This window comes from Micromonospora sonneratiae (genome assembly GCF_042679305.1).
In the GTDB taxonomy this organism is placed as follows: domain Bacteria; phylum Actinomycetota; class Actinomycetes; order Mycobacteriales; family Micromonosporaceae; genus Micromonospora_H; species Micromonospora_H sonneratiae.
On record NZ_JBHTMP010000049.1, the window covers coordinates 1 to 48,351 of the forward strand.

Annotated in this window: 47 protein-coding genes and 3 pseudogenes; 13 read left to right on the forward strand and 37 right to left on the reverse strand. The window is 69.8% G+C overall.

Features of this window, described 5'->3' with window-relative positions:
* Nucleotides 1-495, reverse strand: a 495-nt coding sequence (locus ACFQ4H_RS25585; RefSeq protein ID WP_459077351.1) for a response regulator, incomplete at its 3' end; no start/stop codon positions are given.
* A 315-nt stretch (nucleotides 496-810) separates the two neighbouring features.
* On the opposite strand from ACFQ4H_RS25585, the gene ACFQ4H_RS25590 reads away from it, so the two are divergent.
* On the forward strand, nucleotides 811-1,194 hold the full coding sequence (locus ACFQ4H_RS25590) for a WhiB family transcriptional regulator (RefSeq protein ID WP_377575153.1): 384 nt from the start codon (nucleotides 811-813) through the stop codon (nucleotides 1,192-1,194).
* A gap of 214 nt (nucleotides 1,195-1,408) precedes the next feature.
* Here ACFQ4H_RS25590 and groL read toward each other — a convergent pair whose 3' ends face one another.
* Together groL and groES are read right to left on the reverse strand one after the other, a co-directional pair.
* The gene (gene groL / locus ACFQ4H_RS25595) at nucleotides 1,409-3,061 is read right to left on the reverse strand and encodes a chaperonin GroEL (RefSeq protein ID WP_377575156.1); all 1,653 of its coding nucleotides are present in this window, start codon (nucleotides 3,059-3,061) and stop codon (nucleotides 1,409-1,411) included.
* Nucleotides 3,062-3,205: 144 nt separating this feature from the next.
* Nucleotides 3,206-3,520: a co-chaperone GroES gene (gene groES, locus ACFQ4H_RS25600; RefSeq protein WP_377575158.1), complete on the reverse strand. Its 315-nt coding sequence runs from the start codon at nucleotides 3,518-3,520 to the stop codon at nucleotides 3,206-3,208.
* A 344-nt stretch (nucleotides 3,521-3,864) separates the two neighbouring features.
* Between groES and ACFQ4H_RS25605 the strand changes: the two genes are divergently transcribed.
* Together ACFQ4H_RS25605 and ybaK are read left to right on the forward strand one after the other, a co-directional pair.
* Nucleotides 3,865-5,097, forward strand: a complete 1,233-nt coding sequence (locus tag ACFQ4H_RS25605) for a THUMP-like domain-containing protein (protein WP_377575160.1) — start codon at nucleotides 3,865-3,867, stop codon at nucleotides 5,095-5,097.
* 9 nt (nucleotides 5,098-5,106) lie between these two features.
* Nucleotides 5,107-5,586 carry a Cys-tRNA(Pro) deacylase gene (ybaK, locus tag ACFQ4H_RS25610; protein ID WP_377575162.1) on the forward strand — a complete coding sequence of 160 codons (480 nt, stop codon included), beginning with the start codon at nucleotides 5,107-5,109 and terminating at the stop codon, nucleotides 5,584-5,586.
* Nucleotides 5,587-5,694: 108 nt separating this feature from the next.
* Here ybaK and ACFQ4H_RS25615 read toward each other — a convergent pair whose 3' ends face one another.
* Nucleotides 5,695-6,675: an asparaginase gene (locus tag ACFQ4H_RS25615; RefSeq protein WP_377575165.1), complete on the reverse strand. Its 981-nt coding sequence runs from the start codon at nucleotides 6,673-6,675 to the stop codon at nucleotides 5,695-5,697.
* Nucleotides 6,672-7,544, reverse strand: a complete 873-nt coding sequence (locus ACFQ4H_RS25620) for a Clp protease N-terminal domain-containing protein (RefSeq protein ID WP_377575168.1) — start codon at nucleotides 7,542-7,544, stop codon at nucleotides 6,672-6,674. Before ACFQ4H_RS25620 ends, ACFQ4H_RS25615 begins: the two co-directional genes overlap by 4 nt.
* Nucleotides 7,545-7,833: 289 nt before the next feature.
* Here ACFQ4H_RS25620 and ACFQ4H_RS25625 point away from each other — a divergent pair, with 289 nt between their 5' ends.
* The 5 genes from ACFQ4H_RS25625 to ACFQ4H_RS25645 all read left to right on the forward strand — a co-directional run bounded on the left by ACFQ4H_RS25625 (nucleotide 7,834) and on the right by ACFQ4H_RS25645 (nucleotide 12,744).
* Nucleotides 7,834-8,922 carry a sugar ABC transporter substrate-binding protein gene (locus ACFQ4H_RS25625; RefSeq protein ID WP_377575171.1) on the forward strand — a complete coding sequence of 363 codons (1,089 nt, stop codon included), beginning with the start codon at nucleotides 7,834-7,836 and terminating at the stop codon, nucleotides 8,920-8,922.
* A 114-nt stretch (nucleotides 8,923-9,036) separates the two neighbouring features.
* Nucleotides 9,037-9,822: an ATP-binding cassette domain-containing protein gene (locus tag ACFQ4H_RS25630; protein ID WP_377575174.1), complete on the forward strand. Its 786-nt coding sequence runs from the start codon at nucleotides 9,037-9,039 to the stop codon at nucleotides 9,820-9,822.
* Nucleotides 9,819-11,075, forward strand: a complete 1,257-nt coding sequence (locus ACFQ4H_RS25635) for a sugar ABC transporter permease (protein ID WP_377575175.1) — start codon at nucleotides 9,819-9,821, stop codon at nucleotides 11,073-11,075. Before ACFQ4H_RS25630 ends, ACFQ4H_RS25635 begins: the two co-directional genes overlap by 4 nt.
* Before the next feature lie 111 nt (nucleotides 11,076-11,186).
* Complete coding sequence (locus tag ACFQ4H_RS25640) at nucleotides 11,187-12,392, forward strand: ROK family transcriptional regulator (RefSeq protein ID WP_377575178.1); 1,206 nt, start codon at nucleotides 11,187-11,189, stop codon at nucleotides 12,390-12,392.
* A gap of 40 nt (nucleotides 12,393-12,432) precedes the next feature.
* Nucleotides 12,433-12,744 (forward strand): DUF1707 SHOCT-like domain-containing protein, encoded by a 312-nt coding sequence (locus ACFQ4H_RS25645; RefSeq protein ID WP_377575181.1) that lies wholly within the window; start codon nucleotides 12,433-12,435, stop codon nucleotides 12,742-12,744.
* Nucleotides 12,745-12,792: 48 nt separating this feature from the next.
* Here ACFQ4H_RS25645 and ACFQ4H_RS25650 read toward each other — a convergent pair.
* From ACFQ4H_RS25650 to ACFQ4H_RS25675, 6 genes and pseudogenes are all read right to left on the reverse strand, one after another.
* A pseudogene (locus ACFQ4H_RS25650) lies at nucleotides 12,793-14,247 on the reverse strand (MFS transporter); the annotation flags it as partial.
* A 4-nt stretch (nucleotides 14,248-14,251) separates the two neighbouring features.
* The gene (locus tag ACFQ4H_RS25655) at nucleotides 14,252-14,824 is read right to left on the reverse strand and encodes a helix-turn-helix domain-containing protein (protein ID WP_377575184.1); all 573 of its coding nucleotides are present in this window, start codon (nucleotides 14,822-14,824) and stop codon (nucleotides 14,252-14,254) included.
* Nucleotides 14,825-14,924: 100 nt separating this feature from the next.
* Nucleotides 14,925-15,878, reverse strand: a complete 954-nt coding sequence (locus tag ACFQ4H_RS25660; RefSeq protein ID WP_377575187.1) for an endonuclease domain-containing protein — start codon at nucleotides 15,876-15,878, stop codon at nucleotides 14,925-14,927.
* A gap of 71 nt (nucleotides 15,879-15,949) precedes the next feature.
* Nucleotides 15,950-17,779: an ABC transporter ATP-binding protein gene (locus tag ACFQ4H_RS25665; protein WP_377575190.1), complete on the reverse strand. Its 1,830-nt coding sequence runs from the start codon at nucleotides 17,777-17,779 to the stop codon at nucleotides 15,950-15,952.
* Nucleotides 17,776-19,725: an ABC transporter ATP-binding protein gene (locus tag ACFQ4H_RS25670; protein WP_377575193.1), complete on the reverse strand. Its 1,950-nt coding sequence runs from the start codon at nucleotides 19,723-19,725 to the stop codon at nucleotides 17,776-17,778. The genes ACFQ4H_RS25665 and ACFQ4H_RS25670 overlap by 4 nt, the downstream gene beginning before the upstream one ends.
* A gap of 140 nt (nucleotides 19,726-19,865) precedes the next feature.
* Nucleotides 19,866-21,059: a cytochrome P450 family protein gene (locus ACFQ4H_RS25675; protein ID WP_377575195.1), complete on the reverse strand. Its 1,194-nt coding sequence runs from the start codon at nucleotides 21,057-21,059 to the stop codon at nucleotides 19,866-19,868.
* A gap of 248 nt (nucleotides 21,060-21,307) precedes the next feature.
* Between ACFQ4H_RS25675 and ACFQ4H_RS25680 the strand changes: the two are divergent.
* A pseudogene (locus ACFQ4H_RS25680) lies at nucleotides 21,308-21,387 on the forward strand (transposase); the annotation flags it as partial.
* 98 nt (nucleotides 21,388-21,485) lie between these two features.
* Here ACFQ4H_RS25680 and ACFQ4H_RS25685 read toward each other — a convergent pair.
* The 16 genes from ACFQ4H_RS25685 to ACFQ4H_RS25760 all read right to left on the reverse strand — a co-directional run bounded on the left by ACFQ4H_RS25685 (nucleotide 21,486) and on the right by ACFQ4H_RS25760 (nucleotide 36,632).
* Nucleotides 21,486-22,448, reverse strand: coding sequence for a hypothetical protein (locus ACFQ4H_RS25685; RefSeq protein WP_377575198.1), 963 nt, complete (start codon nucleotides 22,446-22,448; stop codon nucleotides 21,486-21,488).
* Between the two features lie 8 nt (nucleotides 22,449-22,456).
* Entirely contained in the window at nucleotides 22,457-22,804 is a 348-nt protein-coding gene (locus tag ACFQ4H_RS25690; protein ID WP_377575201.1) for a PadR family transcriptional regulator, read from the reverse strand.
* A gap of 354 nt (nucleotides 22,805-23,158) precedes the next feature.
* Nucleotides 23,159-23,287, reverse strand: a complete 129-nt coding sequence (locus ACFQ4H_RS25695) for a transposase (protein WP_377575203.1) — start codon at nucleotides 23,285-23,287, stop codon at nucleotides 23,159-23,161.
* A gap of 78 nt (nucleotides 23,288-23,365) precedes the next feature.
* Nucleotides 23,366-23,620 (reverse strand): hypothetical protein, encoded by a 255-nt coding sequence (locus ACFQ4H_RS25700; protein ID WP_377575206.1) that lies wholly within the window; start codon nucleotides 23,618-23,620, stop codon nucleotides 23,366-23,368.
* Nucleotides 23,621-23,631: 11 nt separating this feature from the next.
* Entirely contained in the window at nucleotides 23,632-24,678 is a 1,047-nt protein-coding gene (tsaD, locus tag ACFQ4H_RS25705; protein WP_377575209.1) for a tRNA (adenosine(37)-N6)-threonylcarbamoyltransferase complex transferase subunit TsaD, read from the reverse strand.
* The gene (gene rimI / locus ACFQ4H_RS25710) at nucleotides 24,671-25,111 is read right to left on the reverse strand and encodes a ribosomal protein S18-alanine N-acetyltransferase (protein WP_377575211.1); all 441 of its coding nucleotides are present in this window, start codon (nucleotides 25,109-25,111) and stop codon (nucleotides 24,671-24,673) included. The genes tsaD and rimI overlap by 8 nt, the downstream gene beginning before the upstream one ends.
* A 55-nt stretch (nucleotides 25,112-25,166) precedes the next feature.
* Nucleotides 25,167-25,844, reverse strand: a complete 678-nt coding sequence (tsaB, locus tag ACFQ4H_RS25715) for a tRNA (adenosine(37)-N6)-threonylcarbamoyltransferase complex dimerization subunit type 1 TsaB (protein WP_377575213.1) — start codon at nucleotides 25,842-25,844, stop codon at nucleotides 25,167-25,169.
* Nucleotides 25,845-26,147: 303 nt separating this feature from the next.
* Complete coding sequence (locus ACFQ4H_RS25720) at nucleotides 26,148-26,843, reverse strand: LPXTG cell wall anchor domain-containing protein (RefSeq protein WP_377575215.1); 696 nt, start codon at nucleotides 26,841-26,843, stop codon at nucleotides 26,148-26,150.
* A gap of 170 nt (nucleotides 26,844-27,013) precedes the next feature.
* On the reverse strand, nucleotides 27,014-27,715 hold the full coding sequence (gene ung, locus ACFQ4H_RS25725; protein ID WP_377575218.1) for a uracil-DNA glycosylase: 702 nt from the start codon (nucleotides 27,713-27,715) through the stop codon (nucleotides 27,014-27,016).
* A gap of 151 nt (nucleotides 27,716-27,866) precedes the next feature.
* Nucleotides 27,867-28,349, reverse strand: coding sequence for a tRNA (adenosine(37)-N6)-threonylcarbamoyltransferase complex ATPase subunit type 1 TsaE (gene tsaE / locus ACFQ4H_RS25730; RefSeq protein ID WP_377575221.1), 483 nt, complete (start codon nucleotides 28,347-28,349; stop codon nucleotides 27,867-27,869).
* Entirely contained in the window at nucleotides 28,346-29,446 is a 1,101-nt protein-coding gene (locus ACFQ4H_RS25735; protein ID WP_377575224.1) for an alpha/beta fold hydrolase, read from the reverse strand. The genes tsaE and ACFQ4H_RS25735 overlap by 4 nt, the downstream gene beginning before the upstream one ends.
* Nucleotides 29,443-30,561 (reverse strand): alanine racemase, encoded by a 1,119-nt coding sequence (gene alr / locus ACFQ4H_RS25740; protein WP_377575226.1) that lies wholly within the window; start codon nucleotides 30,559-30,561, stop codon nucleotides 29,443-29,445. Before alr ends, ACFQ4H_RS25735 begins: the two co-directional genes overlap by 4 nt.
* Nucleotides 30,562-30,589: 28 nt before the next feature.
* Nucleotides 30,590-32,053, reverse strand: a complete 1,464-nt coding sequence (locus tag ACFQ4H_RS25745; protein WP_377575228.1) for an NAD(P)H-hydrate dehydratase — start codon at nucleotides 32,051-32,053, stop codon at nucleotides 30,590-30,592.
* 101 nt (nucleotides 32,054-32,154) lie between these two features.
* On the reverse strand, nucleotides 32,155-32,523 hold the full coding sequence (locus ACFQ4H_RS25750; RefSeq protein ID WP_377575231.1) for a holo-ACP synthase: 369 nt from the start codon (nucleotides 32,521-32,523) through the stop codon (nucleotides 32,155-32,157).
* A gap of 103 nt (nucleotides 32,524-32,626) precedes the next feature.
* On the reverse strand, nucleotides 32,627-34,543 hold the full coding sequence (glmS, locus tag ACFQ4H_RS25755; RefSeq protein WP_377575234.1) for a glutamine--fructose-6-phosphate transaminase (isomerizing): 1,917 nt from the start codon (nucleotides 34,541-34,543) through the stop codon (nucleotides 32,627-32,629).
* Nucleotides 34,544-34,733: 190 nt separating this feature from the next.
* Nucleotides 34,734-36,632: a hypothetical protein gene (locus ACFQ4H_RS25760; RefSeq protein WP_377575237.1), complete on the reverse strand. Its 1,899-nt coding sequence runs from the start codon at nucleotides 36,630-36,632 to the stop codon at nucleotides 34,734-34,736.
* A gap of 180 nt (nucleotides 36,633-36,812) precedes the next feature.
* Between ACFQ4H_RS25760 and ACFQ4H_RS25765 the strand changes: the two genes are divergently transcribed.
* Nucleotides 36,813-38,009 carry a pyridoxal phosphate-dependent aminotransferase gene (locus ACFQ4H_RS25765; protein WP_377575240.1) on the forward strand — a complete coding sequence of 399 codons (1,197 nt, stop codon included), beginning with the start codon at nucleotides 36,813-36,815 and terminating at the stop codon, nucleotides 38,007-38,009.
* Between the two features lie 112 nt (nucleotides 38,010-38,121).
* The gene (locus ACFQ4H_RS25770; RefSeq protein WP_377575242.1) at nucleotides 38,122-39,165 is read left to right on the forward strand and encodes a prenyltransferase; all 1,044 of its coding nucleotides are present in this window, start codon (nucleotides 38,122-38,124) and stop codon (nucleotides 39,163-39,165) included.
* 199 nt (nucleotides 39,166-39,364) lie between these two features.
* Here the strand turns inward: ACFQ4H_RS25770 and glmM are convergent, their stop codons facing one another.
* The 6 genes from glmM to ACFQ4H_RS25800 form a co-directional block, all read right to left on the reverse strand.
* Nucleotides 39,365-40,723 (reverse strand): phosphoglucosamine mutase, encoded by a 1,359-nt coding sequence (gene glmM, locus ACFQ4H_RS25775; RefSeq protein ID WP_377575245.1) that lies wholly within the window; start codon nucleotides 40,721-40,723, stop codon nucleotides 39,365-39,367.
* 118 nt (nucleotides 40,724-40,841) lie between these two features.
* On the reverse strand, nucleotides 40,842-41,306 hold the full coding sequence (gene rpsI, locus ACFQ4H_RS25780) for a 30S ribosomal protein S9 (RefSeq protein WP_377575247.1): 465 nt from the start codon (nucleotides 41,304-41,306) through the stop codon (nucleotides 40,842-40,844).
* 20 nt (nucleotides 41,307-41,326) lie between these two features.
* A complete protein-coding gene (rplM, locus tag ACFQ4H_RS25785; protein ID WP_377575249.1) occupies nucleotides 41,327-41,770 on the reverse strand; it encodes a 50S ribosomal protein L13 in 444 nt (147 codons plus the stop codon).
* 193 nt (nucleotides 41,771-41,963) lie between these two features.
* A complete protein-coding gene (locus ACFQ4H_RS25790) occupies nucleotides 41,964-44,315 on the reverse strand; it encodes an HAD-IC family P-type ATPase (protein ID WP_377575251.1) in 2,352 nt (783 codons plus the stop codon).
* A 137-nt stretch (nucleotides 44,316-44,452) separates the two neighbouring features.
* Nucleotides 44,453-44,746, reverse strand: coding sequence for a hypothetical protein (locus ACFQ4H_RS25795; protein WP_377575254.1), 294 nt, complete (start codon nucleotides 44,744-44,746; stop codon nucleotides 44,453-44,455).
* Nucleotides 44,736-44,990 carry a DUF6364 family protein gene (locus tag ACFQ4H_RS25800; RefSeq protein ID WP_377575256.1) on the reverse strand — a complete coding sequence of 85 codons (255 nt, stop codon included), beginning with the start codon at nucleotides 44,988-44,990 and terminating at the stop codon, nucleotides 44,736-44,738. Before ACFQ4H_RS25800 ends, ACFQ4H_RS25795 begins: the two co-directional genes overlap by 11 nt.
* Before the next feature lie 170 nt (nucleotides 44,991-45,160).
* On the opposite strand from ACFQ4H_RS25800, the gene ACFQ4H_RS25805 reads away from it, so the two are divergent.
* On the forward strand, nucleotides 45,161-45,352 hold the full coding sequence (locus tag ACFQ4H_RS25805) for a hypothetical protein (protein WP_377575259.1): 192 nt from the start codon (nucleotides 45,161-45,163) through the stop codon (nucleotides 45,350-45,352).
* Nucleotides 45,342-46,433 carry a uroporphyrinogen-III synthase gene (locus tag ACFQ4H_RS25810; RefSeq protein WP_377575262.1) on the forward strand — a complete coding sequence of 364 codons (1,092 nt, stop codon included), beginning with the start codon at nucleotides 45,342-45,344 and terminating at the stop codon, nucleotides 46,431-46,433. Before ACFQ4H_RS25805 ends, ACFQ4H_RS25810 begins: the two co-directional genes overlap by 11 nt.
* 135 nt (nucleotides 46,434-46,568) lie before the next feature.
* Here the strand turns inward: ACFQ4H_RS25810 and ACFQ4H_RS25815 are convergent, their stop codons facing one another.
* The 4 genes and pseudogenes from ACFQ4H_RS25815 to ACFQ4H_RS25830 all read right to left on the reverse strand — a co-directional run.
* Nucleotides 46,569-47,192, reverse strand: coding sequence for a GTP-binding protein (locus tag ACFQ4H_RS25815; protein WP_377575265.1), 624 nt, complete (start codon nucleotides 47,190-47,192; stop codon nucleotides 46,569-46,571).
* On the reverse strand, nucleotides 47,173-47,538 hold the full coding sequence (locus ACFQ4H_RS25820; protein WP_377575268.1) for a DUF742 domain-containing protein: 366 nt from the start codon (nucleotides 47,536-47,538) through the stop codon (nucleotides 47,173-47,175). Before ACFQ4H_RS25820 ends, ACFQ4H_RS25815 begins: the two co-directional genes overlap by 20 nt.
* Before the next feature lie 63 nt (nucleotides 47,539-47,601).
* A complete protein-coding gene (locus tag ACFQ4H_RS25825; RefSeq protein ID WP_377575270.1) occupies nucleotides 47,602-48,012 on the reverse strand; it encodes a roadblock/LC7 domain-containing protein in 411 nt (136 codons plus the stop codon).
* A pseudogene (locus ACFQ4H_RS25830) lies at nucleotides 48,009-48,351 on the reverse strand (ATPase); the annotation flags it as partial. The pseudogene ACFQ4H_RS25830 and the gene ACFQ4H_RS25825, both read right to left, overlap by 4 nt.

Sequence of the window (48,351 nt, forward strand, 5' to 3'; positions counted from 1 at the left end):
CGCCGGATCGGGTCCACCGGCCTCGGTCGGCCTGGCCGGAACCACCACCTCGGGCGGCAGGGCCGGGCCACCGGCGGTGGTCGTGGGCAGCGCCGCCCCGTCACGGCCCGCCCCCCGGATGGCGCGCCCCCGGACCGAGAGCAACAGGAGCGCCTTCGCCACCACACTGACCAGGTCGTGGTCACCGCCCTGGATCAGACCACGGGCTCCTGCGGCGATCGTGGCCGACGCCATCCCCGGCTCCTCCGAGCCGAAGAGCAGGATCGCCGCGCCCGGTGCCCGAGCCAGCACCCGGCGGGTGAAGCCGACGCTGTCCGGTCTGGTCAGCGCGGTGTCGGCCAGAACCACGTCGGGCGGTCGCTCAGCCAGCCTGAGCATCACCTCGGGGTCGGACACCGCGGTACGGACGGCAGCGGCCAGCCCGAGTCGAGCTGCGGCGGAAGCGACATTCTGCGCCGCGAGCGGTGTCCGGACGCAGACGAGAACTGTACGCACGATGCTCTCCTCTCCTGCAAGGAGGAGACCACGACAAGCTTTGATCATGAAGAGTTTCCGGCCGATGAGCAGCAACATTTTCGACGTTTCAGCACGTGCGTGCAGTTTCTGCCGCCGTAAGGAAAGATGTCCCGGATCGACCCCGCCCGCTGGAAGGGTGTCGCCTCCCGGTCATGTGTGAGGCGACCGCGCAGGGGGTATCGCAGGGACAGCAGGAATTCGGTGCACATGTCCACCTGGGCCGACACCCGGCCTAGCGGTCTACCGGGTCGTGTCGTCCCTGGGACGTCGGGCCCATCATCGAGGAAGGTGATGATGTCGGACGTACGCCGGCTACCCGGACCAATCGTCGACCTGTGGGAGTGGCAGCGGCTCGGCGCGTGCCGAGGCCGGGACAGTGCCCAGTTCTTCCACCCGGACGGCGAGCGGGGTGCCTCCCGTAACCGCCGGGAAACGAACGCGAAGGCGGTCTGTGCGACCTGCCCGGTGCGGGCCGAGTGCGCCGCGCATGCGTTGGCGGTCCGCGAGCCGTACGGGGTGTGGGGCGGGTTCAGCGAGTCGGAACGGTTGCGGTTACTGGCCCTCGGCTGGGAGGACCTCGCCGACCGGCGACGGAGTCGGGTCGACATCGCCCGGCTGGAGGCCCGGCTGGGTCGACGGCACAAGGCGGCCATCCCGGCCCAGCGTTCGGTGGCGTAGACCGGCAACAGGCGGGAAACGCCCGGCGGCCGTGATCGGCAACGTTCGGTGGCGTAGACCGGCAGGCCGACGAGCGGCGAAGCCTGCCGGTGAGCAGCAAGAGACCTGCCCGTGAGCAGCGGAAGATCCGCGTGATCAGGGAACTCCGTACGCGACGCGCCAGCGACACGCGGGAGCTTCTCCCCTGATCACGCGGATCATGGGGTGCTGCGGGTCAGAAACCCGGGCCGTGCTGGTGGCTGTGGCCATGGCCGTGCGAGTGGCCGTGTCCACCCGCCGCCGCAGCGACCGGCTTCTCCGGCTTCTCCACGACCAGGGACTCCGTGGTGAGCAGCAGGCCGGCGATGGAGGCGGCGTTGGTGACCGCGTTACGGGTCACCTTGACCGGGTCGACGATGCCGGCCTTGGCCAGGTCGACGTACTGACCGGCGGCGGCGTCGAGGCCCTTGCCCCAGTCGCTGTCGGCGACCTTCTGCACGACGACGTAACCGTCGTGTCCGGCGTTCTGGGCGATCCAGCGCAGCGGCTCGACCAGCGCCTTACGGACGATCGACACACCGACCTTCTCGTCGCCGGTGAACCCGAGGTCACCGTCGAGGGCCGAGGCGATCTGCGTGAGCGCGGCACCGCCACCGGGCACCGTACCCTCCTCGACCGCGGCCTTGGTAGCGGCGATGGCGTCCTCGATGCGGTGCTTGCGCTCCTTCATCTCGACCTCGGTCGCCCCGCCGGCCTTGATGACCGCGATGCCGCCGGAGAGCTTCGCCAGCCGCTCGGCCAGCTTCTCCCGGTCCCAGTCGGAGTCCGAGGCCTCGATCTCCTTGCGGATCTGCGCGACCCGGTCGGTCACCTCGGTCTCCTGGCCACGACCGTCGACCACCGTGGTGGTGTCCTTGTCCACCACGACCCGACGGGCGCTGCCGAGCATCTCCAGGCTCACCGCGTCGAGCTTGTAGCCGAGCTCGGGCGCGATCAGCTCACCACCGGTGAGCACCGCCATGTCCTGGAGCATCGCCTTACGGCGGTCACCGAAGCCGGGAGCCTTCACCGCGCAGACCTTGATGGTCTTGCGGATCGAGTTCACCGTGAGGGTCGACAGCGCCTGGCCCTCAACGTCCTCGGCCACGATCAGCAGCGGCTTGCTGGTCTTCAGCACCTTCTCCAGCAGCGGCAGCAGCTCTTCGATCGAGGAGATCTTCTGCGTGGTGATCAGGATGTACGGCTCGTCGAGCACCGCCTCCTGCGCCTCGCTGTCGGTGACGAAGTGCGGGGAGATGAAGCCCTTGTCGAACTGCAGGCCCTCGGTGACCTCCAGCTCGGTGGCCAGGGTGGAGCCGTCCTCGACGGTGATGACCCCGTCGCGGCCGACCCGCTCCATCGCCTCGGCGATCAGGTCACCGATGGTGGCGTCCTGCGCGGAGATCGTCGCGACGTGCGCGACGGACTCCTTGCTGTCCACCTCGACGGCCCTGTCCAGCAGCGCCGCCGACACCTTCTCGGCAGCCGCGTCGATACCCCGCTTGAGGCCAGCGGGGTTGGCACCCGCCGCCACGTTGCGCAGGCCCTCCCGGACCATCGCCTGGGCCAGCACGGTCGCGGTGGTGGTCCCGTCACCGGCGACGTCGTTGGTCTTCGTCGCCACCTCCTTGACCAGCTGCGCGCCAAGGTTCTCGTACGGGTTGGTGAGCTCGATCTCCTTGGCGATGGTCACGCCATCGTTGGTGATCGTCGGCGCACCGAACTTCTTGTCCAGTACGACGTTGCGCCCGCGCGGACCGAGGGTGACCTTGACCGTGTCAGCGAGAGCATTGACACCGTGCTCGAGCAGGTGCCGGGCGTCATCCGAGAAGCTCAGGATCTTCGCCATGAATGTCCCTTCAAACTAGCGACCATTCGACTGTCTCGACGCCTCAGCCGCGGTGGCGGCAGCCGGCGGTGGACCAATGGCCGACAAAACAGTCGATGCCCCGGCCCGGCGAGCCGGTCCGGGGCATCGTCACTGATCAGTTGGTTACTTCTCGATGACCGCGAGGACGTCGCGGGCGGAGAGCACCAGGTACTCCTCGCCGGCGTACTTGACCTCGGTGCCGCCGTACTTCGAGTAGATGACCGTGTCGCCGACCTTCACGTCAACCGGGATACGGTTGCCGTTGTCGTCGATACGGCCCGGGCCGACAGCGAGGACGGTGCCCTCCTGCGGCTTCTCCTTAGCGGTGTCGGGGATCACGATGCCCGACGCCGTGGTCGTCTCAGCCTCGTTCGCCTGGACCAGGATCCGGTCCTCGAGCGGCTTGATCGCAACCTTGGTCGCGGTAGTCACGGGCATACCCTCCTGGGGTACTTGGTTTCTGTGCTGGACGGCGTGCCGACCAGCGTCATCTGCCTCATGCCACCGGGCGGGTCCGTCGTCGCGGGTGCCGGTCCGCCTGGCGTTCAGCCCCGGAACAGAGCCCGGAAGCTGGCACCCTCGGTTCGAGAGTGCTAACGGCAGGTTAGGCCTGCGGCTAGCACTCCGTCAAGGAGAGTGCCAACACGGCGGGTCGCGGAGAGTCATGGCCCGCCCGGGTCACGCCACCCGCCAGCCGGCCCAGCAGCCGTACCCGGGGTGCGTGTCGGCCGTGGTCGGAGTGCGCCGTGGGCCTCGGTCGGCCGGGCCGCCACAATCGCACGGTGGACATCGACCTGCTAGCCGCACTGCGTACCCCTGAGGGCGAGCGTGCCCTGGCCACGGCGGCCGTACTCGCCGGCGGCGACCCGCTGGTCGCCGCCGCCACGCTCCGCTCGACCGGCGTGCCTGCGGACCTGGCGGCCGGAGCGCTCACCCAGGCCGAACTGCGTCGCCGGGCGGCGGCCAAGTTCGGGCCGACGGCCGCCGCAATGTTCTTCACCCGGGCCGGGCTGGAGCAGGCCACCCGCGCCGTGGTCGCCGACCGTCGGGCGGCCCGGCTGCGGGCTGCCGGGGTGCACACCCTGGCCGATCTCGGTTGCGGCCTAGGTGCGGACGCACTCGCCGCCGCCCGCGCCGGCATCCGGGTGTACGGCGTCGAGGCCGACCCGCTCACCGCGGCGATGGCCGCCGCGAACGCCGAGGCGGCCGGCGTGGCCGACCGGTTCACCGTGGAGTGTGGCGACGCCACGGCGTTCGACGTGACACAGGTCGATGCGGTGTTCTGCGATCCGGCCCGCCGACGGGCCGGCACCGGCCGACGGATCTTCGACCCGGCGGCGTACTCGCCATCCTGGGACTTCATCACCGCACTGGTCGACCGGGTTCCCCGGACCGCGCTGAAGGTGGCGCCCGGCATCGAGCACGGCCTGATCCCGCCCGGCGCGGAGGCCGAATGGGTCAGCGTCGACGGTGACCTGGTGGAGGCGACGCTCTGGTGCGGCCCGCTGGCCGAGACGCCCCGCCGGGCCACCCTGCTGAGCGGGAAGGAAGGGCCACTCCTCATCGCTTCCGCTGGCGGAAGGGGCCCGTTCCATCAGCTCACCGGCACCGGCACCGTCGACGCACCGGTCGGTTCGGTCGGCCGCTACCTGTACGACCCGGACGCCGCGATCGTCCGGGCGCACCTGGTGGCCGAGTTCGCCGACACCGTGCACGGCGAACTCGCCGACCCGAAGATCGCCTACGTCTTCGCCGACCGGGCGGAGCCGACCCCGTACGCCCGGTGTCTGGAGATCACCGACGTGCTGCCGTTCAGCCTCAAACGGCTACGGGCGTTACTGCGCGAGCGGGCCATCGGTCGGGTGGAAATCCTGAAGCGAGGCTCGGCACTCGACCCTGAGCAGCTACGTCGCGACCTCCGGCTCTCCGGGACCGGCTCGGCCACCATCGTGCTGACCCGGCTGGCCGATGCCCCCACCGTGCTGTTGTGTCAGCCGGTACCGGAGAGCCGGTAGGGTTTGCTCGTGGCGGGTCAGGGGACGCCGGCGACGGCGCTGTTGGTGAAGCAGAAGATTGCGCACAGCACCCATCCGTACAACGTGTCTCCCGACACCCCGAACTACGGCGCCGAGGTGGCGGCGGCCCTGGGGGTGCCGCCCGGACAGGTCTTCAAGTCACTGGTGACCGAGGTGGACGGGACGCTGACCGTGGCCGTCGTACCGGTGACCGGCGAACTGGATCTCAAGGCGCTGGCCACGGCGGCGGGCGGCAAGCGGGCGACGATGGCCGATCGTACGGTCGCCGAGCGGGCCACCGGCTATGTCCGGGGCGGGATCAGTCCGCTGGGCCAGCGCAAACGGCTACCCACCGTGGTCGACTCGTCCGCCGAGAAGTTCCCGACGATCTACGTGTCCGCTGGGCGACGGGGCCTGCAACTCCAACTGGCCCCCACAGACCTGGTACGGCTGACCGGGGCGACCACGGCACCCATCGCCACCCGCTGACCGCCACACCGCCGCACCGCCGCCGGAAGGCCGGGGCGGCCCCGGGCTGTTTCCGGCGGGCGGCCGGCGGGTGCTACGTCAACGGCCTACCCGGCGAGGCGGGCGGGATCAGAGCCTGCTGAACCAGTCGCGTACGACGGTCACCCCACCGCCGCCGAGGGCGACCATCAACGCGACCCGGGCCTTGACCGGGGCGAGGCCCCGGGCCCCGATTGCCCCCATCTTGGCGGCCAGTCCCTGCCCCAACGGCAGTTCGTCCAGTGCGATCGTCCGGGTACGGGACCGGGACGCGACGACCACCGGGATGTCCCACTGGATCAGGTCCTGGATCGTCCCGAACAGCTCGACCGGCACGTTGCCGGGTCCCGTACCCTCCAACACGATGCCTCGGGCACCGGCATCCACGATGCTGGTGAGCAGCACCGGATCGATCCCGGGATAGGTCTTGACCAGGGCGACGTCGGGCTCCGGCTCGCCCTCGGGGCGGGGCGGCCGGGCCGGCGGCCCGGTCAGTAGTTCGACCTGTCCCTCGACGACGCGACCGAGCGGTGGGTACGGGGACGAGGAGAACGCCACCGGACCCGTAGCATCGATCATGGTTACCCATCGGGCCGCGTGCAGTTCGCCGTTGAGGCAGGCGACCGCACCGACCCCACGCAGAGCGGGATCGGCTGCGGCCAGGATGGCAGAGGCCAGGTTGGCGGGACCATCGGTGGCCGGGTCGTCCAGACAACGCATCGCCCCGGTAAACACGATCCCGCCACGGTCGGCTGCCGTTGCCGCCAGCAGATCGGCGAGGAACGCGCTCTCCTCCAGGGTGTCCGTGCCGTGGGTGACCACGACGCCATCGAATCCCTGCTCCAGGATGGCCGTACGCGCCCGTCGGGCCAGCGACAGCAGCGTCCCGGGGGAAATGTCCCAGCCCGGCTCCGCCAGCACGTCCTCGGCCACCACATCCACCCCGAGCAGGCCGGGGCCGAGCCGCCGGACCAGTTCGGCACCGGAGGCCACGCTCTCCTGCCCGGGACGGCGGGAGTGGGCGATGACGTCACCGGTCGCCAACAGCAGCACCCGCCTCGTGGTGGTCATCGCTCGGTGGTCGCGCCGACGAGCCCTTCGAGCCGTTCGATGCGCTCGATGAGGGGGCGCAACTCCTGCTGGACGGCTGCGGCGAGGGCCTTCATCGCCTCCGCCGAAGCCACCGGGCCACCCGGCTGGCCGGCAGCGCCCGGCTGGCCCACTGTCTGGCTGCCGGTCTGGGCGCGTAGGTGGACGTAGCCGGCCAGCGCCGCCGCCACGGCGCGGCGGGTCAACCGGGGCTCGGCGCCCCGGGCCCGCAGCACCTGGCCGGCGGTCCCGTCGGGCTCGGTGACCAGGCCGAGCAGCAGATGCTCGCAGCCGATGTAGTTGTGTCCGAGGGCAGTGGCTTCGGTGACGGTCAGCTCCAGCGCGTTGGCCGCCGACCCGCTGAACTGTTTCGCGACCTGGTTCCCGGGCGCCTGAGGTGTGACCGTCTGGGGCACGGTGGCCCGAGGCACGGCTGCCTGGTCCCCGGCCGCCTGGGGCACGGCCGCCTGCGGGGCGGTGGCCGCCAGTCGGGCGAGGTCCCGGTTGATCTGCTCGGGCTCGATCTCCAGGGCACGGAGGACCTGGAGGGCGAGGTTCCCGCCTTCGGCCACCAGCGCACCGAGTAGGTGCTCGGTGCCGACCGTTGGCGCGCCGGTGGCCCGCGCCTGATCCAGGGCCAGCCGGAGTACGGCATGGGCCCGTGCCGTGAACCGCGGCAACCGCGCGCTCAACTCCTCGATCTCCAGGTCACCGAGCGTCGTCTCCCGGATGGCGGTCACTCGCCGTACCGCCTCCTCCAACGCTCGTTGACAGATCGCCGAGACCGGCACGCCCGCTTCCCTGACCGCCTCGGCCAGTTCGTCGGGTAGGTAAACGTTGATCTTTGGCATTGTCCGCACTCCCCTCACCAGCACTTCCACAATGTACCCCCACGCTAACCCCAATGGGGTTAGTTCAACAAGGGTCAGATGGATGCCATGCGCGTTGCGGAATTGTTATCGCTGGCAACAAAGTCGGGGACGTGGATGTCTTGCGCCACCTCCCGAGTGCCCAATACGTTGCCGGACACAACAAAAGACCGGTCTCAATCAGTCCGCTGCCGACGGCTCCGGATCCCCGGCAGGCGCACCACCTCCCCGTCCGAGACCCGCACTTTTCATCCCGAAAGGACCCATGCACATGCGCAGAGGGCTCCTCACCATCACCGCCGTTGGCCTGCTGGCCACCGGCGGCCTCGCCGCCTGCGGCGAGGACTCCGGCGCAGGCGGCAGCGAAAGAACTCCCAAAATCGGGGTAATCCTGCCGGACAGTGCCTCCTCGGCCCGCTGGGAAACCGCAGACCGCAAGTACCTCGAATCGGCGTTCATAGCAGCCGGCGTCCAGTACGACATCCAGAACGCCCAGGGCGACAAAGCCCAGTTCCAGACCATCGCCGACCAGATGATGGCCAACGGGGTAACGATCCTGATGATCGTCAACCTGGACTCCGGCACCGGCAAGGCCGTACTCGACAAGGCAAAGTCCCAGGGCGTCGCCACCATCGACTACGACCGGCTCACGCTCGGCGGGTCGGCCGAGTACTACGTCAGCTTCGACAACGTCGCGGTCGGCAAACTACAGGGCGAAGGCCTGGTCAAGTGCCTGGCCGACAAGGGCGTCAAGAACCCGGTCGTGGCAGAACTGAACGGTTCGTCGACCGACAACAATGCCACCCTGTTCAAGGAGGGCTACGACTCGATCCTCAACCCGAAGTACGAAGCCAAGGAGTTCGTCAAGGGACCGGACCAGTCCGTACCCGAGTGGGACAACACCCAGGCCGGCACGATCTTCGAGCAGATGCTGACCCAGGAGCGCGGGAAGATCGACGGGGTACTCGCCGCCAACGACGGCATGGGCAACGCGGTCATCTCGGTGCTGAAGAAGAACAAGCTCAACGGCAAGGTACCGGTGACCGGCCAGGACGCCGACGTGCAGGGGCTCCAGAACATCCTCGCCGGTGACCAGTGCATGACCGTCTACAAGGCGATCAAGCAGGAGGCCGACGCCGCCGCCGACCTGGCCGTCGGGCTGGCCAAGGGAGAGAAGCGGGAGACCGGCCAGACGGTCAAGGACCCGGAGGGCCATCGTGACGTCCCCGCCGTACTACTCACCCCCAAGGCTATCTACCTGGAGAACGTCAAGGACGTTGTCACCGACGGCTTCGTCACCAGGGCCGATCTGTGCGCTGGCGAGTTCGCGGCGCTCTGCGCCAAAGCCGGCGTGAACTGAGCCGGGCCGCCACCCACGCCCTCGACGGTAGGAAGGGCCCCTGCCCACGCAGGAAACGAGGCAGGGGCCCTTCCTGAGCAGCCAGCGGCGCAACCCGCACCAAAGGAGACCCCCGTGTCCGCGACCCCCCTGTTGGAACTACGCGGGATCGACAAGAGATTCGGTCCCGTACAGGTCCTGCGCAACGTCGCCCTCTCCGTCCATCCGGGCGAGGTGACCGCGCTCGTCGGCGACAACGGCGCCGGCAAGTCCACCCTCGTGAAGTGCATCAGCGGCATCTACCCCACCGACGGTGGTGAGTTCTGGTTCGAGGGCCGGTCGGTCAGCGTCAACAGTCCACGCGACGCCTCGGCGCTGGGCATCGAGGTCGTCTACCAGGATCTCGCGCTCTGCGACAACCTGGACATCGTCCAGAACATGTTCCTCGGCCGGGAGAAGCGCAGCGGCCTGGTACTCGACGAGGCGGCCATGGAGCAACTGGCTGCCGAGACCCTCGCCGGTCTCTCGGTACGCACGGTGAAGTCCCTCCGGCAACACGTCTCCAGCCTCTCCGGCGGGCAGCGGCAGACGGTCGCCATCGCCAAGGCGGTGCTGTGGAACAGCAAACTGGTCATCCTCGACGAGCCCACCGCCGCACTGGGCGTCGCACAGACCGCCCAGGTGCTCGAACTGGTCCGCCGGCTGGCTGACAACGGCCTGGCCGTCGTACTCATCTCGCACAACATGAACGACGTCTTCGCCGTCTCCGACCGGATCGCCGCGCTCTACCTCGGCCAACTGGTCGCCCAGGTCAAGACCACCGACATCACCCACGCCCAGGTGGTCGAGCTGATCACCGCTGGCCGAACCGGCGGGCTCGACCTGGCCGGAGACCCCGAGAGCGCAGGAGTCGACCGATGACCACCATGACCACCGTACGCGGGGAACCGGCCGCCGATCCGGCACCGACCGTCGGCTCACACGTACGCGACTACCTCGGCCGGGTACGCGGCGGAGACATCGGCGTACTGCCGGCCGTACTCGGGCTCGTCGTCCTCTGTGTGGTCTTCTCGATCCTGCGGCCGTCCTTCCTGACCGCCTTCAACTTCGCCAACCTGCTCACCCAGGGCGCAGCCGTGACGTTGATCGCGATGGGCCTGGTCTTCGTCCTGCTGCTCGGCGAGATCGACCTCTCCGCCGGCTACGCCAGCGGGGTCTGTGCTGCGGTGCTGGCCAACCTGGTCACCCTCCAGGGCTATCCCTGGTACGTCGCCGCCGCAGCGGCCATCGGCACCGGTGTGCTGATCGGATTCGTCCTCGGTTTCCTGGTCGCGAAGATCGGCATCCCGTCGTTCGTGGTGACCCTGGCCGGTTTCCTCGCCTTCCAGGGCGTCGTACTGATGCTGGTCCGGGAGGGAACCAACGTGTCGGTACGCGACACCGTGCTGGTCGCGATCGCCAACCGCAACCTGACCCCCGTGCTCGGTTGGCTGCTGGCCGCCGTGGCGGTCGCCGGCTACGCGGCGGTCCAACTGCTACGTCACCGCAACCGGTCGGCCCGTGGCCTGACCACCGATCCGTTGGCCGTGGTGCTGGCGCGGATCGGCATGCTGGCGGTGATCCTCGGCGCCGCCGTCCACATCCTGAACCTGGAACGCAGCATCAACCCGCTGTTCGTCTCGCTCAAGGGGGTGCCGATCGTCGTACCGATCATCGCCGTGCTGCTGATCGGCTGGACGTTCGTGCTGCAACGCACCGGGTACGGCCGGCATGTCTACGCGGTCGGCGGCAACCGGGAGGCCGCCCGCCGGGCCGGCATCGACGTCGACCGGATCCGGATCTCGGTCTTCGTGATCTGCTCGGCGATGGCCGCGATCGGCGGCATCGTCGCCGCCAGCCGGGCCAACTCCGTCGACGCCAAGACCGGTGGCAGTAATGTGCTGCTCTACGCGGTCGGCGCTGCGGTCATCGGCGGCACCAGTCTCTTCGGCGGCAAGGGTCGGGTGATTGATGCCGTGCTGGGCGGCGCGGTGGTTGCGGTCATCGACAACGGCATGGGCCTGATGGGCTACAGCGCGGGCGTCAAGTACGTGGTGACCGGGCTGGTGCTGCTGCTGGCAGCCGGCGTCGACGCCCTGTCCCGACGCAGAGCGGCGGCGACCGGACATCGTTGACGTTGCAGGCCGAACGTCGATGCGGATACGGGAGCCGTCGACCCAGCACGGAGACCGTCGACGCAGCACGGAGACCGTTGACCCGACCCGGGGAGTGGAGTGACCGCACCGATGCGCGCAGGGCCGAGCCAGGAGGAGATCCGCCGGCAGAATCTTGGTGCACTGCTGCGCTACGTACACATCCACGGGGCGACCTCCCGGGCCGAGCTGACCACCGAACTGGGGCTCAACCGCAGCACCATCGGGGCGCTGACCGCCGACCTCGCCGCCGCCGGTCTGGTCAGTGAGAAGCCGCCCCGGGACACCGGGCGGGCCGGCCGGGCCGGGCGGCCGTCGCTGGTCGTACGACCCGAGTCCGAACTGGTCTACGCGTACGCGTACAGCATCGAGGTGGACCGGCTACGGGCCGCCCGGATCGGACTGGGTGGCGCGATCCTCGACCGGCGGGAGGTGCCCCGCCCGCCGGGACTGCCGGTGGAGGAGACCGTGCCGCTGCTGGCCGGCTTCGTCAAGCAGATGCACCGGTCGGTGCCCGACGGCTCGGTCTACGTGGGTGGTGGCATCGCGGTCTGTGGCATCCTGCGTGGCGAACAGGGGCCGGTGCACGTACGGCCGGAGACCGGCTGGGTCGACGAGCCGCTGGGTACGGCACTGGCCGCAGCGTTGGCCACCGAACTCGGCTCCGAACGCCCCATCGTCACCGGTAACGCCGCCGACGTCTCCGCGCTGGCCGAGCACGCCCGGGGTGCCGGGGCCGGCTGCGACAACCTCATCTACCTGCACCGAGACGTCGGCGTCGACGCGGGGATCATCGTCGGCGGTCGGCGGCTGACCGGGCACGGCGGCTACGGCGGCGAGGTCGGCCACATGGTGGTACGCCCCGGCGGCCGACCGTGCGGCTGCGGCTCACGCGGCTGCTGGGAGACCGAGATCGGCGAGTACGCCATGCTGGACATCGCCGGGCGGGCGGCGACCGCCGGCCGGGAAGCGGCACTCGACGTGGTCGACGCCGCTTCCCGGGGGGACGCCAACGCCCAGGCCGCCGTACGACAGGTTGGCGACTGGCTCGGTTTCGGCGTGGCCAACCTGGTCAACATCTTCAATCCCGAGGTGGTCATCTTCGGCGGCACCCTGCGTGACGTCTACCTCGCCGCAGCGGCCCGGGTTCGCAGCCGGCTCAACTCGATGGCCCTGCCCGCCGCCCGCGAACAGGTGCGCCTGCGTACGCCGCAACTGGGTGAGGACGCATCGTTGATCGGCGCGGCCGAACTCGCCTTCGAGCACCTGCTGGCCGACCCGCTGGACGTCACCGGCTGAGCGGATCCTCCTGCGGTGCTGGCAGCGGCGGAACCGGTCGATGCGTACCCTGTCCATCGTGGACGTGCAGATGCGGGCCTCCGACGACGACCGGCAGCGGGCCATCGCCGACCTGCAACGACACACCGAGGTCGGTCGGCTCAGCCTCGACGAGTTCTCCGACCGGGTCGGCGCGGTCTACTCCGCCCGTACGCTGGCTGAACTGGCCGCCGTCAGCCGTGACCTACCGACGACGCCCGCCCCCGTCGGCGCCGACAGCGGTCCCCGGGACCGACGGGACCTGCTGGTCGTCTTCGCCGTCGCCGCGGTCACCCTCGTCGTGCTCGGCATCGTCCTGGCCGTCGCCCGCTGACCGGGTCCGGTCCATCGTCCGCCAGGCCGGGCTGACGAACGGGAGCAGGGTCACCACCAGGTAGGCGAGGCCGAACAGCAGGCTGGCGGCCGGCAGCCGGAAGCCCTGCACCATCAGCCCGGCCAGCAGGCTGCCCAGCGGAATGCCCGCCCAGGAGACCGCGTGGGTCAGGCCGAGCACTCGGGCCCGGAACTGCTCGGGGATCCGCTCGTAGGAGACCGCCCCGAGGATCGGGTTGACCGCTGCGATCGACAGGCCGGCCACGAAGGCGACCGTATAGATGACCCAGATCTGGTCGACCAGGGCGAGTACGACGAACCGCGGCGCACCGGCGATCAGGAAGCCCACCGCAAAGATCGCGAACCGGGGCAGCCTCGGGGCGACGGCGGTGAAGACGATGTTGCCGAGCACCGCCCCGACCGCGAACGACGCGGAGAGGAATCCGAGCGCGACCGGTGACCCGATGGTGTCGCTGGCCCAGATCGGGGCCAGTACGGTGCTGTAGGCGGCGTCGGCGAGGTTGGTGACGAAGAGCATGACGAGCATGCCACGGACGAGCCGGTCCCGGCGCAGGAACTCCAGCCCGGCCCGGAGCGCCGCCAGGTACGGTTCCCGGTCGGACGACCCGCTGTTCTCGTCCGGGTTCGCCCCCGACGTCGTTCCTGACGTCGTTCCTGGTGTCGCACCTGACGTCGTTCCTGACGTCGTTCCTGGTGTCGTCTCCGACGTTGTTCCTGGTGTCGTACCTGACGTCGTTCCTGGTGTCGTCTCCGACGTTGTTCCTGGTGTCGTACCTGACGTCGTCTCCGACATGGTTCCCGGCATCTTCCCCGGTACGAACGACGCCACGATCAGCGCACCCGCAACGAAGGTCGCCGCATCGATCAACAGCACCACCGGGGCGTCGAGCGCGGCGATCAGCAGGCCGGCCAGCGGTGCGCCCAGCAGCGAGGCAAGCCGGCTCAACCCGTCGTGCAGGCTGGTCGCCCGGGTCATCGACATGCCGGAGGCGGTCACGGTCAGCGGGAAGACCACCCGTTTGGCCGTGTCACCGAGTCCGCGCGACAGTCCGACCCCGGCCACCACGGCGACCAAGGCGCCGAAGGCCAGCAGGTCCGCCCAGTACAGCAGGGGGACAGCCACCAGTACCAGGCCACTGCCCGCGTCGGTCACGACGCTCATCCGGCGGGCGCCGATCCGGTCGATCAGTGGACCGCCGAGCGCGCAGGCAAGGACGTACGGCAGCATCTCGGCGAACGCCACCAGGCCGGTCTTTGTCGCGCTGCCGGTGGTCGCCAGGGTGAACCAGGGCAGCGCGACCATGCTCATCCGGCTGCCGACCAGCGAGATCACCTCGGCGGTCAGCAGTCCGACCAGACCGCGACGGCTCCTGGTCACCAGGCTTCCCGTGGTCGCACCGCCTGGGGTCACGTCGCCTGGGGGCAAGCCGTCTGGAGTCGCACCGCCTGGAGTCGCGTCGCCGGTCATCGAGTTGGCTGTCATCGCTTTACTCCGTACCGGCCGACGGGAACGGCATGAGTTGTGCCTGTAGGACGACCGGCTCGGCACCGGCAGGTGCCGGGATGTCCGGGGTGTCCCGGCGATATCGGTCGAGCAACGCGAAGATCTCGTCGTGTAGTTCCGCCGCCTCGGTGGCGGTCAGCCGCAGTCGCCAGTTGCTGAGGGTGGACGTGCGTTGCCACTCCTCGGACAGGGTGGGGCGCTCCCCCAGCCACCGGTCGACCCGCTCGGCGTACAGCGACGCAACCGCCCGGAGATAGGTCTCGACCTCCGCCGCCGCCTCTCCACCGACGGTGCCGTCGAGCAACGTCCCGCCGTGGGCCGCCTTCCACCACCGCTCCCGACCGGCACCACGATCGGGGTCCTCGACCACGAAGCCGTACTGCGCGAGTTGGCGAAGGTGGTAGCTGGTCGCGCCGGTGGACTGGCCGAGCCGGGCCGCCAACAGGGTGGCGGTGGCGGGACCGTGCTCCCGCAGCAGATTGAGCATTCGCACCCGCAGTGGGTGGGCGAGGCCACGCAGGGTGGTCGGGCTCGGGCGTACTTCATCCCTAGACATGTTTGCAAACCTAGCCTTGCAAAGAGTTCTTTGCAAGCAGTTGGTGAGCGGACCGCTGGTCGCTGGGAACGATTGATGTCGTCCTGGCAGCAACAACGGTTCACAGCCCCGGCTGCCACCCCGCCGCCTCGAGCGCGGCCCGGAGTTGTGTCACCACGTACTCGGGGCGGCGGCGTACATCAAAGGCGGCAAACCTCAGGATCCGGTCACCCGCGATCCACAGCTCGTTCTGCCGACGCAGATCCGCTGCCCAGTGCCGTGCCTCCAGGTGGTGCGCACCGTCCACCTCGACGTGGAGGCGCCACCGCCGCCAGTACGCATCCAGATAGCGCTTCCGGCCGCCCGCGTCAGTCCGTGGCTCCTGAAGGTCGGGAGGCGGCAGCCGATGCAGACGGCAGAGCCGAACAAAATCGATCTCGGACAGCGCTTCCGCACCACCCGCCACATCGGCGATCGTCTGCATGATCAGCGTACGACGACGGGCATTCGTCATCCGCTCGATGACCGCACCGATCTCGCCAGGGGTCACCCGCCGCTGCTGGCAACCGGCGGCCAGCAGGGACTGTGCCTCCTCGTCCGAGCCGGCCCACTGGGCCGCGTCGACCAGTGAGCGCGCCATGCTCGTACGATCCGGACGGCCACGCTGCCGGTCCACCGCCGGCAGGTGCCGGGTCCGGCGGACGCGCACCGCCGGCAGGCCGATCGGCAGACCGGTCAGTCGTTGCGCAACGCGACGGTCGTACGGGACGAGCACGTCCACGGTGTCCCGCCGCCAGTTCCCGCGTAGTCCGCCTGCACGGGCAGCCGCCAGCCCGGCCAGGACCGCACCGCCGCCGGCGGCCAGGACCGCCACCCACCACTGACGCTCGCGGGTGAAGTCGCCCGGATCAGTGACCAGGATGCCCCGGCAGACCCGACGCCACCGGCCGGTATGCAGCCGATGACGCACCTTTGCCACGCCCAGTTCCGCCACCGCCTGCCGCCACGTCAGCACTCCGGCCTGCTCGAAGAGCAGCCAGTCCAGTGCATCCGCCTCGTCACCCGGCAACCGCATCCGGCGATTCAACCCGGGCTATCGGCCACCTGCTGTCGCTGGCACGACAACCACCGCGGGCAATGGCCGACCTACGGCCGGTCGCCGTGCCAGGAGCGCCACAGCGCGGCGTACGAGCCGTCGGCGGCGACCAACTCGTCGTGCGAACCCAACTCGGCGATCCGGCCGTCCTCCACCACCGCCACCCGGTCGGCGTCATGGGCGGAGAAGAGCCGGTGGGCGATGGCGATCACCGTACGGCCGTGCAGCGCCCCGGCCAGGGACCGTTCCAGGTGACGGGCCGCTCGCGGGTCGATCAACGAGGTCGCCTCGTCCAGGACCAGCGTGTGCGGATCGGCCAGCACCAACCGGGCCAGGGCGAGCTGCTGCGCCTGGGCCGAGGAGAGTGGATGCCCACCGGCGCCGACCATGGTGTCCAGCCCGTCGGGCAACCGTTGCGCCCAGTCCAGAACGTCGACGGCGACCAGCGCCGCCCGTACCTCCTCGTCGGACGCGTCCGGCCGGGCCATCGTCACGTTGTCCCGCAGGGTGCCGATGAAGACGTGATGTTCCTGGGTGACCAGTGCCACCTGCGACCGCAACTCGTCCAGGGACAACTCGACCAGTGGGGTGCCGCCGACGGTCACCGCCCCGGTCCGGGGCGCGTGGATACCGGCCAGCAGCCGTCCGAGGGTCGACTTGCCGGCACCGGACGGGCCGACCATGGCCAGCCGTTCACCGGGCGCGACAGTCAGCGTGATCCCGTGCAGGACGTCCCGGCCGTTCCGGTAGGCGTACCGCACGTCCTGCGCGGCCAACTGCTCGTCGACCGGCTGACGAAGGTCGAACAACGGCTCGGCCGGTGACCGGTCCCCGCCCGAGGACCGCCCCTCGGTCGAAGGCCGACCCTCGGTCGCCGAAGACCGGGCCAGCTTCGAGGAGTCGCCGGTTGGCTGGGCGACACCCAGCAGCCGGGCCATCGACGCCGCACCGACCTGCAACTCGTCCAGCGTGGAGAGCAACCGGTCGACCGGGTTGATGAGCTGCTGGACGTAGAGCGTGGCGGCGGTGACCTGCCCCAGGGTCACCCAGTCCTCGATGTAGAACCAGCCGCCGATGACCAGGGTCGCCACCACCGGCACCACATAGCCGACCTCCGCCACCGGGAACCACACCGTACGCAGGAAGAGGGTGTAGCGCTCGGCCGCGTACGACCGGCTGATGTCGGCGTCGGTACGGGCCCGGCGGCGGCCCTGGAGCCGCAGCGCCTCGGTGGTGCGGACCCCCTCGACCGTCTCGCTGATGCCGTCGGTGATGTCGGAGTAGGCGGCGTTCTCCCGCAGGTAGCCGGCCGGCGCCCGGCGCAGGTACCACCGGGTACCGACCCAGAGGATCGGCACCGCCAACAGACAGGGCACCGCCAACAGCGGACCGACAATCAGCAGCGCGCCGACGATGAAGAACACGGTGACGATGGCGATGAGCGTCTCGGGTACGGCCCGCCGGACCGTCTGCGACAGCGCGGACACGTCCCGGGAGGTACGGGTCAGCAGGTCACCGGTGCCGGCGCGTTCCACCGTCGCCAGCGGGATGGCAAGAATCCGGTCGACGAACTCCTCGCGTAGCTCGGCAAGGACCCGTTCACCGAGCCGGGCCGACGCCAGGTAGGCGAACCGGACCAACACCGACTGCCCGAGCAGGAATCCGGCGATGGCCAGTGCGATCCGGTCCACCGTCACGGTGGTGGTGCCCTTCGAGATCGCCTCGACCAGGTCACCGAGCAGCCGGGGCGCGGCCAGACCGGCGATGGCGGCCAGGGCATGCAGGCCGAGGGCGGCGGCCAGGGCACGGGGATGGCGACGGACCAGCGTACGGGCGTACCGCCGGACCTGCTTCGCATCCGCCACCGGCAGCGAGGTCACGCCGACACCTCCCTACGGTCGGCGTCGGCGTGGGCAACTGAGCCATCAGTTCGCTCGACAAACTCGCTCACCGACACCTCCCTACGGTCGGTGTCGGCGTGGCCAACTGCACCACCAGTTCGCTCGACAAACTCGCTCACCGACACCTCCCCACGGTCGGCGTCGGCGTGGCCAACTGCACCATCAGTTCGCTCGACAAACTCGCTCACCGACACCTCCCCACGGTCGGCGTCGGCGTGGCCAACTGCACCATCAGTTTGCTCGACAAACTCGCTCACCGACACCTCCACCGTCTCCTCCGCCCCCTCCTCCGCGCTTTCCTCGCGGGTGACGGTCGCGGCGTACCTCGGCTCGGTGGCCAGCAGTTCCGTGTGGGTGCCCTCGGCGACGACCTTGCCGTCCTCCAGGAACACCACCCGGTCGGCCCGGCCCAGCAGCAACGGACTGGTGGTACAGACCAGGGTGGTACGTCCCCGTCGGGCCTCGCCCAGCCGGTCAGCGATACGGGCCTCGGTGTGGGCGTCCACCGCGCTGGTCGGCTCGACCAGCACCAGGATCTCCGGGTCGACGACCAGCGCCCGGGCCAGACGTAGCCGCTGCTGCTGCCCGCCGGAGAACTCCCGGCCCCGCTCGGCGACCATCGTCGCCAGCCCGTCCGGCAGTGCCTCGACGATGTCGGTGGCGCTGGCAGCGGTCAACGCCGCATGGATCGTCGCGTCGTCGGCCGAGTCCCGGGGGTCCAGCTCCGTTCGGAGCGGGCCGGCGAAGAGACGTGCGTCGTTGTCAGCCACCAGGATCCGCTCCCGCACGGTGTCCAGCGTCAGGTCGCGCAGCGGTACGCCGTGCAGCGTCACGTCGGCATCGACGTACCGGCCGAGCCGGTCGGCGACGGCGACGGCCTCCTCTGGCGTGGTCGAGGCCAACGCGGTCAACCAGCCCGGCCGGACCACCAGCCCGGATTCGAGGTCGACCAGTTCGCCGGGTCGCTCGGGCAGCTGAGCCGGTTCGGCCGGATCGGTGAACTCCGGCGTCAGCCCGAGCAGCCGTACGACCCGACGGGCGGCGACGTAACCCCGGGTGTACTTGTTGAGTACCTCGGTCAACGTCCGCAACGGGGTGATCAGGAAGGCGGCGTAGCCGTAGAACGCGACGAGCTGCCCGGCGGTGATGTCACCCTGTAGTGCGAACCGGGCTCCGAGCCAGGTCACCAGTGCGACGAAGCTGCCGGGCAGCAGGATCTGCGCGGCCTCCAGTAGCGAGTCGACCCGGGCGACCCGGACACCTTCGGCCCGCAGCCGTTGGGACTCGGTCCGGTACCGGTCCGAGAAGACCGGTTCGCCGCCGACGCCACGTAGCACCCGGAGTCCGGTGACGATGTCCCCGGCCCGGGTGGTGAGCCGTCCCTGCTGGTCCCGGTAGGCCTGCTGCCGCCGGTGCAGTGGCCGGATCAGCACGCTGACGATCAACACGAGGACCGGCACCCCGAGGACGACGACCAGGCCGAGTGGCATCGAGGTGCTGAGCAGGATCACCGCGACGACCGCGATGGCGACTACCGCGCCGGAACCCCGGGCGGTGATGTCCAGTGCGCCGCCGATCTGATCCATGTCGGAGGTGCCGATGCTGACCATCTCACCGGTGGAGAGCCGCTTGGGCAGGGCCGCGCCGAGCCGGTTGGCCTGCCGTACGGTTATCTGGACCGTCCGGTAGGCACCGGCCAGCCAGACATGGACCGCGAGACGGTGTCGGACGGTGCCGGCGGTGGCCTGGAGCAGACCGAGGCCGAGCAGGACCAGCCCCCAGGTGACGAGCCCGTCGAGGTCACGGTCGGTCACCCCGACGTCGATCGCCTTGCCGATGGCGGCCGGCATCAGCGCCTGGCTGACCATCCACACGATGCCGAGCAGCACCCCGCCGATGAGCGGGCCCTTGTTCCGGGCTGCCATCCACAGCAGGAAACGCGCCGCTGACCGGTGGTCAGGGGTGCCTGGATCAGGATCGGGTAAGGAGCGCATAGCAACACCGACGCTACGAGATGGCTGGTCCCACCCGCCATCGAATTACCCGCTGGCCAGCGCGCCGCTGGTCACTTCAGCCGGACCGGCAGGCTGGCCAGCCCACGCAGCGTCAGCCCGGGACGCCACGGCACCTCCCCGGTGGGTACGGCCAGCCGCATGCCGGGGAACGCCCGCAGCAGGGTACGGAAGGCGATCTCGCCTTCCAGCCGGGCCAGTGGGGCACCCAGGCAGAAGTGGATACCCCGACCGAAGGCGAGGTGCGGATTGGTCGGCCGGGTCGGATCGAACCGGTCAGGTTCGGCGAACTGCTCGGGGTCCCGGTTGGCCGACAGCAGCGAGACCAGGACGATGTCGCCGGCCGGAATGAGCTGACCGCCCAACTCGATCGGTTCGACCGCGATCCGGGCACCGGCGGTCTGCACCGGTGACTCGAACCGCAGGAACTCCTCGACCGCGCCGGGCACCAGATCCGGCTCGGCCACCAGCCGGTCCCACCGCTGTGGCTCGGTGAGGAGCACCAGGGTGCCGTTGCCGATCAGGTTGACCGTCGTCTCGTGTCCCGCCACCAGCAGCAGGAAGACCATCGAGGTCAGCTCGTCGTCGCTGAGCCTGTCTCCGTCGTCCCGCGCGATGATCAACGCCGAGAGCAGGTCGTCGGCGGGTTCGGCGCGTTTCTCCGCCACCAGCTTCCGGACATAGCCGACCAGCGCGGTCATCGCGGGTGCCAGCCCTTCCGGATCCACCGCACCGGAGACCGCCGCGTTGGACCAGTTCCGGAACGACGCACGGTCGGCCATCGGCACCCCGAGCAGTTCGCAGATCACCTGGATCGGCAGTGGGAACGCGAAGCTGTCCAACAGGTCGGCGTGGTCGGTGTCGGACATCGTGGTGGCCAACTGGTCGGCGATCTCCTCGATCCTGGGCCGCAGTCCGTTGATCCGTCGGGCGGTGAAGGCGCTGACGACCAGCCGACGCAGCCGGGTGTGATCCGGCGGGTCCACGGTCAGCATGGTCCGGTTGACCGCATGCGCGATGTCCTCCGGAACCAGTTCCGCCAGCCGCTCGTCGGACAACGGGATCCGGTTGGACAGGCGCGGGTCGGTCAGTGCCCGTTGGACGTCTTCGTGACGGGTGACCAGCCAGACGGGTATGTCACCGGGCAGCGTCACCCGGCAGACCGGACTCTGCGTACGTAGGACGGTGAGCGCCTGGTGCGGGGCGGTCAGGGAGATGTCGAACAAACCGGAGAGCGTGGAAGTCATGAGGTTTCCCCTCGTACGACGGCTCGACAACCTCCATTCTCACCACCGCGTCAACACGCAGCGAAACCACGATGGGCGATTTCTGTAACCATCAGTCGGCCGGCGGGGCGTACCCACGCCAACAGGCACAGACGAGCGGACGAGCCCCGCCGAACGGACGGGGGTCGCCCCGACCGGCTAGGTTCTGTCTCGCGGATCATGAAGGCCGCTCATCAACGTGATTTGCCGGTCAGTAGGACCGGCTCCCCTGGCGTGACCTACCCGAACGGTACGGGCGTGGAAGACCGCCTACCAGCGGTTCCGTCGATGGGCGGCCGATGACACCTGGCGTTGCGGCCGACTCTGAAATCGCTGATGAGGGCGACCACGGCGGAAGGAAGATCGTATTCGGCCGCGGTCGCCGCTCGTCTGACCCATTGCTGGCGTTCAGCGCATCTCGGGTTTATCGGGTGATGGCAACCGCACCTCGGGGTTGCGGCGACGGGCGAGGTGATTGATGCCAGTGATGGTGGCAGCGATTACCGTGATGAGGATTGCCAGTGGTAGCGGCTGACCGTCGAAGTGCCGCATCGCCGTGTTGGTGAGCAGCGGGTCGGGGATGAGCCATCCGGCAATGAAGCCGGTGAGTCCGACGCCGATGATGACGGCGGGCCGGTGGCGGCGGACTACGGAGGCGGCTCCGACAGCGGCGGTGGCGGCGGTGAGGATCCCGATGACCGTCGGCACGACGTCGTGAATGTACACGCCGTGGCGTCCCCATTCTCCGGTGCCTTTCCAGGCGAGGATCCCGAGCGGGACGAGGGCCCACCAGAACAGGCGCGGCCGGGGTACGGTCCACCGCTCGCGGCCGGCGATCGTGAGCAGGACGAGAATCAAGACCGGTGCGGCGTACGCGAAGAGCTGTTGGCCGGGGCTGATTCCCATGCCGGCACCGCTGAGCACGTCGATGACGAACCAACCAACGGTGAACGTCAGGAAGATTGCTTGCAGGGTGAGGGCGGTCCGGGTCGCGCCGCACAGCCAGGCGATCAGCGGCGCGAGGGGCAGCAGGCCGAGAACGACTATCTGCGGCCAATTGGAGATAACGGCCGGCATGTCGGTGGCGAGGACAGCGCCGGTGAACAGGTCCAGGGTGTCACCGGCGGGCTGGGTGCCGGCGGCGACGAGCAGGGCACTGAGTCCGGTGGTGAGGGCCGCGGTGGTGACAGGCGTTGTGAGTCGCAGCCGGATCGCCAGGGCGATGATGTTCAGTGCCTCGTGCCGGCTCGGGTGTCGGCGGCCGTGGTCGAGGTCCAGCAGCAGTCCGAGCAGTTCCTCGCCGCGGGCGGTGCGGTGCGCGGCTGGCAGTAGGCGCAGCAGCCGTCGATATCGTCGCTCCAGGGGGCTCATGCCCGGGTTCATCCGATGGTTCCAAGGCGCGGGGCGTTGCGGGCGGCACGCTTGTTGAGGCGCTCCTCGGCGAGCCGGACCGCGGTGGCCATCCGCCGGCTCTCAGCACGGATGGCGTCTGCCCCAGTGTCGGTCAGTTTGTAAAAGCGGCGTAGCCGGCCCTTCTCGACCTCGTCGTGGTCGGGGGCGATGAGCCCTTGGGCGACAAGGCGGTCGAGGGCCCCGTAGAGGGTGCCAGCGCGTAACCGGATCCTGCCGTCGGTCATCTCGTTGACCTCCGTCACCACGGCGTAGCCGTGGCGGGGTTGGTCGGCGAGGGCGGAGAGGATCAGGAACGTCTGCTCACTGATTTCCATGCACTATATATATCGCGCCACGATATATATAGCAACAACGTCACGTATTAAGCGGTGGGACCGCCAGTGCGCCCAGCTGGTGATCACACTGGCTGCAACACCAGCGACGGCGACGGCGGGCATAGCGCCTGCTTCGCGCGATCGGCTGGTCGGGTGCACTGCCGGGGAACAGCAGTGGTTTGCGGGCGACCCGGGCTAGGTTCTGTCTCGCGGATCTTGGTGGTCGGGGACGGCGCGTAGCCAGTCGATGTCGTCGTCCAACTCGGCCAAGGCGATGACGTGGGCCTTCAGCCGGGCCCAGGTGCCGTCGGCCGCCCACCGACGGAACCGCTGGTAGGCGGCCCTCCACGGCCCTTACCGTTCGGGTAGGTCACGCCACGGTGAACCGGTCCGTTTCACCCGGCAGATCACGTTGATGACCTGCCGATGATCCCGCCATTGGCTGCCACGGACCGGCTGTGCCGGCAGCAACGGCGCCAGCACGGCTCACTCGTGATTTGTCAGATCGCCTCGCGCCACAACGGGTCTAACGAGCGGGATTCATGATCCGCAAGACAGAACCTAGCGGTCGACCGGGGTGAAGTCCCAGGAGTACGGTGGGCGGGCAACGAGCCGGGACGGTGGGTCCGGCAGGCTCACCGGGTTGCTCCGCCACTTCGAGACGACCACCACGCGATGGTCGGTGGAGGAGAAGACCTCACTCGACACATGCAGCGGATTGTGGTCGAGCTCCGGCAAGGCGGTGTCACAGACCCAGGTGAGCAGGTCGGTGAACCTGGCCGGCTCGGCGCGTACCTCCCACATCCGTACGATCACGTCGCCGGACACTACACGCTCACCACCGTCAGCGGCATCGCAGAGTCGGCGGGCAGATCGAGCCGGCTGGGTGCGACCCCGGCGGCAACCAGGTGTGAGCCGAGCGCGGCGACCATGGCCCCATTGTCCGTACAGAGCTTCGGCCGGGGCACCCGTACCGTGATTCCGTACCTGGCCGCCCGCTGCTCGGCCATCGCCCGCAGCCGCGAGTTGGCCGCCACCCCACCGCCGATGACCAGCGTCTCGATTCCCCGGTCCCGGCAGGCCGCGATGGCCTTCCCGGTCAGTACGTCGCAGACCGCCTCCTGGAACGAGGCGGCGACGTCGGCCACCGGGACCGGCTCGCCGGCCCGCTGCTTCGCCTCCACCCACCGGGCGACCGCCGTCTTGAGCCCGGAGAACGAGAAGTCGAACCGGTGGGCGATGAGATCCTTGGCAGCGGTCAGCCCACGGGGGAAGGCGATCGCCCCGGCATCGCCCTGACGTGCCTCCCGGTCGATCGGCGGTCCCCCGGGGAACGGCAGCCCGAGCAGCCGGGCCACCTTGTCGAACGCCTCGCCGGCCGCATCGTCGATGGTGGCACCCAACGGGGTGACCCCGGTGGCCAGGTCGTCCACCTGCAACAGGGACGAGTGACCGCCGGAGACCAGCAGGGCGATCGCCGGTTCGGGCAGCGGTCCGTGTTCCAGGGTGTCCACGGCGACGTGGGCGGCCAGGTGGTTGACCCCGTACACCGGTTTCTCGGCCGCCAACGCGTAGCCCTTGGCGGCAGCCACGCCGACCAGCAGCGCACCGGCCAGTCCCGGGCCGGCGGTCACCGCGATCGCGTCGATGTCGGCCAGCGTCACCCCGGCCTCGTCCAGCGCCCGTTGCATGGTCGGCACGATGGCCTCCAGGTGGGCCCGGCTGGCCACCTCCGGCACCACGCCGCCGAACCGGGCATGCTCGGTGACGCTGGACGCCAGGGCGTCGGCCAGCAGGGTGTGCCCGCGTACGATGCCGACTCCGGTCTCGTCGCAGGAGGTCTCGATCCCGAGGATCAGCGGTTCGTCAGCCACTCTTCATCATCACCAGCGCGTCGGTGTTGCTCGGTTGGTAGTAGCCCCGGCGGATGCCGACCGGCTCGAAGTCGTACCCCGCGTAGAGCCGCTGGGCCGGGGCGTTGTCCACCGCCACCTCCAGCAGTATCCGGCCGATCCCCCGTCGGGCCGCCTCGGCCAGTAGCGCCTCCAGCAGCTGACGGCCGATGCCGCCGCGCTGGGCGTCCCGGCGTACGGCGATGTTCTGCACCCAGGCCTCGTCGGGCGGCTGTACGGCGAGGCCGGCGTATCCGGTCACGTCACCGGCGTCGTCCAACGCCACGAGGTAGTGGTGGCCGTTGGCCAACTCGTTCCAGAACATGGCCGCCGACCACTGCTCGACACCGAAGAGGTCGGCCTCGATGGCCAGTGTCTGGTCGATGTGCCACCAGCGGAACCGGGTCAGCTTCATGCCGTCGGCTCGCTGGCTGCTCGACGTCGGGCTCCACGTCGGGCTCGACGTCGCGTCACGGCAGGACCGGCTTACGGGTACTGGCCGCCACGGCATCCGGTCGGCGCAGGTAGAGCGGGGTCAGCCGCTCGCCGGGTGCACCGGCCAGGACCCGCTCGGCGGCCAGCTCGGCCAACGCGTACGCCGGGGGGTAGCCCGGCTCGGCCAGCAGCGGCAGGTCGAGCTGGGCGACGTAGCGCTGCGCACCCTCGCCGACCGCGACGTCGACCGACAGTTCCGCCGCTTGCTCGGCCGCTGCGGCCGGGGTGTCGACGTTCGGCCCGGCCAGCCGTTCCCCGGAGGTGTCGTACACCGCCCAGTAGATCTCCCGGCGTCGGGCGTCACTGGCGGCCAGTACCCGACCGGCACCGGCTGTCGCCCGGCCGAAGGCGTCGAGCGAGCAGACCCCGTACGTGGGGATCCCCAGTACCTGCCCCATGGTGGCGGCGGTGACCAGCCCCACCCGGAGTCCGGTGAACGGGCCCGGGCCGAGCCCGGCCACGATGGCCGTCAGATCGGTGGGACGCGCACCGGCCTCGGCCAGCACCGCGTCGACCTGGGGGGCGAGAAGTTCTCCGTGTGCCCGCGCGTCGACCGTCTGGCGCTGCGCACGTGGCGCGACGCCGTCGGTTGTAATCTCCACCAGCGCCGCTGTCACCGCTGGGGTCGACGAATCCACCACGAGTACGAGCACATGTGCACCCTAGCGGGACACCGACTACCGCCGGTCACGGCCTCGCCCGCTCGGCAGCCTGCCCGCATCGGTCACCGGGTGGCCGTAGCCGGGTCACCCGGTGACCGCAGCCGGGTCACCCGGTGACCGCAGCCGGGTCACGGAACGACCGTAGCCGGGTCACCGGACGACCGCAGTCGGGTCAAGGGACGACCACGACCGGGTCACCCGGTGACCGTGACCGACCCGCACAACCGATCGGCCGGCACAGCTACGGGAGCTGTGCCGGCCGAAGGTACCGGATGGCAGGGGCAGGTGCCCGGACTAGCTGGACTCGGCCTCACGCCGACGGCGCAGCACCAGGAGCAGTGCGCCGACGCCGACCAGGCCCGCGCCCACCGCGGCGATTCCGGCCACCGGCGCACCGGTGATCGGCAGGCCGCCGCCCTCACCCGGCACGGAGGTGCTCGGGCCCGGCGTTCCGCTGTCGGTCGGTCCCGGCGACGGGGTCCCCGGCGTGGGGGTGCCCGGGGTCGGGGTCCCCGTCGCGGGGGTGCCCGGCGTGCCCTCGCAGGCGTGGCTCAGGTTGAAAAACTTGGCGGTACCGGTGATCTCCGCGCTGCCGTCCTTGAGCGTCCATCCGGCCGGGGTGAACAGGTACGCGTGGATGGTCCGGCCACCGGCCTTGTAGAAGGCGTCCGGGTAGGCGTCCGTGGCATCCGGGATCTTGACCGAGACGGTCTGTCCGGACCCGGTCACGAAGTCGAGGTTCAGCTCGACGAAGTCGCCGGATGCGTTTCCTCCGGGCAGGACGAAGTGCCATCCGTCATGGTCCTTCGGACGACCTGCGAATCGCTCGTCGCCACACTTCTGCTCGGCGTCCCCAGCCGTGACATTGGTCTGGTGCAACGGGGTGGTCGAGTTCGCGAAGGCGGGCGACGAAGAAGCGGCAAGCGCACCGGCAATGCCGGCGGCGGTAACGATCGTGGCTGTCAGTCGACGCCTGAGCCCCTGGCTCATGGCTCTCCTCCAGTCGTCAAGGGGTAGTCGCCGATTATCCTGGTCAGCCGGCTTGCCATGTTGACATCGGCCGAACAGGCAGCATCGCCAGCCGGGTGATGAGGTTCGCCACGCCCCGAGGTCGCTTGTCGTCACCTGTCCCGAGGCGTGGCGTCAGGTTTCGGCGCGGGTCAGCCGGCCGACTTCTCCCAGTCGATAGTGGAGAGTCCAGCCTCGGTCAGCGCCTGGTTGGCGGCGCTGAACGGGCGGCTGCCGAGGAAGCCACGCGGATTCATCGGGCTCGGGTGGCCGGCCTCCAGCACCACGTGCGCCGGGTTGGTGATCAGGTCGCTCTTCTTGCGGGCATAGCCGCCCCAGAGCATGAACACGATGCGGTTGGACTGGGCGTCCAACGCCCGGATCGTCGCATCGGTGAACTCCTCCCAGCCCTTGTTGGCGTGCGAGCCGGGCTTGGCCTCACGGACCGTCAGCACCGCGTTGAGCAGCAACACACCCTGGGCGGCCCAACCGTCGAGGTTGCCGTTGCGCGGTTTCGGGGCCCCGACGTCCTCGCCCAACTCCTTGAAGACGTTGCGCAGCGACGGCGGAACCGCCACCCCGTCGCGGACGCTGAAGCTCAACCCGTGTGCCTGACCGGCCTTGTGGTAGGGATCCTGCCCGAGGATCAGCACCCGGCAGTCCTGCGGCGCACAGAGCCGGTACGCCGAGAACAGGTCCTCCTGCGGTGGGTAGACCGTCTGGGTGGCGTACTCGCCGGCGACGAAGTCACCGAGCGCGGCCGTACGGGCCGGGTCCAGGTGCGGGGTCAGGACCGCCCGCCACTCCGTCGGCAGCATTGCCAGCAGGTCGAGGGTCGGGGCGTCGTGGGGCATGGGCAACCTTTCCACCAGTGAGGGGCGATGCACCCAGACAACAACGGGTACGGACGCACTGTAGGCAACGGGTACGACAGCGGTCAGTTCGGGACGGGGTCAGTTCAGGACGGGTTCCAGTCCGGGGCGGACTTCGTTTCCAGGACCGGTTTCAGTCCAGGGCGGCGAGTCGCTGTGCCCAGTCTCCGCCCACCGGCACCAGCCCGACCTCCCGGGTGTCGTCGTCGTGCCGGTCGATGACGACCCGCAGGTGGGCGTCGCCGAGCTGCTCGACCAGGCCCTCACCCCACTCGACCACGGTGACCGACTCGTCCATCGAGGCATCCAGGTCGAGATCGTCGATCTCGGCCCGGGGGTTGGTGGCGTCCCCGAGGCGGTAGGCGTCGGCGTGCACCAGCGACACCTGACCGCCCCGGGCCGGATCCGGCCGGTGCACCCGGGCGATCACGAAGGTGGGTGAGGTGATGTCGCCGAGCACCCCGAGGCCGGCACCTATGCCCTGGGTCAGGGCGGTCTTGCCGGCACCGAGCGGTCCGGTGAGCACCAGCAGGTCCCCGGCCCGCAGCAACTGCCCGAGCCGGTGTCCGAACGCCCGGGTGTCCGCCACCGTCGGAAGCTTCACGACGACGCTCATCGGGTCAGCCCCGCCAGGAAGTCCACCAACGCCACGTTGACCTCGTCGGCGTGTTCGAGCATCACCACGTGCCCGCTGTCGGGCACCTTGACGAATTCGGCCTCGGGCAGCCGGCGCAGTATCTCTTCAGAGTGGGTGACCGGAGTGATCATGTCCTTTTCCCCGACGATGACCAGCGTGGGTGTGTCCCGCAGCGCGGCCAGGGCCGGGTAGCGGGCGTGCGTGTAGAGCGTACGCAGGTAGCGGGTCACCGTATCGGCCGAGGTACGCGAGTTCATCTCCTCCACGTAGGAGACCAGGGCGGGGCTGGGGCGTTCCGTGCCGAACCCGTAGCGGCGGGTGAGTAGCCAGGCCACGTTCGAGGAGGCCTTACGGGCCCGGTCGATCACGCTGCCGGTGAGCCGGGTCGTGTTCGTGACCACCGGCAGGAACGGCATTCCGACCCGACCGAAGATCGCCGGCAGGCCGAGCTTCGACTCCTCGATCCGGCCGCCCGAGGTGGCCATCAGCACCGTACCGACCACCCGGTCGTCGAACATCTCCGGATAACGCTCGGCGAACGCCATGATGGTCATGCCACCCATCGAATGCCCGACCAGCACCAACGGGCCGTCCGGCGTAACCCGGTCGATGACCGTCCGCAACGTCTCACCGAGCCGGGCGAGGTCGTACTCACCGGTCCTCAACCGGCCGGAGCGGCCGTGGCCCGGCTGGTCGTAGAAGACCATCCGGTGCTCCCCCAGTTCGGCCAACCCCTTGCGCTGGAAGTGGAACGTCCCCATGTCGAGGCAGAAGCCGTGTACGAAGACGATGGTCGGCCGACGCCCGCCCCTGGCGGTCGGCTCGACCACCTCCACGTGGATGTCGGTGCCGTCGGCCATCTCGATCTGGAACTCGTCGTCGCAGGGCTGCGGGCCGAAGGCCTCGTCGGCGTACCGGTCGGTGCCGGCGGCCTCGGCCTTGGAGCGTCGCACCAGGGCCCGTTCGGCGGCGACTCCCACCGCCGCACCCGCCGCCGCGACCCCGAGCACCGCACCGAAGATCCCGGCCACCTTGGCCACCCGGGAGTTCCTCGACCGTTCGACGGCTCCGGTCATCGGGACATCCCGTCGTAGACCCGGGCCACCCGTACGCCGCCGAACCGGGTGACGATCTCGTAGTTGATGGTGTCGGTCGCCTCGGCCCAGTCGTCGGCGGTCGGCTCACCGTTCACGCCACTGCCGAAGAGGATCGCCACGTCGCCGGCGGCCACCGGATCGTCGCCGCAGTCCACCACGATCTGGTCCATGCAGACCCGGCCAGCGACCGTACGGGCCCGGCCGGCAAGCTGCACCGGGCCCCGGTTGGAGGCGTGCCGGGGCACCCCGTCGGCGTAACCGAGTGGCACGACCGCAAGCGTGGTCTCCCGATCGGTGGTGTACGTATGCCCGTACGACACCCCGGTACCGGCGGGCACCCGCTTGACCTGGGTCACCCGGGCCTGGGCGGTCATCGCCGGGCGCAGCCCGTAACGCTGTCCCGGCACCGGTGACAGCCCGTAGCAGGCGATGCCGGGCCGGACCAGGTCGAAGTGGGTGTCCGGCCGGGTCAAAGTGGCCGCCGAGTTGGCCAGATGCCGGTAGCGGGGCCGGATGCCGAACCGTTCGGCCAGTTCCAGACCCTCGTGGAAGATCGCCAACTGGCGGTCGACGGTCGGGTGGCCGGGCGCGTCGGCGTAGGCGAAGTGGCTCCACACTCCGACCACCTCGGCCACCCCGTCGGCCTGCGCCTTTGCCGCGGCTTCGACCAGGGCGGGCCAGTCGTCCGGGGTCGCGCCCCCTCGGGCCAGCCCGGTATCGATCTTGAGGTGCACCCGGGCGGGTCGACCGACCTGCTGACCGGCGGAAACGATCTCAGCCAGTTGACCGGCGCCGGCCGCGCTCAGGTCGATCTCGGCCGCCACCCCTTCGTGCAGCGGCAGTCCCGGTGCCAGCAGCCAGGCCAGGACCGGCGCGGTGACGCCGGCCCGACGCAGGGTCAACGCCTCGTCCAGGGTGCAGACGCCGAGCCAACTCGCGCCAGCGTCCAGGGCGGCTCGGGCGGCGGGCAACATGCCGTGGCCGTACCCGTCGGCCTTCACCACCGCCATCAACTCAGCGCCGGTGCCAGCCCGCAACCGCGCCACATTCTCCCGGATCGCGTCAAGATCAACCCGCACCTCGGCCTGCCACATGACGTCAGCGTACTGACCTTCACCGGGCTCAGGCGGGCACCACCGCACGGAGCGCGTCGGCAACATCGGACGCGGTCACCGGCCCCCGCTCGGCCGCCTCCCGCCCGGCCAACCCGTGCAGGTACGCGGCGACCACCGCAGCCCGTTCCGCCGGCAACCCGGCCGCCAGCAGCGAGCCCAGCAGTCCGGCCCGCACGTCGCCGGTGCCGCCGGTGGCCAGCGCCGGTGTGCCGGTCGGGTTCACGAACGCCCGCCCGTCCGGGGCGGCGATCACCGTACGGTCGCCCTTGAGCAGGACCACCGCGTTCATCCAGGCAGCCAGTCGGAGCGCCGCGCCGACCCGGTCGCTGCCCGGCAACTCACCGGCCAGCCGGGCGAACTCCCGGTCGTGCGGCGTGATCACGATCGGGGCGTCCCGTTGGCGCAGCCGAGCCGCCGACGAACCATCGACCAGCAGGGTCAACGCGTCGGCGTCGAGCACCACCGGCACCGGTGCGGCCAGCACCGCCCGTAGCTCGTTCCGGGCCACCTCGTCGGTGCCCAGCCCGGAACCGCAGACCCAGGCCTGGACCCGGCCGGCCTCGGCCACCCGCTGGGTGGCGATCACGGACGGATGATGGTGCAGCACCTCGGCACGGGCACCACCGGCGTAGCGAACCAGCCCGGTCGGCCCGGCCAGCGCCCCACCCACCGACAGCACCGCCGCACCCGGGTACGTCGCCGAGCCGGTCGCGACGCCCACCACTCCCCGGCTGTACTTCTCCGAACTGGCCGCCAGTCTGGGCCACCAGTCGTCGACGTCCGCCCACTCGGTGACCTCCAGCGCGGGCGTCGCCCGCAGCCACGGGGTCAGCCCGATGTCGACCAACTCGACCTGCCCGGCCCGCTCGACCGCAGGTCCCACTGCCAACGCCGGCTTGAGACAGCCGAAGGTGACGGTCACGTCGGCCGTCACCGCGACCGGGGTCCCGTTGGACGATGCCGGCACGTCACCGGTGTCCACTTCGACACCGCTGGGGACGTCCACCGCGACCACCAGCGCGCGGCCCCCGGTGCGGGTACGCAGGCCGGCCAGCCCGGCCACCAACTGGGCGGCGGACTCCCTCAGGCCACCGGTTCCACCGATGCCGACGATGCCGTCGACGACGAGATCCGCCTGCGTCGGCAGGTCCTCGACGAGACGGCCACCGGCAGCCCGCAGTTCGGCGAGGCCACCCGGATGGATCCGCTCCGGGGCCAGCGGCAGCGCGCTGACCGCCGCCCCCCGACCGGCCAACAGCGCACCGGCGTAGAGGGCGTCGCCGCCGTTGTCCCCCGAGCCGACGAGCAGAAGTACCCGCGCGCCGTAGACGCCGCCCCGCTCGGACAGCAGCAGCGCACACCGGCGGGCAAGCCCGGTGGCCGCCCGCCGCATCAGCGTGTCCGGCGGCAGCGTCGCCAACATCGCCGTCTCCGCCGCCCGTACGTCGGTAGCCCGCCACACCGGCCTCATAGCGTCACCTCACCGCGCTCGCTCTTGTCCAGACTGCTCGGTCGACGTTGCGTTCGATCACGTTGTGGCCGTGGCGCTGGGTACCGGCCGTCCCGCTCCGGTCAGCTCTCCGCCACCACCATTGCCGAGGCGATGCCGCCGTCGTGCGACAACGACAGGTGCCACCGGTTGACGCCGCGTTCGGTCGCGGCGGCGGCAACGGTGCCGGACACGGTAAGCCATGGCCGGCCGTTCGGGTCGGCGACGATCTCACAGTCGTGCCAGCGCAGACCACTCGGCGCGCCGAGTGCCTTCGCCACCGCCTCCTTGGCCGCGAACCGGGCAGCCAGCGACTCCGGCGAACGGGGATGCCCCGAGCCGGTGAGCCGTTCCGCCTCGGTGAACAGGCGGTCGGCCAGCAGTGGAGTACGTTCCAGCGCTCGGGTGAACCGGTCCACCAGCACCACGTCGATGCCGACTGCCACGATCATCGCTTCACCCTAACCGTCACGACGACCGGATAGGTGAACGGCTTGTGGATCAGGAAGGGCCCCTTCCCACGCAACGAACGATGGAAAGCGGCCCTTCCCTACGTCACTCGACGGTGACGGACTTCGCCAGGTTGCGCGGCTGGTCCACGTCGTGGCCCCGGGCAGCGGCGATCTCGCAGGCGAACACCTGCAACGGAATGGTGGTCATCAACGGCGCCAGCAGGGTCGGGGTACGCGGCACGTAGATCACGTGATCGGCGTACGGCAGCACCGCCGTGTCGCCCTCCTCGGCGATCACGATGGTGCGGGCACCCCGGGCCCGTACCTCCTGGATGTTGGACACGATCTTGTCGTGCAACATCCCGCGACCGGCGGGCGAGGGCACCACGCAGACCACCGGCGTGCCCTGGTCGATCAGGGCGATCGGGCCGTGCTTGAGTTCACCTGCGGCGAAGCCCTCGGCATGCATGTACGCCAGTTCCTTGAGCTTCAGCGCCCCTTCCAGGGCGACCGGGTAGCCGACGTGCCGGCCGATGAAGAGTACGGTCGGCGCGGCCTTGAGGTCGCGGGCCAGTTGCCGGACCGGGTCGATGCCGGCCAGCAGTTCCCGGATCTTGTCCGGCACCTTGAGCAGCTGCTCGACGATCGCGCCGGCCTCGTCGGCGTACAGGTTGCCGCGCACCTGGGCCAGGTGCAGGCCGATCAGGTAGCAGGCGACGAGCTGGGTCAGGAACGCCTTGGTCGAGGCGACGGCGATCTCCGGACCGCCGTGGGTGTAGAGGACCGCGTCGGACTCCCGAGGGATGGTGGAGCCGTTGGTGTTGCAGATGGCCAACACCCGGGCCTTCTGCGCCTTGGCGTGGCGCAGCGCCATCAGGGTGTCCATCGTCTCGCCCGACTGGGAGATCGCCACGACCAGGGTGGACCGGTCCAGCACCGGGTCGCGGTAGCGGAACTCGCTGGCCAACTCGACCTCGCACGGGATCCGGGTCCAGTGCTCGATGGCGTACTTGGCCACCAGTCCGGAGTGGTACGCGGTGCCGCAGGCCACGATGAAGACCTTGTCGACGTCGCGCAGGTCCTGGTCGCTGAGGCGTACCTCGTCGAGCATGATCTCGCCGCTGTCGGTGAGCCGGCCGAGCAGGGTGTCGGCGATCGCCTGGGGCTGCTCGGCGATCTCCTTGAGCATGAAGTACTCGTGGCCCCCCTTCTCCGCAGCCGAGGAGTCCCAGTCGATGTGGAAGTCCTTGCCGGTGGCCGGCTGGCCGTCGAAGTCGGTGATCTCGATCGCGTCGCCGGTGATCAGCACCACCTGGTCCTGGCCCAGCTCGACCGCTTCCCGGGTGTGCTCGATGAACGCGGAGACGTCGCTGGCCAGGTAGTTCTCGCCCACGCCCCGGCCGACCACCAGCGGTGAGTTACGCCGGGCCCCGACCACCACACCGGGTAGTGCGGCATCCACGGCCAACAGGGTGAACGCGCCCTCCAAGCGCTGGCAGACCGACCGCATCGCCGCCGCCAGCAGTTGCGGTCCGTTCGCCTCCCCGGCGGTACGGAGCCTCGTCAGCTCGGCGGAGAGCAGGTGTGCCACACATTCGGTGTCGGTGTCGCTGGTGAACTGCACCCCGTCGGCTTCGAGTTCGGCCCGCAGCTTGGCGAAGTTCTCGATGATGCCGTTGTGGATGACGGCGACCCGCCCGTCCCGGGCAACGTGGGGGTGGGCGTTGCGGTCGGTGGGTCCGCCGTGGGTGGCCCACCGGGTGTGCCCGATGCCGGTCGTGCCGTCGCCGATCCCCATCGACGCCGTGCCCCCGTCCGACAGTCCGTCCGGGCCCGACCGCTCGGACAGTGCCTTCTCCAGGTTGGCGAGCTTGCCGGCGCGCTTCTCGGTCAGCAGTTCGTCTTCACAGACGACGGCCACTCCCGCCGAGTCGTAGCCCCGATACTCCAGCCGGCGCAATCCGTCCAGCACGATGCCCAACGCCGGCCGCGTGCCGGCGTAGCCCACGATTCCACACATAGCCGGAGCCTAACCTAGTTTCGCTCACCATGGGTGCTCGAAAGCCATAGAATCAATCAGCTGGTTTGCTTGATAGGGAGCTTCCGGGAACCAACCGGACCTAGCCCGCAGCCGGTCGACACCCGTCCGGAAGGGCATCCCGCGACATCACCAGGCCCACCAGGGTGCGGATCGCAAGCCGGGGTGCGCGTCATCGCAGCACGTCATTCACGAGGTCGGGGCAGGGTTCCACCAGGATGGGGCGATGGATCGAATTCTCGGTGAGGGGCACAGGGCCGATCACGCCCGTACGGACATTAACCCGGACCAACGGCGCACCCAGGTCGTTCCAGCCATGTTCGGTGGGTACCAGGATGTGTCGCGGGTCCTCCCACACCGGTCCGCCCGGAGCGGGGCCACCGGTCCGGCTGCCACCGGGCAGCTCCACCAGCCTGGGCGGCTCGGGGGCGGTGACATCGAACAGTGACAGCGCTGGCGGCGCGTACCGCCAGGTGTAGACGTGGGTGGCACCGGGCGCGAGGGCCGCCCCCGGCTTCACGGCCAACCGGTGTACGGCACCATCGGGCTGGACGAGCAGCAGTCCCGGTTCCCCGTCCGCGCCGAGCATGATGCCGGTGTACGGGTCGACCTGGAGCAGGTTGTACGGCATGGGCCGAGGGTCACCGCCCGGTAGCCAGCGGCACGTCCCACCACGTCCGTTGCGGAAGTAGACCGTGCCATCGTGTACCGCGATGACGGACAGGTGCGCCTCGTTCTCGTCCCACGGCATGGTCCGTCGAGCGCCGGTGGCGAGGTCGATCAGGTGCAGACGGCTCCGGGAACGCCGGCCGAGATGGGTCTCCACGGCCGCCAGCTGACTACCCGTCGGGTCGATGGCGGCCCTCCACCCCATGTTGGTGCCCAGCAGTTGGAACTCACCGTCGGGATGCACCAGGGCGATCTGGGTCGAGGTCATCAGTACGACCCCGTGCCGGCTCTGGACCGCCTGCCGGACCTGTGCACCCGGCCATCGGCCGAGCACCACCGGCCCGCCGTCACGCCACACCACCAGTTCGCCGCTGGCGGTCACCACGCCCGCCCGGGGCGGTACGTCTGATTGTCGTGGCACCTCTGGTTGCAGTGGTATGCCTGGTCGTGACGACGATCGCGGCTGGCCGGCGATCCCACTGTCGCCGGGTCGCACACTGCCCAGCCGTCGCCCCGGTCCAGTACGGTACGCGGCAGACGCGACGGTTCCCGTCCTGCCTGCCGGGGCCGGCTCGGCGACGACGGCTGACGCCGGGCGCAACATCGGCCCGGGACGAGCCGGTTGCTGGGATGCGGGTCGACGCGGGCATACGGTCAGTCGCATCGGCTGTCCCGGATCGTCGTGACCGGTGAACGGCTCCAGCAGCCCGACACTGACGGCATACCGGAGCACCTCGTCCACGGTGGTCGGTGAGGTGAGCAACCGGTCGGCGAGCCAGTCCACGGTGACGACCACCGAAGCCTCCTGCGCCCAGAGCAGCAGCAACACCAGGTCGGAGGCGGCGCGGCCGTACCGGCTGCGGTCGTCGCGGGCGTTGCTGTCATCGTCCACCGGCCGACGGCCACGTACGATCCACCTCGGCGGCTCGGGCTGGCCGTCGACCGGCCAGAACTGGAGGCGGTAGCTGTCTCCCTCGGTGGCGGGCCGGCGGGAGAACCGCACCCGGTAGATGCCCGGCTCTCCCAGCCGGAACTGGTCCCGCCCGCACCCACCGGCCACCATCGCCAGTCCGACCGTTCCGCCGGTGGCCATCGGTGTCTCCAACACCTCCACCCAGTCCGCCGTGTCCTGTTCCGGCGGGCTGTCGTGCACCTCCAGCCGAACCGCGTGGTACTGGTCCGTGGCTCGGCCGTCCAGCCAGCCGTCGCCGGCTCGGGCAACGGACCCGCACGGCGCGGCGTCCACCGCGTACTCCCCGAGCAACTCGCTCACCCGAACCCGCGCCGGCCCGTACGGCGTGGCGTCGCGCAGCAGGAACGTGCCGTACTCCGGCCAGTATTCGTGGTCCTCGAAACTGCGCAGCAGTGCCATCCGGCGCTCCACCCCGATGAACGACTTCACCTCATGAACGAAAAAGCGGGCACGACCCTATCGGCAGCGACCGACACGTTCCGTCGGGCCCGAGGTCGTCTACCGCCGCCGACAATGGCCGCGACATCGACATCGACATCGGCGTCGGCGTCGGCATCGGCATCGGCGTCGGCGTCGACCCGAACGACCGTTCGGCCCTAGGCTGACGGCGTGACGACACCCACCGACACCGATCCGCTGGTCCACCGGATGCGCCCGTTCGGCACGACGATCTTCGCCGAGATGTCGGCGCTGGCCGCCCGTACCGGCGCGGTCAACCTCGGACAGGGCTTTCCCGACACCGACGGCCCGGCCGAGATGCTGGCCGCCGCTGCGGAGGCGTTGCACTCCGGCCACAACCAGTACCCGCCCGGTCCGGGTATCCCTGCCCTGCGGCAGGCAGTCGCCGAACACCAGCGCCGATTCTGGGGGCTGGACTACGACCCGAACGGCGAGGTACTCGTCACCGCCGGTGCCACCGAGGCGATCGCAGCGGCGATCCTCGCCCTCTGCGAGCCGGGCGACGAGGTGATCTGCTTCGAGCCGTACTACGACTCGTACGCGGCCTCGATCGCCCTGGCCGGCGCGGTCCGCCGGCCGGTCACCCTGCACCCCACGGCCGCCGGCCGGTACGCCTTCGACCCGGCCGCCCTACGCGCCGCATTCGGTCCGCGTACCCGGCTGGTGCTGCTCAACTCGCCGCACAATCCGACCGGGAAGGTCTTCACCCGCGACGAGTTGACCCTGATCGCCGAGCTCTGCCAGGAACACGACGTGTACGCGGTCACCGACGAGGTCTACGAGCACCTCGTCTTCACCGATGCCGCCACCGCGCACGTTCCGTTGGCCACGTTGCCCGGGATGTGGGAGCGTACGTTGCGCATCTCGTCGGCGGGCAAGACCTTCTCCTGCACCGGCTGGAAGATCGGTTGGGCCAGTGGACCGGCGGCCCTGGTCTCCGCGGTGACCCGGGTCAAGCAGTTCCTCACCTTCGTCAACGGGGCACCGCTACAGCCGGCGGTGGCCGTGGCGCTGGCGCTGCCCGACGACTACTACAACGGGTTCCGCGCGGGCCTGCAGGCCCGACGGGACCAGCTCTCCGCCGGGCTGACCGCAGCCGGATTCGACGTACTGAACCCGGAGGGCACCTACTTCGTCACCGCCGACATCACCCGCCTCGGTGGCCGCGACGGGGTGGAGTTCTGCCGCTCGCTGCCCGAACGGTGTGGCGTCGTGGCCGTACCGACCCAGGTCTTCTACGACGACGTGACCGCCGGGCAACGCCTGGTGCGCTTCGCCTTCTGCAAGCGTCCGGAGGTGCTCGACGACGCGGTCGCCCGGCTGTCGACGATGCGACCGGTCGGATAGCCGCCCGTTTCCGCCCCGCCGATCGATCATCGACGCCGATAATATAGACAAAGTTCTACACTGGCGATCGAAACGACTCGTACGGGCGGAATAACCACGGGGGTGTCCGGATATGACAGTCGGCGAAACGAGCACTGCCAGCACGGTCAGGGAATCCCAGCTCAGCGGTTTCATCCGGCTGGCCCGGCTGAAATTCCTGCTCTACAACGTGCTCCCGGTGGGGCTCGGCGTGGCGGTGACCGTACACATGGGTCATCCGCTGGATCTCAAGTGGTACGTCGTCGCTCAGGTCTTCGCCTGGGTCGTCCACGTGATGACCCACTACTGCAACGAGTACTTCGACCTGGAGGCCGATCGGGCGAACGTCTACCACACACCGTGGACCGGCGGCAGTCGAGCGCTGGTGGACGGGTTGGTCGCACCGATGGTCTCGCTGGGTACGGCCTTCCTCCTCTGGGCCGGCGGCATGCTGCTGGTGGCGGCGATGCCGACCACCTCGGCCCGCGTACTGGGGGCCGTCACCCTGGCGCTGGCCTGGTTCTACACCGCACCACCGCTGCGCTTCAACTACCGGGGCCTGGGCGAACTCACGGTGGCGGCCATCCTCAACGGCCTGTGGCCGGTGGTCGCCGCACTCCTCCAGACGGACACGTTGCCACTGATGCTGTTGGCGATCCTGGCACCGACCGCGCTACTCCAGGTCGCCCGAATGATGATCATGAACTTGGGCGACCGGGTCTCCGACGAGTCCGTCGGCAAACGCACCATCCCCGTCATCATCGGCTACTCCCGGGCGATCACGATGATCATCGCCGCACAGGTGGTCGCGTACCTGATGCTCACCCTGTTCGCCGTGGTCGGCTGGGTGCCGTGGCTGGTGTGGGCGCCGATGGCTGCCACCGCTGCCCTGTCGGTCTGGCTGGTCCGTCAACTCCGCCGGGGCGCGATGCGCGACGTCATCCCGGAACGGATGACCCCGGTGGTTTTCTGGGCCTCCAACCATGTCTCCCTGATCGTGTGCGCCGCGATGGCCGGCGTCATCGCCGACAGCCTGGTACGCGGCCACGGCGGCACGGCACCCCTCATCCTGGCCGCAGTCCTGGCTGCGTACGGGCTGCTGTTCGGACACCGGCTCTGGCTGGCCAGCCGACGCTGAGCCACCCGCCGGAAGCCTCCCGCTTGACGACACGCGTCGGCGGGAGGCACAGGCGCTCCCGCGGGCACGGCCGATCGGGCTGGACGTCAGACAGTGCCGCCGCCAGCACCGGCCGCATCACGACCTGACATGAATCAAAGGTACGGCCCAGGCTCCACCGGTAGCTACTCAGCACGGGGGTCGACGGGTGTAACCGACCCTAGGCCGTGGGCGGGCTCGCGAGGCGTACCTCACCGGCGATCCGCTCTGCCACGGTCTGGGCGATCTCCACGGTCGCCGCCTCGACCATGACCCGGACCAGCGGTTCCGTGCCGGACGGGCGCAACAGCACCCGACCGGTCGTCCCCAACTCGGCCTCCGCCTGCTCGGTGGCGGCCAGCACCCCCGACGCGCCCGCGCCGACCGTACGGTCCCCGACCGGCACGTTGATCAGGACCTGGGGCAGCTTCGTCACCACGGCGGCCAGTTCCGCCAACGACTTCCCGGTCGCCGCCATCCGCGACATCAGGTGCAGACCGGTCAACACACCGTCGCCGGTGGTGGCGTACTCCGGCATCACGATGTGCCCGCTCTGCTCACCGCCGAGCGCCAGCCCGGAGGCCCGCAACTCCTCCAGCACGTACCGGTCACCGACCTTGGTCTCGACCAGCCGGATGCCCGCCTCGGACATGGCGATCCGCAGCCCGAGGTTGCTCATCACGGTGGCCACCAGGGTGTTCCCGGTCAGGGAACCGGCCTCCCGCATGGCCAGGGCGAGGATCGCCAGGATCTGGTCGCCGTCGACCTCGTCACCGGCGGCGGTCACCGCCACGCAGCGGTCCGCGTCACCGTCGTGAGCGATCCCGAGATGTGCCCCGTGCTCGACGACAGCGGCCCGGAGCGCGTCGATGTGGTTCGACCCACAGTCGTCGTTGATGTTGAGCCCGTCCGGCTCGGCGTGGATGGAGATCACCTCGGCGCCGGCCTCCTGGTAGGCGACCGGCGCCACCTCGGATGCCGCGCCGTTGGCGCAGTCGACGACGACCTTGAGCCCGTCGAGCCGGTGCGGCACGGTGCTCACGAGGTGCTGCACGTAGTGGTCGGCGCCATCGAGCAGATCATGCACCCGACCGACCCCGGCACCGGTGGGCCGATGCCAGGTGGCCGCGCTGTTGGCCTCGATCGCCGCCTCGATCTCCAACTCCACGTCGTCCGGCAGCTTGTGCCCGCCAGCGGCGAAGAGCTTGATCCCGTTGTCCGGCATCGGGTTGTGCGAGGCGGAGAGCATCACGCCGAGGTCGGCCTTGACCTCACCCACCAGGTAGGCAACCGCCGGGGTGGGCAGCACACCGACCCGCAGCACGTTCGCGCCGGCGCTGGCCAGACCGGCCACCACGGCTGATTCGAGCATCTCGCCGCTGGCCCGGGTGTCCCGGCCGACCACGGCCAACGGGGGGTGGCTGCGATCGGACTCGGCGAGTGTATGAGCCGCCGCCACGGCGACGGCCATAGCCAACTCGGGGGTCAGGTCCGCGTTTGCACGCCCCCGTACGCCATCAGTACCGAACAACCGACCCATGCGCGAAATACCTCCGGGAAAGCACGCCGATGGAGAAAGCGAAAACGGCCGGGACCGCCACCGCTTGAGGGGGAGGCGGACCCGGCCGTCTTTCAGACGTACAAGGTGTAGCTGATGATCAGCGCTTCGAGTACTGCGGGGCCTTACGGGCCTTCTTGAGACCGTACTTCTTGCTTTCCTTGACCCGGGCGTCCCGGGTGAGGAAGCCGGCCTTCTTGAGCGCCGGACGGTCGTCGCCGTCGTTGACGCAGAGGGCGCGGGCGATCGCCAGCCGCAGCGCACCGGCCTGGCCGGTGATGCCGCCGCCACGCAGGTTGGCGATGACGTCGAAGGTCTCGGCCTTCTCAGCGGTCACCAGCGGGTCCTTGATCAGCTGCTGGTGCACCTTGCTGGGGAAGTAGGCCTCCAGCTCACGGCCGTTGCAGGTGATCTTGCCGCTGCCGGGGACGATCCGGACCCGGACGATGGCCTCCTTGCGGCGGCCGACGGTCTGGATCGGGCGGTCGTTACGCGGGGCCCGCGGGGTGGGGGCGTCCGCGGCGGCCGGGTACTCGTCGAGGGCGATCGCAGTGGTCTCGGTCATGCTGCTTCCTTCGTCCGCGCTCACTGCGCGATCTGCTTGATCTCGAACGGCACCGGCTGCTGCGCGCCGTGCGGGTGCTCGGCGCCAGCGTAGACCTTCAGCTTCTTGATCAGCTTACGGCCGAGCTTGTTGTGGGGGAGCATGCCCTTGACGGCCAGCTCGATCGCCCGCTCCGGGCGCTTGGTCAGCAGCTCGTCGTAGCCGACCTGCTTCAGACCACCCGGGTATCCGGAGTGGCGGTAGGCGATCTTGGTCTGCCGCTTGTTGCCGGTCAGCGCAACCTTGCCCGCGTTCACGATGACAACGAAGTCACCAGTGTCGACGTGCGGCGCGAAAGTCGGCTTGTGCTTACCACGCAGCAACGTGGCAGCGTGGGTGGCCAGGCGGCCCAGCACGACATCAGAGGCGTCGATAACGTGCCACTGACGCTCGATCTCACCCGGCTTCGGGCTGTACGTACGCACAGGTCTAACCTTGTCTCGTCGGCGGTCTGGGGTCGGGCGCCGATCATAGGGGCGCACGAACGACCAAGCGTACCTGGTAGGGCACGCCGTCGGCTGTAGCACAACAGCAGGCAACGATACTCGCTTGCCAGTCACGGGGTCAAAACGGGGGGTCGGTCAACAGCCGACCGAAACGATCAAGAGATGACGATCGTCACGGCCGGTTCGGCCCCACGGCCGACCGCTCGGAGCGTACCCTGTCCGATTTCCGGCCGGCGAGCGCCCACCGGACAAGCTCCAACGCCACCCCGGCGGTGACCGCGATCCCGACCGCGATGGCCGGCACCCGCGCACCCACCAGATGCAACTGGAAGAAGTCCTGGAGGAACGGAACGGTCAGCACCGTTGCGAAGGCCAGCCCCATCGACGCCACCAGCAGGATCCGCCACCAGGTGTACGGGCGGGCGATGATCGCCACCGCCCAGAGCCCGACCAGGAACAGGGTGAGCGTGGCGACCGAGGTCTCGGCGGCCAGGTCGTCGACGTAGACCCCCCGGGCGACGAGGTACGAACTGATGGTCGCGACCGCCGCCACCACCCCGGCGGGTACGGCGAACCACAGCACCCGGCCGACGAAGCCGGACCGGGCCCGCTCGGTGTTCGGTGCCAGCGCCAGGAAGAACGCCGGGATGCCGATGGTCAGTGACGAGATCAGGGTGAGATGGCGGGGCAGGAACGGATAGGGCACCTGGCTGACCACAACGATGATCGCCAACAGCACCGAATAGACGGTCTTGGTGAGGAACAGGTTGGCGACCCGCTCGATGTTGCCGATCACCCGACGCCCCTCGGCCACCACGGCGGGCAGCGCGGAGAAGTTGTTGTCCAGCAGCACGATCTGTGCCACGGCCCGACTGGCCGGGCTGCCCGAACCCATGGCCACCCCGATGTCGGCATCCTTCAACGCGAGTACGTCGTTGACCCCGTCCCCGGTCATCGCCACCGTGTGTCCCCGCGCCTGTAGGGCGGCCACCAGTTCCCGTTTCTGCTGTGGTCCCACCCGACCGAAGACGGTGTTCCCCTCGGCCGCCTCGGCCAACTCAGCCGGTTCGGTGGGTAGTTCCCGGGCGTCGACCGGATGGTCGGCACCGGGCAGGCCTAGGCCACGGGCGACCGCACCCACCGATCGGGCGTTGTCGCCGGAGATCACCTTCACCGCGATCCCCTGGTCGGCGAAGTAGCGCAACGTGTCCGGGGCATCGTCGCGGAGCCGCTGGGCCAGCACCACCAACGCCACCGGGACGGCAACCTGTTCCTGGCGTACCAGCAGCAGCACCCGCAGCCCCCGGGCACCGAACCCGTCGGCCTCGGCCAGCACCGGGTGCCCGGCGGGCAGCAGTACGTCCGGGGCCCCCAGCCGCCAGACCGCGCTCTCCCCGTCCGGGTCCGTGAGGACGGCCCCGCTCCACTTGCGGGCGGAGGAGAACGGCATCCGCTCCCGGCTGGCCCAGCCCGCCGGCTCGGGATAGGCGTCGATGATGGCCGAGAGACTCGGGTTGGGCCGTTCGTCAGCCGCACCGAGCGCACCGAGCACCGCCGGCACCGGCACGTCCGGGTCGAGACAGCGGACCTCGGCCACCCGCATCGCGGCATCGGTCAACGTACCGGTCTTGTCCAGGCACACGACGCTGACCCGGGCCAGGCCCTCGATCGCCGGCAGTTCCTGTACCAGGCAGCGACGCTGACCGAGCCGGATCACCCCGACCGCGAAGGCCATCGAGGTCAGCAGGACCAGCCCCTCGGGCACCATCGGGACCAGACCGGCGACCATCCGCCGGACCGCCTCCGGCAGATCGTCCCGGTTGACCAGCCATTGGCTGGCGATCAGGGCGAATCCGGCCGGGATGATCAACCAGGTGACGAACCGCAGGATGGTGTCGAGGCCGGTACGCAGCTGCGAGTTGACCAGCGTGAAGCGGCTGGCTTCCTCGGCCAGCCGGGCAGCGTACGCGGCCCGACCGACCCGGGTGGCGGTGAAGGCACCGGTACCGGCCACCACGAAGCTTCCGGAGAGCACCTGGTCACCCGGCTTCTTGAGTACCGGGTCCGCCTCTCCGGTGAGCAGGGATTCGTCCACTTCCAGTTGGTCGGCCTCGGTGACCAGCCCGTCGACCACGATCTGGTCGCCCGGGCCGAGTTCGATCAGGTCGTCGAGCACGATCTCCGCGGCGGCCACCTCCGCGGCCAGCCCATCCCGCCGTACCACCGGGCGGGCCGCGCCCACGATCGCCAACCGGTCCAGGGTCCGTTTGGCCCGCAACTCCTGCACCACACCGATCAGGGTGTTGGCGATGATCACACCGCCGAAGAGCGCATCCTGGATCGGCGCCACCACGAGAATGACCACGAAGAGCACGCCCATGATGGCGTTGATCCGGGTGAACAGATTCGCCCGGACGATCTCCGACACGCTCCGTCCAGAGCGGACCGGCACGTCGTTGATCTGCCCGGCGGCGACCCGCTCGGCCACCTCCGCCGTACTGAGGCCGGCTCGCATTTTCAGCATGTGGATGAGGCTACGAAATGCCCTAGCCGCCCCGCTGCTCCCGATCGTCCTAGATCACCCCTGATTTTCGTCAGGGCTGCCCGCACCCGTGCTCAGGGTCGGTGCACCCCTGCGAACAGCGGTCCAGCGGGACCGGATCAGAGGTTCTGGATGATCCGCAGAGCCCGGGACACCCGGAACATGACGTCCGAGTCGGCCACGTCGACACACTCCGTGAACCACTTCTTCATCGGCGAGGAGAGCCGGTCGGGCATCACCACGAACGCACCCATCGGCACGGCGAGTGGGGAGTCCCGGAGGAGCTCCTCCTCGACGACCTCCGCGACGATCACGATCGGTACGTCGGTGCTGTTGTAGACGTCGGAACTGACTACCAGGCCGAGCCGCTCCCGGGCGCCTTCGATGCGCCAGATCTCGCCTCTACGCAGCACGCGCCCCGCCGAACATGGCGTCGTCGACCATCTCCCCCTCGCGTTCGTCGGCGAGCGCGGTGGCCTCCAGGTCGAACCCGGCGCTGCGGATCGCGGCGGCGTGGGCGGTGAAGACCTCACGCAGCGCCTTCTCCTGCGCGGCCTGGTTGATCCAGGCGGACAGCGACATGCCGTCCCGCTTGGCGAAGCGTCTGGCTTCCTCGATCGTGTCTTCCGAGAACGACAGGGTCACCTTGGCAGCCATGCCGGCCAGCCTACTCCTGGTATGACCCGTGGTCATCCCTCGATTCCTTCGGCGGTTCCCGGGAAAGCCAGCTTCCGCTCCCCCGACACACTGGGCAGCCGGCGGGGCTGTAGCAGGCCCGAAACACGCGGGACGCGACCGGGAAACCGTCTCCCAGCATGCTTGCGGACATGGCAGACAGTACGGGTGCCAGCCTGCGGAACCGGGCCATGTCGGTCGAGGTGCGCCCCCGGTCGGAACGCATCCTCGTCTGCCACCCGCTCGTCTGCCACCCGCTCGTCTGCCACCCGCTCGTCTGCCGCACGCTCGTCTGCCACCCGCTCACCTGCCAGCCGCCGGACCGGTTCGCCGATGTCCGGTGAACTCACCGGTTTCACCATCGGAATACCCGCCGACCGGGGACGCGACGAACTCGCCGCTCTGCTGGAACACCGAGGGGCCCGGGTGGTGGTCGCCCCGGCGCTGCGGATAGCGCCGCTGCTGGACGACACCCGGTTACGGGCGGCCACCCTGGCCTGCCTGAAGCGTCCACCCGACGTCCTGGTGGCCAGTACCGGGCTCGGAGTACGCGGTTGGCTGACGGCCGCCGAGGGCTGGGGGCTGGCCGGCCAACTGCGCTCTGCCCTCTCCCGGGCCTACATCGTGACCTGCGGCGCCCCGGCCGACGTCGCCGTACGGGCCACCGGGCTGGCAACCGGACGGATGCCAGCGACGCAGAGTTGCGACGAGGCGGTCGAACACCTCCGGAACCGGGGCGTGGCGGACCAGGTGGTCGCCGTACTACTGCACGGTGAACGACGTCCGGAATGCACCGCCATTTTGGAGACGGCCGGTGCGGAGCAGGTGATCGAGGTGTCGGTCTACCGGTGGGCTCCGGCGACCGACCCGGCCCCGCTGTCCCGCCTGGTCGACCTGGTGACCGGTCGGCTGGTGGACGCGGTCACGTTCACCTCCGCCCCTGCGGTCGACGCGCTCCTACAGGCCGCCGGCCCGCGGGTCGACGCGATGCTGGCAGCCCTGCGCAGGGACGTACTGGCGGCCGGGGTCGGGCCGGTCACCGCCGCACCGCTACGCCGGCACCAGGTGCCGGTGCTGGTGCCGGACCGGGCCCGGCTCGACGCGCTGGCGCGTACCCTCGCCGACGAACTCCCCACCCGTTCGGTCAGTGTCCGGGTCGCCGGTCACCAGCTGACCCTGCGCGGGCACGCCGCCGTCATCGACGGGGAGTTGCGCCCGCTGGCCCCCGCACCGATGGCGGTGCTCCGGGCCCTGGCCGGTACGCCCGGTCGGGTGCTGTCCCGGGCGGCGCTGCTACGTACCCTGCCGCGCGGTGCCGATGGACACGCCGTCGAGATGGCGGTCGCCCGGATCCGGGCCGGACTGCGTGCGCCCGGGGTCGTACAGACCGTGGTCAAACGCGGCTACCGGCTTGCCGTCGACTGAGGCGCACCGTTGCCCCGGGCGCGCCGTCCGACCGGGGCCTGTCGTCGACCGACGCGTTCGGTGGCCTGAACGGGCCGCGCCGGCCGTCCGACGAGGAGTCGGCCGACCGGCGCGGGCCTGGCAGTGTACGGGCGATCAGCCGACCGGGGTCGGGAAGCCCCGGCCGTGCTGCGCCTGCAGGGTGGCCATCGCGTGCTGCACCACGTTCACCAGCACCTGCTTGACCGACTCCCGATGCCGGGCATCGGTCAGGACGAGCGGGACGTGCGGCGCGATGGCCAGCGCCTCGCGCACCTCCTCCGCCTCGTACTGCGGCGCGCCGTCGAAGCGGTTCAGCGCCACGACGTACGGCAGGTTGCGGTTCTCGAAGTAGTCCAGCGGCGCGAAGGCGTCGGTGATCCGTCGCGTGTCGACCAGCACCGCAGCGCCCACCGCACCCCGGATGATCTCGTCCCACATGAACCAGAACCGGGTCTGCCCGGGGGTACCGAACAGATAGAGGATCAGGTCCTGGGCCATGGTGATCCGGCCGAAGTCCATGGCGACTGTGGTGGTCTGCTTGCCCGGCACCTTCGACGGATCGTCGATGCCGACACCTGCGGCGGTCATCACCGCCTCGGTGGTCAGCGGCGTGATCTCCGAGACGGCGCCGACCAGCGTCGTCTTGCCCACGCCGAACCCACCCGCAACAACAATCTTCGCGGAGGTGATCCCTCCGGTGCGGCGCGACCCGGCTGGGTCATAGCCTGCGAAGTCCACTTAGCACCCTCTCAAGCAGTTCCATCCGCTCCTCGTACGCCTCAGCGGGAGCGGCACTGTGCAGCGTCAGCAGGCTGTCGGCCACCATGTCGGCGACCAGCACCCGGGCGACTCCCAGCGGAAGCCGGGTGTATGCGGCGATCTCCGCCAGCGATTGCGCCCGGCCCTCGCAGACCGTGGCGATGCGGTGCTTGTCATGCCCGGCGAACCGGGACTCGTTTACCGCAGCCGGGCTCGCCGTGAGCACCGCCTCGATGGCGATGTCCTGACGAGGTTCGGTACGGCCACGGGTGACCGCATACGGTCGGACCAGCGCGCCACGCGGATCTTCACGACGTCTGTCCATGTACGGGCACCTCCTTCCGGTCGAATCGCGGCGTCACCAGCGTCAATCCAGGTTCAGCCCGTACTAGGGACGTACCACGGCTTCCCGGGGCAGCGGCACGAGGGCGGCGCCGACCCGTTCCACCAGCAGGGCCATCTCGTAGCCCACCTGCCCGACGTCACAGCTGCGGGCAGCCAGCACGGCCATGGAGGAGCCGTCGCTGATGGACATCAGGAACAGATAACCGCTGTCCATCTCGATCACGGTCTGTAGCACCCCGCCGGCACTGAACATCCGGGAGGCACCATCGGTGAGGCTCACCACGCCCGACGTGATCGCCGCCAACTGGTCGGCCCGGTCCTGCGGCAGGTCACGTGAGGAGGCAAGGAGCAGACCGTCAGCCGAAACCGCCACCACATGCGCGATTCCCGCCACACTGTCGGCGAAGTTGGTGAGCAGCCAACTCATGTCCTGCATCGCCGCTGGCCTGTTCATTCGCTCGTCTCCTTGGTTGAGTTGGTGCCGTTCGGGTCGCCGATGGCCGAGCGCCCACGCTGGACGCCACGGTGGTAGGCCGACAAGAGACCGCGCACCTGATCGGGCGTCCGTCGGGTGCGCTCCCGCTTGTCCTGCGGAGCGACCCCACCGGGCACCAACTGTGCTTGGGGAACCCGCTTGGGCAGACCGGAGCGGGTGGTGCCGGCCGCAGCCGGGTCAGCGGCCTGCGTGGCCCGGGCCCAGCCTTCGTCGGCTGCCGTCTGCCACACGTTCTCGCCCGACGCGGGGCGTTGCGGTGCCGGCTGGCTGACCGGGCTCGCCACCGGGCCGGCGGTC

Coding starts and splice junctions, on each gene's coding strand:
- alr (WP_377575226.1), bottom strand. CDS start 30,561: ATGTGGCAGGCCGAGGTGCGGGTTGATCTTGACGCGATCCGGGAGAAT.
- tsaE (WP_377575221.1), bottom strand. CDS start 28,349: ATGAGCGTCGTCGTGAAGCTTCCGACGGTGGCGGACACCCGGGCGTTC.
- ACFQ4H_RS25675 (WP_377575195.1), bottom strand. CDS start 21,059: ATGACTTCCACGCTCTCCGGTTTGTTCGACATCTCCCTGACCGCCCCG.
- glmM (WP_377575245.1), bottom strand. CDS start 40,723: ATGGGTCGGTTGTTCGGTACTGATGGCGTACGGGGGCGTGCAAACGCG.
- ACFQ4H_RS25770 (WP_377575242.1), top strand. CDS start 38,122: ATGACAGTCGGCGAAACGAGCACTGCCAGCACGGTCAGGGAATCCCAG.
- ACFQ4H_RS25635 (WP_377575175.1), top strand. CDS start 9,819: ATGACCACCATGACCACCGTACGCGGGGAACCGGCCGCCGATCCGGCA.
- ACFQ4H_RS25735 (WP_377575224.1), bottom strand. CDS start 29,446: ATGACCGGAGCCGTCGAACGGTCGAGGAACTCCCGGGTGGCCAAGGTG.
- ACFQ4H_RS25825 (WP_377575270.1), bottom strand. CDS start 48,012: ATGAACAGGCCAGCGGCGATGCAGGACATGAGTTGGCTGCTCACCAAC.
- ACFQ4H_RS25615 (WP_377575165.1), bottom strand. CDS start 6,675: ATGACCACCACGAGGCGGGTGCTGCTGTTGGCGACCGGTGACGTCATC.
- glmS (WP_377575234.1), bottom strand. CDS start 34,543: ATGTGTGGAATCGTGGGCTACGCCGGCACGCGGCCGGCGTTGGGCATC.
- ACFQ4H_RS25590 (WP_377575153.1), top strand. CDS start 811: ATGTCGGACGTACGCCGGCTACCCGGACCAATCGTCGACCTGTGGGAG.
- ACFQ4H_RS25660 (WP_377575187.1), bottom strand. CDS start 15,878: ATGCGGTTGCCGGGTGACGAGGCGGATGCACTGGACTGGCTGCTCTTC.
- ACFQ4H_RS25670 (WP_377575193.1), bottom strand. CDS start 19,725: ATGGCAGCCCGGAACAAGGGCCCGCTCATCGGCGGGGTGCTGCTCGGC.
- ACFQ4H_RS25625 (WP_377575171.1), top strand. CDS start 7,834: ATGCGCAGAGGGCTCCTCACCATCACCGCCGTTGGCCTGCTGGCCACC.
- ACFQ4H_RS25645 (WP_377575181.1), top strand. CDS start 12,433: ATGCGTACCCTGTCCATCGTGGACGTGCAGATGCGGGCCTCCGACGAC.
- groL (WP_377575156.1), bottom strand. CDS start 3,061: ATGGCGAAGATCCTGAGCTTCTCGGATGACGCCCGGCACCTGCTCGAG.
- ACFQ4H_RS25640 (WP_377575178.1), top strand. CDS start 11,187: ATGCGCGCAGGGCCGAGCCAGGAGGAGATCCGCCGGCAGAATCTTGGT.
- ACFQ4H_RS25820 (WP_377575268.1), bottom strand. CDS start 47,538: ATGGACAGACGTCGTGAAGATCCGCGTGGCGCGCTGGTCCGACCGTAT.
- ung (WP_377575218.1), bottom strand. CDS start 27,715: ATGCCCCACGACGCCCCGACCCTCGACCTGCTGGCAATGCTGCCGACG.
- ACFQ4H_RS25620 (WP_377575168.1), bottom strand. CDS start 7,544: ATGCCAAAGATCAACGTTTACCTACCCGACGAACTGGCCGAGGCGGTC.
- ACFQ4H_RS25720 (WP_377575215.1), bottom strand. CDS start 26,843: ATGAGCCAGGGGCTCAGGCGTCGACTGACAGCCACGATCGTTACCGCC.
- groES (WP_377575158.1), bottom strand. CDS start 3,520: ATGCCCGTGACTACCGCGACCAAGGTTGCGATCAAGCCGCTCGAGGAC.
- ACFQ4H_RS25655 (WP_377575184.1), bottom strand. CDS start 14,824: ATGTCTAGGGATGAAGTACGCCCGAGCCCGACCACCCTGCGTGGCCTC.
- ACFQ4H_RS25810 (WP_377575262.1), top strand. CDS start 45,342: ATGTCCGGTGAACTCACCGGTTTCACCATCGGAATACCCGCCGACCGG.
- ACFQ4H_RS25750 (WP_377575231.1), bottom strand. CDS start 32,523: ATGATCGTGGCAGTCGGCATCGACGTGGTGCTGGTGGACCGGTTCACC.
- ACFQ4H_RS25690 (WP_377575201.1), bottom strand. CDS start 22,804: ATGGAAATCAGTGAGCAGACGTTCCTGATCCTCTCCGCCCTCGCCGAC.
- ACFQ4H_RS25790 (WP_377575251.1), bottom strand. CDS start 44,315: ATGCTGAAAATGCGAGCCGGCCTCAGTACGGCGGAGGTGGCCGAGCGG.
- rpsI (WP_377575247.1), bottom strand. CDS start 41,306: ATGACCGAGACCACTGCGATCGCCCTCGACGAGTACCCGGCCGCCGCG.
- rimI (WP_377575211.1), bottom strand. CDS start 25,111: ATGAAGCTGACCCGGTTCCGCTGGTGGCACATCGACCAGACACTGGCC.
- ACFQ4H_RS25685 (WP_377575198.1), bottom strand. CDS start 22,448: ATGAGCCCCCTGGAGCGACGATATCGACGGCTGCTGCGCCTACTGCCA.
- ACFQ4H_RS25800 (WP_377575256.1), bottom strand. CDS start 44,990: ATGGCTGCCAAGGTGACCCTGTCGTTCTCGGAAGACACGATCGAGGAA.
- ACFQ4H_RS25745 (WP_377575228.1), bottom strand. CDS start 32,053: ATGAGGCCGGTGTGGCGGGCTACCGACGTACGGGCGGCGGAGACGGCG.
- ACFQ4H_RS25805 (WP_377575259.1), top strand. CDS start 45,161: ATGGCAGACAGTACGGGTGCCAGCCTGCGGAACCGGGCCATGTCGGTC.